Consider the following 55,988-nt stretch of genomic DNA (forward strand, 5'->3'; position numbering starts at 1 on the left):
GCAAGCCGCCCAACACAAACAGGCGTGCCATCAACCCGCCGGCGGCGCTGGCCGGTCTTTGATCAGTTGGCGGGGTCCGGGGCAGAGCCCCGCGCCCGAAACAGAAACCCGCAACGCAAAACGCAACCCACCCGCCAAGCCGCGGAATCAAAGCAACCCACCCAACCGGCGACCACTAAACCGGCGACACTAAACCCCACGCCGCCGAGAAGGAACAGCCGTCAACAACGTGAACAAAGCCGCCGCCCCCTGCCCCAACAACAAAAAATCCCTCAAGCTGGAAGACATCGAAACCCGAACCTCAGCCCGCTCAGAAGGCAACGGCACCCCCACCAAATGCCCCCAAGCCCGCACCACGGGCACCTGAACGGAGTCCACGAACACCTCCCACCCAGGCTCGTCCTCAGCGGCCAGCACGAGCACCCGCCCCTCCCCACCAGGCGAAACCCGAACAGCCACCTCGGGCAACGACACGTTGACCGGCGACACCCCGTCAGCCCCGACCACAGCAGCCGGCTCCCCACCCGTACGAGCCCGCCGAGCCAAATCAGGCGCCAGCAAAACCCCGGTGTCCGCAGCGAACCGCAACCGCAAAACCGGCCGCCCATCAGAAGCGACAGGCGCCAACGAAACCAATTCCCCGGCCGCAGAAACAACCCGAGAAGCCACATCAGCAGAAGGCAGGACGACAAACACAACCCCGGACGAAGCGGCTTGGGCCAATGCCGTCTTCACCACCTCGGGCGACCCCTCCAACACGGACGAGTTCCACCGCCGCAACCGAGCAGGCGACGACACGGTGGGCACCAGGTCGTCGTCCCCGAAGGCCGGCATCCGCCCGGCCACCTGCCGAACGGAAGGCCCCAGGATCAACACCGACCGCCCGGTCCGCTCCAGCTCCGCGATCAACGACGGCCCGAGACTCACCCCGCCATCGGCTTTCAACGGGCCGGTCCGCAGGTCCAAGAACCCGGCCACGGTCAAGCTGACCAGCGTGACCACACCCACCAAGTACACCGCACGCCGCACCGAAGCCTGCCCGGCGACCCCAGGAGCCACCCCGCGCTGACAAGCCGCGAGCACCACCCAGACGAGTCCCCAAGCCAGCACGACGAGAGGCGCCCCTGGCCACGCACCGACCGCCGCAACGGCCGCCAGCGCCCCGACGGCCAGGACGATCACCAGCACACCGGGGAGCATCGAGACGTTCGGACGCAGCACGGCAGCCGCGAACCCGGCCGCCGCGAACACCGAGCACACGATCAAGTTGGGCGGAGGAGACGAGAACGCCGCCCCCAGTCCGTTCAGGACCATCTCCGGGTGTTGCAACAACACGGCCGGCCAGGGCAGCAACAGAGCCATCGGCAGCAGCACGATCGCGAACAGACCGGCGATCCGACGGGCCCCGCCCGTCACCGCGACGAACCCGGCCAGCGAGCCGACGATCACCACGACGTGGGTCAGCGGCGAGAACGCCCCCAGCACGGCGACGCCAAGAGCCGTCCCGGAAGCCATCGGCAGCCAGGCGTTGGTGGACGACGCGCGCAAGACCGCGTAAACGCCGGCGAACACGAGGGGTGTCACGACGTGGACGACGACGACATCGAGGCGACCTTCGGCCACAGCCGTGGTGGCGACGGGCAGCAGTCCGTAGAAGGCCGCCACCACCGCGCGCACGGAACGGCGTACGCGCAAGCCGCGTGAAGCGATGTAGGCAGCCAACGCGGCGAGGGGGATATCGCCGAGCATGAGCATCGCCACGGCGAACGACGGGCCGCCCGGTACCAGGCCCAGCACGGCGAGTGCGGCGGGAGCCGGGGCCGCGGTGCCGCCGGACACCGGATGCCACGACGCGAGGTAGGTCGACCACACCTCGCCGAGCGAGCCGACCGGGAGCAGGCGGCCGCCGGCGAGGTCCAGGCCGAGGCGGGACCAGTTCAAGATCACCGCAACGAGTGACAAGGTCAACACCAACAGGACCGGTGGCGCCAGCAACAGCGACCGCAGCACGCGCGACTGGTCGACCTCGACGAAGATCCGGTCGGCACCGGCGCGCGGTCCCGGCGACGGACGCGGGCGTGGTGAGGGGCGGACGGCACCCGGCGTCTCGGCGTCCAGCGACACGACCACCGCGGGCCGGCGCAGACCGGCGACGCGCGGGCGGCCGCGGGACGCTCCCGCGGGCAGCGCGGACGGGCCGACGAGCGGCGAGTCCACTTCGGACGGATCGAGCCACGTCGAGCCGGAATCGGTTGCGGGCAAACGACCCAGCGCGGCGTCGGCCTGCACGCGGCGGCGGATCAGGAACGTCGCGCCGGCGCGCAGTGCGTTGCGGAACCTGGTGAGCCTGCTGGTGAAGAGGCCGGGCACGACCGCGGAGCCGCGCCGGGTGCGGCGGCCTTCGCGCAGCCGGCCTCGGGTCAGGAGGTAGCGGGCGGCACCGGCTTCGGCGTGTGCGTCGGCGAAACGCCGGAGGAACAGGAACCCCAGGGCGCGCAGCAGCGACAGCAGCACCAGCCGCGGAAGTCCGATGAGGAACGAGAAACCTGAACAATTGACCAAGAATGTGCGCATGCCGTGCGCGCGGTCGACGCCCCGAAATGACGGACCCGGCCGAGCCATGGCCGCGTCCAAACGGCGGGCGCCTTTAGTCGCGGCCCGCGCATGACGCATGCGTGCGACCGGTACGCACAGGACCAAATGACCCGAGCGATTAGCGCGCCAGCCGAAGTCGAGATCATCGCGGAGCAACGGCATCGCCTCGTCGTAACCGCCGAGGGAGTGCCACACCTCACGTTTGATCAACGAACCGGCCGACGAAACGGCAAGCACCTCAGTGCTTTGCTGGAACGACGCGGAGTGCTCCGCCGACGAAAGCCCCGTCTGTCGATGTCCTGAAGAATCCGTCGACAGTCCCGCTTCGACGACGAGCCGGGAATCCACCCAATCGAGGCACAGCGGGCCCAGCACGGCAGCCGACGGCGACACCTCGGCCGCGGTCAGCAGAGCGGCCAGGCAGTCGGGTTCGGGCGCGCTGTCGTCGTGCAGCAACCAGAGCCATCTGCCCGGGTCACCCCACCTGTCGACGGCGTGTTCGACGGCGACGCGCACGGCGGTGCCGAAACCCGTGCCACGTGGCAAGGTCAGCACGCCGTCCAGCAGGTCCCCGGCTTCCGCCAGCAGCGCCTTCTTCAGCACGGCCGGCGTGCGATCTGTCGATCCCGTGTCGACCGCGATCACGTGCCTGGGACGGATTCGCTGGCGCCGCAATGCAGACAGCGCCGTGCTGAGCCACTGGTCGCCGTCGTGGCAGACCAGGACGCACAGCACCGGCGCTGTCCGGAGCCTCGGGTGAGGACTTGTCACGTCCTCAAGTTAAGGCACGAAGATCACGCTTTAGACGGCTCGCTTCTTGAGTTTGCGACGCTCTCTCTCCGAGAGACCGCCCCAGATGCCGAAGCGTTCGTCGTGCTGGAGCGCGTACTCCAGGCACTCCGAACGAACCTCGCAGCCCAGGCAGATGCGCTTGGCCTCCCTGGTCGACCCTCCCTTTTCGGGGAAGAACGCCTCAGGATCGGTCTGCGCGCAAAGCGCACGCTCCTGCCAGTCCTGCTCGTCGGCAGGGTCGAACAGGTACGACAGCTCGCCCTGCACGACCGGCTGCGTGACGTGATCTTCTTCGAGCTCTTCGAATTCCTGCATTTCGTCCGCCTCCTCGCCTTCCGCTCTCCCCGGTTGGCGGACGCCAGACGCCGTTCCCACAACGACGAATGACACCGATGTGATTACACCTGCGTCACAGCGGGCGGTCAAGCGGAGTCCACACGTCGGGGGATATTCGCGCGGATGGCCGCAAAAACCTTGACTGACTGCACGGACGGTGATTCAGGTGTCGCAACCCGTCCCCGAACGGCCCACCACGCCAGCCGACACGCCACACTGGTGGGGTGAAGCGATCAGCGGTTCGCCCCAGCCCACTGTTCCTCGGCCTGCTCGCGGCCACCGTCGCCGGAGCGGCTCTCACCCTGCTCGAGGGTGACGTCGCCATCATCTCGGGCACCATCCTCTTCGTACTCGCCGGGTGGGCGGTGACGCTGTGCCTGCACGAGTTCGGGCACGCCGCCGTGGCGTACAAGGGCGGCGACTTTTCGGTACGCGACAAGGGTTATCTCACGCTCGACATCCGCCGTTACACCGACCCCGTGCTGAGCATCGTGCTGCCGCTGGTGCTGCTGGTCTTCGGCGGGATCCCCCTGCCGGGTGGCGCGGTGTGGATCAACCACCACGCCCTGCGGAACAAGAAGGTCGAGTCGCTGGTCTCCCTCGCGGGGCCGTTCGCGAACCTTCTCATCGGCGTCCTGCTGGCGCTGGTCGTGACCTTGTTCTCACCGCCGCTCGCGCTCGCCGCCGCGATTTCGTACCTGGCTTTGTTGCAGGTGATCGCGTTCGTCCTGAACATCCTGCCGATCCCCGGCCTCGACGGCTGGGGCGCCATCGAGCCGTTCCTGCCCTACGAGGCGCAGCGGTTCGGCGCGAAGGCCAGGCCGTGGGCGCCGCTGATCCTGTTCGCGGTGCTGATCGGCTTCACCGAGGTCAACCTGCTGTTCTTCCAGGCGGCCGGCGCGGTCTTCGAGGCGATCGGCGGCGACCTGAGCGACGCGGGTTCCGGTGCGGCCGCGTTCATGTTCTGGCGCTACCTGTAGGCGTTCCGAGGCCTGCTGAGACGCTGTGGAAGCATGGCACGGCGTGAAGGTCGTAGCACTGGTCGGCGGGGTCGGCGGAGCGCGGTTCCTGCAGGGACTCAAAGCTCTGGGAGCGGACGTCACCGCGGTGGTCAACACCGGCGATGACGTGTGGATGCACGGGCTGCGGATCACGCCCGACCTCGACACCTGCATGTACACGCTGGGCGGCGGGATCGACACCGAGCGCGGCTGGGGCCGCGAGGGCGAGTCGTGGACCGTCAAGGAGGAGCTGGCGGCGTACGGGGCCGAACCGACGTGGTTCGGTCTCGGTGACCGCGACATCGCCACGCACCTCGTCCGCACCCGGATGTTGAACGCGGGCTACCCGCTGTCGGCCGTCACCGAGGCGCTGTGCGACCGGTGGCAGCCGGGCGTGCGGCTGCTGCCGATGTCCGACGACCGGGTCGAGACGCACGTCGTCGTCGAGCTCGACGGTGAGACGAGGGCCATCCACTTCCAGGAGTGGTGGGTCAAGCACCGCGCCGCCCTGCCCGCGAAGTCGTTCGCGTTCGTCGGCGCCGAGAAGGCCGCGCCCGGCCCCGGCGTGCTGGACGCGATCGCCGAGGCCGACGCCGTCGTCCTGGCCCCGTCCAACCCCGTCGTGAGCATCGGCACGATCCTGAACGTGGCCGGCGTGCGCGACGCGCTGCGCAAGACCGAGGCCGGTGTCGTGGGCCTGTCGCCGATCATCGGCGGGAAACCGTTGCGGGGCATGGCCGACGCCTGCCTGGACGCGATCGGCGTGGAGACCTCCGCCGAGGCGGTCGGCCGGCACTACGGCTCCCGCAAGTGCTCGGAGGACGGCATCCTCGACGCGTGGCTGGTGCACACCGGCGACCGCGCCGACGTGCCCGGTGTCGCGGTGCGCGCCGTCCCGCTGCTGATGTCCGATGTGGACGCCACGGCGCAGATGGCCCGTGACGCGCTGGAGCTCGCCGGAGTCGACGTTGACTGACCACGCCGCGGCGGCGCTGGAGCTGCTGCCGGTTCCCGGACTGCCGGAGTTCCGGCCCGGTGACGACCTGGCCGGCGCGATCGCGGCGGCCGCGCCCTGGCTGCGCGACGGCGACGTGCTCGTCGTCACGTCCAAGGTCCTGTCCAAAGTAGAGGGACGACTGGTCCGCGTGCCCGCCGATCCCGAGGAGCGGGACCGGATCAGGCGCGAGCACGTCGCCGCGGAGTCGGTGCGGGTGCTCGCCCGCCGGATGCGCACGCTGATCACCGAGAACAAGCTCGGCATCGTGCAGGCGGCGTCCGGAGTGGACGCTTCGAACGTGGCGGGCGACGAGATCGCGCTGCTGCCCGTCGACCCGGACGGCTCGGCCGCGGCGTTGCGCGGCGCCCTGAAGGACCTGCTCGGCGTCGAGGTGGCCGTGGTCGTCACGGACACGATGGGCCGCGCGTGGCGGGTCGGGCAGACCGACGCGGCGATCGGCTCGGCCGGCATCCGCGTGCTGCACGACTACGCGGGCTCGGTGGACGGGCACGGCAACCAGCTGGCCGTGACGCTGGTCGCGATCGCCGACGAGATCGCGGCGGCGGCCGACCTGGTGAAGGGCAAGCTCGGCGCGGTGCCGGTGGCGGTGCTGCGCGGGTTCGACGTGGTCGACGACGGCTCCACGGCCCGCGACCTGGTCAGGGCGACCGGCGAGGACCTGTTCCGGCTCGGCACGGAGGAGGCGCTCGCCCAGGGCCGGGCCGAGGCCGTGCTGCTGCGCAAGTCCGTGCGGTTCTACCGCGACGAGCCCGTCGACCTCGGCGTGCTGAGGCGGGCCGTCGGTGCGGCACTGACCGCGCCCGCGCCGCACCACACGAAGCCGTTGCGGTTCGTCCTGGTGCGGGAGAAGCGCGCCGAGCTGCTGGCGGCCATGCGCGAGCAGTGGGTGAAGGACCTGCGTGGCGACGGGTTCACCGAGGAGCAGATCGCGCGCCGGGTGCGGCGTGGCGACCTGCTGGTGGAGGCTCCGGAGGTCGTGGTGCCGTTCCTGGTCCGCGACGGCGCGCACGCCTACCCCGACGTCACGCGCTCCGAGGCCGAGAAGACGATGTTCACGATCGCCGGTGGCGCCGCCGTGCAGGCCCTGCTGGTGGCGCTGGCCGCCGAGGGGCTCGGCTCGTGCTGGGTGTCGTCGACGATCTTCTGCGCAGACGTGGTGCGGTCCGTGCTGGGTGTTCCCGGCGACTGGGAACCGTTGGGCGCGGTAGCGGTCGGCCACCCGGTCGAGCCGCTCGTCCCGCGCGAGCCGTTGGAAGGGCTGATCGAGCTGTGACACTGCACGACGACGCGGTCTCCACCCTGAGCCGCTTCACCGGCCAGGACGCGTTGAAGGAGGCCTACCTTGGCTTCCTGGCCGCACGCGAGGACGCCTGCCGGCGTTCCTGCGAGCCCGGCCACCTCACGGCCTCCGCGCTCGTCCTGGACGCCACCGGGGAGCACGCGCTGCTGACGCTGCACCCGCGCGTGGGCCGGTGGCTGCAGCTCGGCGGCCACTGCGAGCCGGAGGACGAGACGCTGGTCGCGGCGGCGCTGCGCGAGGCGACCGAGGAGTCGGGCATGCGCGGGCTGCGCATCGAGCCGACGCCGATCCACCTCGACGTGCACCCGATCACGTGCTCGCTGGGCAAGCCGACGCGGCACTTCGACGTGCGGTTCCTGGTGCGCGCACCCGTTGGCGCGCAACCGGTCCGTTCGGCCGAGTCCGTCGACCTGCAGTGGTGGCCGCTGGACTCGCTGCCGGACAACGTGGACGACCTGCACCCGTTGATCGAGAGTGCTCTCGCGCGTCTGCGCTAGAACTTGCGGTAGTCGCGCGGCGAGAACCTCGGTGCTCGCCGCGGCCGCTGCAACCCCGCGGCCTGCAGGTACATGACGGCGCGGTGGCGTTGTGGCTGGTAGGGCGACAGCAGCTCCATCATCTGGTCGTCGTCGCCCGGTGTGCCGGTCAACGCCCAGGTGACGTTCTTGGCGACGTGGTAGTCGCCGACGCTCACGGCGTCCGGGTCGCCCCACGACCGTTGCGCGACCTCGGCCGACGTCCACACGCCGATGCCGGGCACCTTCTCCAGCAGCTCGCGGCTGCGCATCTCCGCGGCCTTCTCCAGCCGGTGCGCGACCTGCGCGACGTTGACCAGCGTCCGGCGGCGGGCGCCGTCGAGCCCGCACTGGTGCCACTCCCAGTCGTGCAGGCCCAGCAGCCGTTGCGGCGTCGGCGGGACCTTCAGCGGCTTCGGTCCCGGCGCCGGCTCACCGAACCGGCGGCCGAGCTCGCGCCACGTGCGGAACGCCTCGACGCCCGTGACCTTCTGCTCGAGGATCGAGGCGAACAGCAGGTCCCAGACCCGGTTGGTCGCCCCGAGCCGCAGTCCTGGCCGCCGTCTTCGCGACTCGGCGACGACCGGGTGGTGGGCGATGAACTCGTCCACCGTGTCGTCGGCGCCGAGCAGGGCGGGCAGGCCGTCCAGCAGCCACAGCCCGCCGTCGCCCCACGCCTCCGCCTCCACCACGTCCGTGCGCCGGATGTGGATCGTGCCGGGTCCGCACGGCGTGTTCGCCGCGAACCAGACGCCGCCCTCCGTGCTGAAGGACGGATCGCCCGGTCCGCGGCGCAACGGCAGGAGCACCGCTCCCAGATCGAGTGGGAACGGTGGTGTCCAGGTTCTGCTAGGCATCCGTCGAGAAGCGCACGCCGGCCTCGGGCAACACGACCCCCGGCCAGACCCGCGCTCCGCCGATCAGCTCACACCGAGCACCGATCACGGCGCTGTCACCCACGACGGCGTCCCGGAGGACGGCACCGGCCTGCACCAGCGCACCCGCCCCGACGATCGACCGTTCGACCACGGCGTTCTCCCCGACCACGGCCCCGTCGAACAGGATCGCGCCGTCGAGCACCGCGCCCTCCGCGACCGTGCAGTTCGACCCGACCGTGCTGCCGCCCCTGACCGTCGCGCCCTCGTGCACGTTGGACCCGTCGAGCACCAGGAAGTCACCGGCCTGCGCCACCGCCGCCGACGGCGCCACCCCGCGCACGAGGTCCGCCGACCCCTGCACGAACGCCTCGGGCTTGCCGAGGTCGAGCCAGTACGTGGCGTCCACGTGCCCCTGGAGCCGCTTGCCCGCTTCGAGCAGCCCGGGGAACGTCTCGCGCTCCACCGACACCGGCCGCCCAGCGGGAATCGCGTCGATCACCTCGCGCCGGAACACGTAGCACCCGGCGTTGATCTGGTCCGTCGGCGGGTTCTCGGTCTTCTCCAGGAACGCCTGGACGCGCCCCTCGTCGTCCGTCGGCACACACCCGAACGCCCGCGGGTCCGCGACCTTGACCAGGTGCAACGTCACGTCCGCCGCGTGCTCGCGGTGCGTGTCGACGATCCCCGTCAGGTCCACCCCCGACAGGATGTCGCCGTTGAACACCATCACGTCGGGCTCACGCAGCTTGTCCGCCACGTTGCGAATGGCGCCCGCCGTGTCCAGCGGCACCTCTTCGACCACGTACTCGAGCTCCAGCCCGAGCCGCGACCCGTCCCCGAAGTACTCCTCGAACACCTCGGCCTTGTAGCTCGTGCCCAGCACCACGTGGGTGATGCCGGCCTCCTTGATCCGAGACAGCAGGTGCGTCAGGAACGGCACCCCCGCGGTCGGCAACATGGGCTTGGGAGCGGACAGGGTCAGCGGGCGAAGACGAGTGCCCTTGCCCCCGACCAGCACCACAGCTTCGACGCCGTGCACCTTTTTCCTCCTCCGCGTTACAGCAAGCCGTTCGACGGAATACTCTGACACGAAGCAGATCGTCATACGGGATCTGGTCCCGGCAAGGAGCAAAATCCGACATGGACCCCCGCGACCGGGCCGACGCCATGCTCGCCCGCGCCCGCGCACGTGGGCGGAACATCGTGACGCCGGACAACATGACGTCCCCGATGGACGCGTCAGACACCCAGCAGATCCCGAGAACGCTGGTCAACGCCATGGACCCGCGCCGGGACCCGGACTCGACCATGATCCTGTCCGCAGCGCAGATGGGCCAGCAGAACACCGCCCGCCCACCCCAGCAGCGCCCCGGCCAGCCCACGCCGACCACCCCGATGCCCGCCCAGGCGCCCGCGGGAGATGACGCGGAGATCACTCAGGTCGTCCAGCCGGGCGTGATCCCGACCGTCTCGAACCACAAGCAGAACCGCAACACGCTCTCGCAGAGGCTCAGCGGCGACATGTGAGCCGCCCCGCGCTGGGCCGTACGGCGCAAGGGGTTGCCGGATCGCCGACCGGGCAGGGTGCGAAGCGAGCCGCCTCAGCCGCGAGGCCGAAGGCGAGCCGAAGCGAAGGCGAAGCCGAGCCGCTCTTGGCTTTTGCTCTTGGCTTTTCCCATGCGCTCGGGTGGGGTGGTCCCGTCACGAGCAGTGCTGACGCGTTTTGCCGCGCCCGAGGGGTGAGGTCAAGTCGCACGCTTTTCGCGACTTGACCTCACCCCTCGGGTGTGGCTGCATCCTGCACTGCTCGTGACGGGACCACCCCACGGAATCGCGCCCCACCTACGCAACAGCAAGCCGCCCAACACAAACAGGCGTGCCATCAACCCGCCGGCGGCGCTGGCCGGTCTTTGATCAGTTGGCGGGGTCCGGGGCAGAGCCCCGCGCACGAAACCGGCACCCGAAAGCAAAAACGCAACCACCAACGCAACCCGATCAGCCCCGGTTCAACAACCGAACCCGCAAAGCCAACCCAGCCCGAACAGCAACCCGAAGAGGAGCCCACAAAACCCCCCGATGCCGATCAGCCAGGTACCGATAAGCCGAAAGGTGATGCTCCCGAAGCATCCGAGCAGAAGCCCGAGCAGTCGAGTGCCCCCCGATGTGCACGACCTCCGCATCAGGCACGTACACGTTCAGATACCCCGCACGCCCGACCCGGTCCCCGAGATCGACGTCCTCGAAGTACATGAAGTACCGCTCGTCGAACCCGCCGACAGCGTCGAACACCTCACGCCGCATCAAGAAACAGGACCCCGACAACCACTCGGCAGCCCGCTCGACCGGAGCCTGTTCCTGCCGATAGGCACGGGTCCACGGATTCGACTTCCACACCACCGCGAACAACGCGTGCCCGAGCCCCCGCCCGAGCGAAGGCAGCAACCGGGCAGACGGATAAACCTCCCCGGAAGGCTCCCGGATCAACGGCCCGAACATCCCGCCGGAAGGCCACCGGGAAGCCGCGTCGATCAGAACGTCAACCGCCCCAGGCAGAAACTCGATGTCCGGGTTGGAGATCAGCACCCACCCGACGTCGGGCCCCAACGCCGCGACGCCGCGGTTCGCGCCACCGCCGTACCCGAGATTTCCCCCGGTGGGCACGAAGGACACCCCGTCACGGGATGCCGCCACGGCTTCGGGCACGCCGTCGGTCGAGCCGTTGTCGGCGAGGATCACCTGCACCGGGCGGGTGGTCGCCTTCGCGAGGGTGTCCACGAACGGTGCCAGCGTCTCGCCCGGCGAGTACGTGACCGTCACGACACCAAGTCCGTCGCCGTAGTTCACGGCCGACACACTAGTGGTGTCCGATTCACCGTCGGCGACGCACCAGAGACGCGCGCTCGTAGGCCACGCGGTGGCGTTCGGCGCTCACGGCCCAGGAGAAGTCCTTGGCCCGTTGCTGGCCCGACGCGGCGAGGGCCGCGCGGCGGGCCGGGTCGTCCAGCAGGTCGGCGATCGACGCGGCGATGTCGCCGGCTCCCACGCCGCAGTAGGCGACGGCTTCGCCGCCCACTTCCGGCAGCGACAGTCTTCGGGTCGTCAGGACGCACGCGCCGCACGCCATGGCCTCCAGCACGGGCAGGCCGAAGCCCTCGCCCAGCGACGGGTAGGCGACCAGGACCGAACCGCCGAGGAAGCCCGCCAGCTGTTCGAACGGCAGGTAGCCCGCCCGGATCACGCGGATGCGGTGCGGGACGGAGTCCAGGGCTCGTTCGACCTGGCTGTCCCAGCCCGGCTGGCCGGCCAGCACCAGGGCTGGCGGGTCGGCGCGGCCCACCATGGCCTGGGCGAAGCCGCGGATGAGCGCCGGCACGTTCTTGCGGGGTTCCAGCGCGCCGAGGAACGCCACGTACTGCGTGTCCCCCAACGACAACGTGCGCCGGACGGACATGATTTCGTCGGGCGACGGCGGGTGGAAGCGCTCGGTGTCGACGCCGTGCTGCGCGATGTGCAGGACGCGGCGGTCGGCTCCCGCCACGCGCACCAGCTCGTCGGCGGTCGCCTGGGACGGGACGACGCACAGCTCCGCCCGCTTCAGCGAGGCGCGGGTCCAGGCGCGGAAGAAGCGCGCCTTCACCGACGAGTGCAGGACGGCGTCGGTGAAGAACGTCGCGTCGTGCAGCGTCACGACCGAGGCGGCCTTGCCGGCCAGCGGCAGCGTGTAGTGCGGCGAGTGGACGACGTCCACGTTCAGCGACCGGATCAGCCTAGGCAGCGTGGTCTGCTCCCAGGCCAGCCGCGCTGTCCTGGTCGCCACGGCCTCGGCCGCCCGCACCACGCGGGCGTTCGGCGCGATCTTCGTGAACAGGTCCTCGTCGCGCGGCTGGCACACGACGGAGAGCTTCGCCCCGTCCGCGTCCAGCGCCGCGACGAGCGAATCCACGTAACGGCCGACGCCACCTCGGTCCGCGGGCACGGCGGTGGCGTCGATCAGCACGCTGGGTTCGTCGGTCGACACGATCAGCTAGCGTAATGTCATTTGCGAAAGCGTTAAGAGGGAATGCGCTAATCCGGCTGTACAGCGTGGGCGCTCCAGACACCCTGCGCGGTCTTTTCCCAGGTGAACTCACTCGCACGGGTGATCCCGGCCTCGACGGTGTGACGTGGATCGGCCAGAACGGCCCTCAGACCTTCCGTCAACGACGCCAGGTCGCCCCTCCGGACGACGGTCCCCGCGCCGCCCGCCACCTCCACCAGAGCGGGGTCGTCGGAGTGCACCACGGGCACCCCCGCGGCCATCGCCTCCAGCACCGGCAGCCCGAACCCCTCGGCGAGACTGGGCGCGGCCAGCAGCGACGCTCCTGCCAGCACGGATGCCAGCCGTTCGTCGGAAACGCGGCCGAGCAACGTCACGTGCGGAGCGCTCAACGACACCCCGCCCCACCCCTGCGGACCGACGACGACCAACGGCACCCGCAGCCGTTCGGTCGCCCGCACCAGGAGCTCGAACCCCTTGCGCGGCTCGATCGTCCCGATCGCGAGCACGTACTGAGACGGAAGATCCGCCGAGGGCGAACCGACGAGCCGGGTCACGCCGTTCGGCACCACGTGCACCGGGACCTCGACGCGGACGCACTCCTCCAACTGAGACGCAACGGCTTTCGTCGGCACCACCAACGCGCGGGCCTCGCGCGCCGCACGACCGATCACCTTGCGGTGCCACGCGACACCACGCGGCGTCAGCGTCTCCGGATGCGTCCACGGCACCACGTCGTGCACGGTCACGACGGCTCCCGGCAACGGCGCGAGCGGCGTCGGGGCGTGCACGTGCGATCCGAGCCTGGGCGGAAGACCGCGCTCCCACAACGCCACCAGCGCGCGCCGGGGCAGCCGGATCACGCGGTCGGCGTGGGCCGTGGCCGCGGAGACCACGGCCCAGCCGGCGGGCGCGGTCCGCGTCAACGCCTGGAACAGCTCCGCCGTGTAGCGGCCGGTACCACCGGGGACCGGCGCGCTGAGTTGCTCGGTCAGCACTACTAGCTCGGGCACGTCGCGTACCGTCTCACGCCGTGTCGGCACTCAGCACCGTGGTGGTCGTGACGTGGCGGGGCCGTGACCACATCACGGCGTGCCTGGACGCCCTCAAAGCCCAGAAGAGTCCACACAGGACGATCGTCGTGGACAACGCGTCCGACGACGGGACGGCCGCGCTGATCAGCGGCCACGAGGTCGTCAGGCTCCCGCGCAACCGCGGCTACGCCGGTGGGCTCGCCGCCGTGCTCGGAATGGTCGACACCCCGTACGTCGCGTGGCTCAACGACGACGCGGTGCCCGACCCGGCCTGGCTGGCCGAACTGGAGAGCGCTCTCGCGAAGGACCCCGGAGCGGCCGCCGCCACCTCGTCGATCCTGCTCACGGACGGCTCGACGCAGTCCGTCGGCGTGGCGCTGACGGCGGACGGCCACGGGAAGGACGTCGTGCTCGCCGGTCGCGAGGTGTTCGGGTTCTGCGGTGGTGCGGCGCTGCTCAGGACGGCCGAGCTCAAGGCCGTGGGCGGCGTTCCGGCGAGCTTCTTCTGCTACTACGAGGACACCGACACGGCCTGGCGGCTGCGGCTCGCCGGGCACCGGGTCATCTCCGTCGGACCGGCGCGCGTCCGGCACAGGCACGGCGCCAGCACCCGGCCAGGCTCGAAGCCCTTCCACCGCTGGAACGAGCGCAACCGGCTGCTCATGCTCCTGCGCTGCGCACCGGCGAAAGTCGCGGTCGCCGAACTCGCCCGGTTTCTGGCGATCACCGCATTGTTGCCATTCCGTAAAAACGTTCCGGACGCCGCGAACTTTCGCGTGAGTCTCCGCGCCCGGGTGCTCGCGGAGGTGTTCCTCCGGCTGCCCGCCACCCTCGTCCAACGGCTCGCCATCACGACCACGACGAAGCGCGGCGAGGTCTGGCAGGACTGGGCGGGCCGCTGACCACGCGATGGAACCTCCACGGGGTCACAGGCGTCCCCGCAGCGATGACTCTCCTCTTCCCGGTCGCCCGGCGGCAGCCGTGAGGCGCCCGGCACCGCTCATCGCCTTGGGACTCGTCGCGATCACCGCGGCGGTCGTGCTGGGCGCCGTCGTCCCGGAGCACCACCGGCTCGCGGTGATCGCGCCGTGCTGCCTGGGCTCGCTCGCGTTCGCGTGGGGCGTCGGCAAGCTCGGGCCGAACTGGCTCGTGCTCCCGGCCCTCATGGTCGTGGTCCCCGGCACCGCCGTGCTGGCGAGCGACGGTCACCGCGCGTTGATGGACCTGCTCGCCACGCGCGAGACCTGCGTGATCCGCGGCGTCGAGGACGTGCCCGGACCGGACAACCCCGCGTTCGCCCACGACATCACCTGCCAGGACGGCGCACAGCTGCGGATCGTGGTGCCCGGCGAGCAGGAGAAGAAGATGCTGCCTGGTCCGGCGACCGTGCTGCGCCACCCGGTGATGCGCCCGCTGCTCGCCGACCGCAACGACTGGTCGACGGAGTGGGTCTTCGGCGTGCCCCTCGCGGTCCTGTTGCTGATGATCTGCGCGACCGCGCTGCGGGCGCGCAGAGTGATGAGGCAGGCTTAGCACGTGGAACGAGCATCACTGCCCGCCGTCTCCGTCGTCGTCGTCAACTACCGCGGCGCCGAGGACACCATCACCTGCGTGCGCGGCCTGGCCGAGGTGGACTACCCGGCCGAGCTGCTCCAGGTGGTCGTCGTCGACAACGAGGCGCACGACACCGCACGGCTGAAGGCCGAGCTCGGGGGGCAGCCCGGCGTCAAGATCGTCACCGACGACCGGAACCTCGGCTTCGCCGGCGGGTGCAACCTCGGGGTCGAGCACGCCACGGGCGACGTGCTCGCGTTCCTCAACAACGACGCGCGGGCGGACCGGAACTGGATCAAGACCGCGATCAGGGTCTTCCACGCCGAACCGGCGGTCGGCGCGGTCGCGAGCAAGGTCCTCGACTGGGACGGCAAGAAGATCGACTTCGTCGACGGCGGCCTGACCTGGTTCGGCATGGGCTACAAGCGCCACGTCGGCACGGTCGACGACGGCAGCCACGACGCCCCGCGCGACGTGCTGTTCGGCACCGGCTCCGCGCTGTTCGTGCGCGCGGAGCTGTACCGCGAGCTCGGCGGGTTCGACGAGCGGTTCTTCATGTTCTACGAGGACGTCGACCTCGGCTGGCGGCTGAACCTGCGCGGCTGGCGGGTCCGCTACGAACCGGCGTCGCTCACGTTCCACCGCCACCACGCGTCGATGAGCTCGATCGACCACAGCCGCGAGCTCTACCTGCTGGAGCGCAACGCGCTCGCGACCCTGTACAAGAACTTCTCCGACGAGACCCTCGCCCGCGTCCTGCCCGCCGCGCTGGCCCTCGTGGTCCGCCGGGCGACCGCGCGCGGCGAGATCGACGCCAGGCAGCTGGAGATCACCCGCCGCCCGGCCGACCCCGCCGACGACCGCGGGCCCGCCGAGATCCCCCGCCAGTCGCTCGCCGGCTTCCTCGCGATCGACCAGTTCGTCGAGATGATGCCGAAGCTCGCCGAGTCGCGGCGGGTCGAGCAGGCGTCGCGGCGGATGTCGGACGTCGACCTGGTCCCGTTGATGCGCAAGGCGCTGGAGCCCGCGTACGACATCCCGCGCTACCTCGTCGCGCACGACATCCTGGTCGAGGCACTCGGGATCGACGAGGTGTTCGGCAAGCCGCGCAAGGTGCTCGTCATCACCGGCGACGCGATCTCCGAACGCATGGCGGGCCCTGCGATCCGCGCGTGGCACATGGCGGACGTGCTGTCCGGCGAGCACGAGGTCCGGCTGATCACGACGAACCCGTTGTGCGACCCGCCGGACGCGCCGTTCACCGTCGAGGGCGTCAAGCTCAAGCAGCTGCCCGAGAACGTCCGGTGGGCGGACGTGATCGTGTTGCAGGGTCATGCGCTGGAGATGGCTTCGGAGCTGAAGCAACCGGGTAGTACCAAGATCGTGGTCTGCGACATCTACGACCCGATGCACCTGGAGCTGCTGGAGCAGGGCAAGGACGACAGCGACGAGAAGCGCGCCGCCGACCTGAAGAGCGTCACGCGCGTGCTGACGAACCAGCTGGAGCGCGGTGACTTCTTCCTGTGCGCGTCGGAACGGCAGCGGCACTTCTGGCTCGGCCACCTGGCCGCGCTGGGCCGGTTGACGCCGACGTTGTACGACAACGACCCGACCACCCAGTCGCTGCTCGGGATCGTCCCCTTCGGACTGTCGGGCAAGCCGCCGCAGCGCACCGGTCCCGCGATCAAGGGCGTGGTGCCCGGTGTCGAGGACTCCGACAAGGTCGTGATCTGGGCGGGTGGCGTCTACTCGTGGTTCGACCCGCTGTCGCTGATCGAGGCGATGCACCACCTGCGGCAGCGGCAGCCGTCCGCGAAGCTGTACTTCCTCGGCATGAAGCACCCGAACCCCGAGGTCCCGGACATGGACATCGCCGGCCAGACGCGGGCGCTGTCCGCGTCGTTGGGGCTGACCGGCGAGAACGTGTTCTTCAACGACGGGTGGGTGCCCTACACCGAGCGGCAGAACTGGCTGCTCGACGCGAACTGCGGTGTCACCACGCACTACGAGCACGTGGAGACCACGTTCGCGTTCCGCACGCGGGTGCTCGACTACCTGTGGGCGGGGCTGCCGATCGTCACCACGTCCGGCGACTCGTTCGCGGACCTGGTGCAGCGGGAAGGACTGGGCGTCGTCGTGCCGCCGGAGGACCCGGAGGCACTGGCCGGCGCGCTGGAGAAGGTGCTCTACGACGAGGAGTTCGCGGCTTCGTGCCGTGAGCGCATCGCCGTCGTCCGCGAGCGGTTCACCTGGGAGACGGCGCTCGCGCCGCTGGCGGAGTTCTGCCGCAACCCCAGGCCCGCGGCGGACCGTCTGTCGGGCTCCGCGCCCATGGTGCGCACACCGGGGCTGAGCACGACGGACAAGGTGAAGCGGGACCTGCGGCTGGTGCGCGAGTACCTGGACGCGGGCGGCCCGACCGAGTTGGCCAAGCGGGCGTCGGGGCGTCTGCGCAAGATCGCGCGTGGTGGCAGGTAAATGGCGAGATCCCCGAAACCCCTCAAGGTGCTGCTCGACGGCACCCCCCTGCTCGGACATCGCACCGGAATCGGCCGCTACACGGCCGCACTGGCCGAAGAGCTGGCTTCCATGCCGGACGAGGTCGACGTACGGGCGGTCGCTTTCACGTTGCGCGGCTGGCGCGCGTTGCGGACGGTGCTGCCGCACGACGTCACGGCGCGAGGCCTGCCCGTCGCGGCACGGGCGCTGCGCCAGATGTGGCTGCGCGCCCCGTTCCCGCCCGTCGAGTTCCTGACGGGCTTCTCCAACGTCATGCACGCCACGAACTTCGTGCTGCCGCCGACGTTGCGGGCCGGCAAGGTCGTCACGATCCACGACCTGGCGTTCCTGGACGCGCCCGGTGACCTGCCGCCGTCCGACCGCAGGCTGCCGGAGCTCGTGAAGCTGTCGGCGCAGCGGGCCGACGTGATCTGCACGCCGACCGCGGCCGTGGCGAACGTCGTCGCCGACCGGTTCTCGGTGCCGCTGGAGAAGATCGTCGTGACGCCGCTCGGGGTCGACCCCGCGTGGTTCGCGTCCCGGCCGCCGTCGCCGACGTTGCGCGGCCGGCTGGGCCTGCCGTCGGAGTACCTGCTGTTCGTGGGTGCCGACGGGCCGCGCAAGGGCCTCGAGTACCTGGTCAAGGCGCACGCGTCCGACCCCTCGCTGCCGCCGCTGGTGCTCGTGGGACCAGGACGGTCCGGTGTGGACGGTCGGGTGCTGCGGACCGGCTACCTGTCGGACGTGCACCTGCGGTCGGTCGTCGCCGGTGCCACGGCACTGGTGCTGCCGTCGCGGGACGAGGGCTTCGGGCTGCCGGTGCTGGAGGCGTTGGCCTGCAACGTCCCCGTGGTGTGCTCCGACGTGCCCGCGCTGCGGGAGGTCGCCGGAGGCCACGCGCTGCACGTGCCGGTGGGCGACGTCGCCGCGCTGGCCGAGGGGCTCGCCCAGGCCGTCGCGGCGCCCGCCACGCCGGAGGCCCAGTCCGAACGACGAGCGCACGCCGCGGAGTTCACGTGGCGGCGGTGCGCCGAGAAGACGGTCGAGGCGTACCGGCGGAGCAGGGCCTGAGGGTGCGTTCGGAGCGGGGCGTCAGGAAAGCCTGACGCCCTCTCGTCGTCACCGAGTGCGTGGCCTCGGCGAGTGCTTGTCGAGCTGGCTCATCGACACCTGCCGCGAGCCCGTGACAACAGCAACGCACTTCAGGAAGCGCTGCCGATCGGAATCCGTTGTCGCGGGCCGCGCAGGATCGCGCCCGGAGTCGAACATGCCGAAAAGGTTCTCGTACTCGGCACGGCCGTGCCAGACCGGTCACTCCAATGGCGCAGCACCCGCACGCGGAGCGACCACTCCCGCCCGGAAAGCGTCCGTCAGGGCGCTTCGCCAGTGCGGCAACGGACGCAGTCCCGCTGCTGCCCAAGCTTCGCCGGACAGCACCGAGTAAGCGGGCCGCGGCGCCGGGCGCGGGAAGTCGGCCGTGGTGCAGGGCAGCACCCGGTCCGGATCGGCGCCCAGTTCTTCGAAGATCGCCCGCGCGAAGCCGAACCACGTCGTCTCGCCGGCTCCGGTCGCGTGCAGCAACCGCTGCGACGGCAGCACCGAGGTCAGTTCGAGCAGTCCCTCCGCGAGGTGGTGCGACCACGTCGGCGAGCCCACCTGGTCGTCCACAACGGACAACGAAGGCCGCGAGGACTCCAGTGCCGCCATGGTCTTCACGAAGTTGGAACCGTGCACGCCGTAGACCCACGCGGTGCGCACGACCCAGCCGCCCGCCTCCAGCACCCGGCGTTCGCCTTCGAGCTTCGTGCGCCCGTAGGCGGTCTTCGGGCCGACGGGGTCGGACGGCTCGTACGGCCGGGTCTCGTCACCGGAGAACACGTAGTCGGTCGAGACGTGGATCAACGGGATGCCCGCGGAAGCGCACGCCTCGGCCAGCAGACCGGGACCGACGGCGTTGACCGCGAACGCGCGATCCTCGTCGGTCTCGGCCGCGTCCACGGCGGTGTACGCGGCGCAGTTGATCACCGCGGAGGCGCCCGCGAGGTCGGCGGCCGTCACCGAGGTGACGTCGAGCTCCGCGGACGACACCGCGCGGACGTCGGAGGACAGGGCGGCGAGGTCGTGACCGAGCTGGCCGCGACCACCGGGAACGAGGATCAACGCTCAGCCCTTCGCCAACTGGGCGCGCTCCTTGAGCGGCTCCCACCAGGCGCGGTTCTCGCGGTACCACTCGACGGTGTCCGCGAGCCCGACGGCGAAGTCGACCTTCGGCGCGTAGCCCAGCTCGGAGGCGATCTTGGAGATGTCGACCGAGTAGCGGCGGTCGTGGCCCTTGCGGTCCTGCACCGGCTCGACGGCCGACCAGTCACGGCCCGTGGCGGCCAGCAGCCGCTCGGTCAGCTCGCGGTTGGTGAGCTCGGTGCCGCCGCCGATGTTGTAGATCTCGCCGGGCCGGCCGCCCTCGGCGACGAGCTGGATGCCGCGGCAGTGGTCGTCCACGTGCAGCCAGTCGCGCACGTTCAGGCCGTCGCCGTAGAGCGGCACCTTCCCGCCGTCGATCAAATTGGTGACGAAGAGCGGGATCACCTTTTCCGGGAACTGGTACGGGCCGTAATTGTTCGAACACCGGGTGATGCTCACGGGCAGTCCGTGAGTGCGGTGGAACGCCCGCGCCAGGAGGTCGGAAGAAGCCTTCGAAGCCGAGTACGGCGAGTTCGGCTCCAGGATGTGGTCCTCCGACCACGACCCGTCCTCGATCGAGCCGTAGACCTCGTCGGTCGAGACGTGGACGAACCGGCCCACGCCCGCGTTCAGAGCGCCCTGCAGGAGGGTCTGGGTGCCGAGGACGTTCGTGAGCACGAAGTCGGCGGACCCGGCGATGGAGCGGTCGACGTGCGACTCCGCGGCGAAGTGCACGACGACGTCGACGCCCTTCATCTGCTCCTCGACCACGGCCGGGTCGCAGATGTCACCGCGGACGAACTCGAACTTGCCAGCGACGGCCGCGAGGTTGGTCTCGCTACCCGCGTAGGTGAGCTTGTCGAGCACCACCACTTCGGCACCGGCGAACGCCGGGTAGGACCCGCTCACCAACTCCCGCACGTAGTGCGAGCCGATGAACCCGGCCCCACCTGTCACCAGTACTCGCATGCCGCTTCCTCCCGTGGTGGATTTTTTCGCAGGCAGTCTGTCACACGGCCGATCGCTGCAACCCACAGCAACGTCACGTCGTTTGTCTTATAAAAGACTAAACTCGGAGTGGTGGGGGAGGAAACGGCTGTGGAAGGCAGAAGCCTGCCGGTCAGGGTGGTGGTCGCCCGGCCGTCGGCGGCTTTCCGCGCCTTCCTGATGACGGGGAAGATCTTCGTCTCGCTCGTCTCGGTGGCTGTGCTCCTCGTCACGTCGTACGGCTGGGTCAAGCTGCGGTCGGCCAACGACGGCATCGTGAAGACCGAGGTCATCTCGGAGGAGCTCGCGAAGCAGGGCCCCAAGCCGCTCGACGGCGCCGTGGACATCCTCCTGGTCGGCATGGACAGCCGCACCGACGCGCAGGGCAACCCGCTGTCGGAGGAGGTGCTGGCCATGCTCAACGGCGGCGTCGCCGACGGCGAGCAGAACACCGACACCATGATCCTCGTGCACATCCCGGTGGACGGCACGCGCGCGGTCGCGATCTCGTTCCCCCGCGACTCCTACGTCGAGATCGCGGACGGGTTCGGCAAGCACAAGCTCAACTCGGCGTTCGCCCGCCAGCGCAACACCGTCGACCAGGAGCTGCGCTCACAGGGCGTGACGGACGAGCAGCGCATCCGCACCGAGTCGATGGCCGCCGGCCGCAAGACGTTGATCAAGACCATCGAGGGCCTGTCCGGCAACCAGGTCCGCATCGACCGCTACGCCGAGGTCAACCTGGCGAGCTTCTACGAGGTGACCAAGGCCATCGGCGGCGTCGAGGTGTGCGTGAAGGAGCCCACGCTCGACTGGGACTCGGGAGCGAACTTCCAGGCAGGCCCGCAGATCATCGAGGGCGCGCGGGCATTGTCGTTCGTGCGCCAGCGCAAGAACCTGCCCGGCGGCGACCTCGACCGCATCGTGCGGCAGCAGGTGTTCATCGGCGCGCTCGCGAAGAAGGTGCTGTCGAGCGGCACGCTGACCGACACGACCAAGCTCAACGGGCTCGTCGAGGCCGTGCAGAAGTCGGTGATCCTCAGCAGCGGCTGGGACATCACGACGTTCGCCGAGCAGATGCAGGGCCTGGTGGGCGGCAACTTCGAGTTCAAGACGATCCCCGTGGGTGAGCCCACGGACACCTACAGCGACGGCAACGTGCTGCCGGTGAACCCCGCCGAGGTGCGCAAGTTCCTCACGAGCCTCGCCGCGGAGAAGCCCTCGACGAGCGGCTCGGCGCCGGTGACGACGACCACGCTGCCCGCTCCGCCCGCCTCGTCGATCACGGTGAGCGTGTACAACGCGGCGAACGTGCAGGGCCTCGCGAGCCAGGTGATGAACGCCCTGTCCGCCAAGGGCTTCCAGCGCGGCCAGCTGAGCTCGGCGCCGCAGGTGAGCGACTCCACGGTCGTCCGGTACGCCGCCGGCGAGGAGGGCTCCGCGCGCAAGGTCGCGGCGGAGCTCGGGCCCGACGTGACCGTCGAGGAGAGCGCCTCCGTCCACAAGGGACAGGTGCAGGTCTTCGTCGGGACGGACTACCGGGCGCTCGACGACTCCGAGGACGTCGACCCGCAGAACGCACCCGGTACCCCGTCCGCTCCGGTCACGAGCAGCACTCCCCCGATCACTGCCGGTGGACTCGTCTGCGTGAACTGAAATCCCCGCGTAACGGCCCTCCGATAGTTACGCTGAGAGAGCAGAATCAGCACAGGAGGACCGACGTTGAGCGCCGCCGCACGCGCGAAGAAGACCGCACTGGTCGCCGGCCGGACGGTCGTCGCGCTCGTCGCCGTGACAACGCTGGCGTTCTCCGGCTACTTCTGGACGGCGCTGCGGCTGGTCAAGCAGAACACCAACACCACGCAGATCCTCGAGGTGCTGGAGGACATCCCGAACTCGCCGCCGGTCGAGGACGGCGCGACCGACATCCTGCTGGTGGGCAGCGACAGCCGGACCGACGCGCAGGGCAGGCCGCTTCCCGCGGACGTGCTGCGCAAGCTGCGCACCGAGGGCACCGACACGGTGAACACGGACACGATCATCGTGCTGCGCGTGCCCCGCAACGGGGGCAAGGCGAGCGCGATCTCGATTCCGCGCGACACGTACGTCCCGATCGCCGGCTACCGCGAGGACAAGATCAACTCGGCGTACGGCGCCGTGAAGTACCTCACGGCCGAACGACTGCAGGCCGAGGGCGTGAGCGACCAGGCCGAGCGCGAGCGCAAGTCCGACGAGGCGGGCCGCAAGGCGTTGGTGCAGGCGGTGCAGGACCTCACCGGCATGCGCGTCGACCACTACGCGGAGATCAACCTCTACGGCTTCTACCTGCTGACCGAGGTGATCGGCGGCGTGCAGGTGTGCCTCAGGGCCGGCACGTCGGACCCGAACTCCGGCGCGAACTTCCGCGCGGGACCGCAGACGATCTCGGGCGGTGACGCGCTGTCGTTCGTGCGGCAGCGGAACATGCCCGGCGGTGACCTCGGTCGCATCGCGCGGCAGCAGGTGTTCATGTCGCAGGCGATGAAGCAGCTCCTGTCCGCGGGCACGTTCACCGATCCCGGCAAGCTGAACGGCCTGCTGGACGCGGTGTCGAAGTCCGTGGTCGTGGACGAGAAGCTCGACCTCGCGACGCTCGCGGCGCAGGCCCAGGGCCTCGCGTCGGGCAACGTGGAGTTCGCCACGATCCCGGTGACCAGCATCGACGCCCGCAACGAGCGCGGCCAGAGCATCGTCACGGTCGACCGCGAGGCCGTGAAGGCGTGGGTGGCGCAGCTGATCGGCGAGACGCCGAACCCCGTCCCGTCCTCGACGACCCCCACGTCGCCCGCCCGGTTCGGTCCTGGGAAGCTGCTCTCGCTGGACGGCTTCCGCGCCGTCGAGGCGGCCCGCCAGGACGTCCCCTGCGTCGACTAGGAGTGAGCACGTGAGCGTGACCGAGATCCTCTTCACGCCTCTGCTGAAGGCCGACTCCGGCCGTCCGCTGATCACGCACTACGACGACGCTGCCGGCTCGCGGGTCGAGCTGTCCCGCGCGACGGTGAAGAACTGGGCGGCGAAGACGGCCAACTGGCTGCGCGACGAGCACGACGTCGAGCCGGGCGACACGGTGGCGGTCCTGCTGCCCGCGCACTGGCAGACCGTCGGAGTGCTGCTGGGTGCGTGGTGGTGCGGTGCCCGCGTGGTGGTCGGCCCTGGTGCGGAGGCCGCGAAGGTGGCCGTCGTGGCACCGGGTGGCACGGCGGACGCGGACGTCGTGGCCGTGGCGTCGTTGCACCCCCTGGGTCTCGGATCCGGCGCTCCTGTCGACTACTCCGACGACGTGCGCGTGCATGGCGACGACTTCCTGCCGTGGGAGCCGGTGCCCGGTTCGGCGCCGGCGCTGGTCGACTCCACTGTGGACGAAGTGGTCGCGGCGGCGCGGGAGCTCGGTGCGCAGCTCGGCGACGAGCCGCGCGTGTTGTCGACTCTGGAGTGGGACTCGCCTTCCGCTGTGCTGGAAGGGTTTCTCGCGGTGCTCGCGGCCGGCGGCTCGATCGTGCAGGTGAGCAGTCCCGACGCGGGCAAGCTCGCCGCGCGCCGGGACGCCGAGAAGGTCACCCGGGAGATCACGCCGCAGCTGGGTTGAGCACCTTGTTGTTCTTGAACAACAGGCGGTCCAGCGCGTAGGCACCACCGTTGAAGCCGAGGGCGAGCGAAGCCGCGCCGAGCACGATCACCTCCGCCGCACCGCCCTCTCCGATCAGGCCGTGCGGCAGGTGGACGATCATCCAGGCGCCCGCCATGTTGAAGGCGAGCAGCACACCGACGACCGGCAGCGCGACACCGGCGATCATCGCCATGCCGCCGGCGAGCTCGACGCACGCCGAGAACCACGCGGACAGCGACGGGAGCGGAACCCCCATGCTGTCGAACGTCGCTGTGGTGCCCGAGATGCCGAACTCGGTGAACTTCTGCCAGCCGTGCGCGACGAAGACGATGCCGACGGCGAGACGCCCGATGAGTGCGGTGATGTCCTTGACCATGTTCTTGCTCCCCGATCCTGTCGTTCCACTGTCGGTCGTTCAACTCCGAACCACAAGCTAGTGCAGGTTTGAACGACCTCATGGTTTCGACAGGAACCGCACAGCAACCCCTTAGGTTGCCAGGTCAGCGACCGCTACTTCGCCAGCCCGACACCGGAGCCGTCCGCGGTGGTGAGCGTCAGCTTCTTACCGTCCACTGTGTACTTCACGGTGCCCTGAAGTGTCTGCGTCACAGCTTTTTCGACCGCCATCTCCTCCGGTCCGCACGCCTTGTCCGTCAGCACGAGCTGCTCGAACGTGATCTCCTGACCTGCGGTCCGGTACCCGGCGGAACCGGAGTTGCACCCGGCCGCCACCTCGGCCCGCCCGTCCTGGAAGGCAAGCGTCGCAACGACTCCGCCCGGTACCGACGACGCGGCGTTCCCGGTGAGCAGCGTGTCGACCGTCCACTTGCCACCTTCGAGCGTCGCGGGAACCTCCTGCGCGAGCACGATCTCCGCGTCCGGGCCGGTGACGACGAGGTTCGCGCCGTCCATCCGCCACGACGGCGTGGCGGACAGGAACTTCGAAAGCCACTCGTCCTGCGTGTGCAGGGCCGGGTCGGGACAGCCCATCGCGGTCATGCCGAGCTCGGACACCGCGAGCTTGCCGTCGTCCAGCGAGACCGGGCCCTGCATCTGGTTGCAGCCGGCGTTGGCGAGCAGCCGCCCGTCGTCGGTGAACCTCAGCTGCACCCTCGTGCCCTCGACCAGGGCGCGCGGCTTGCCCTGCTCGGTGACGGACGTGGAGTGGAACACCTTGCCCACCACGTCACCCCCTCCTCCAGCGGACCTGCTCCCGCACGCGGCGGCCAGCAGGGCGACGGCGACGACGAGAACTACGCGGCTCATGTGACGAGGACGGAACCCGCGGCCTCCCTGGTTGCCCGAGAGGCCGCAGGTTCTCGACGTGGTCGGCATCACGGCGAGAGCGACTCCGCGAAGTCGTAGAGGCTCTTGATGTCGTTGTCGAAGTACGGCCCGTCCATCTGGCTCGCATCGGAGTGCCGGTGGCTGACGACGCTGTTGATGTAGCCCAGCCCGTTCTGGTCGTTGTACTCCTGCAGCCATGGACCGCCGCTCGAGCCGCCGGTCATGTCGCACCAGGCCCGCACCTGCTGGTTGTGGCCGTTCCACGTCGTGCCCTGGCAGAAGTACTGCAGCTCACCGGTGAACGGCGCGGCCGCGGGGTAGCCGAGGATGGTGACGTTCACCGAGTAGCCCCAGTTCCAGCGCAACCCGTTGCCGCCCACGACGCTGACGATCGGGCTGCCGCCGAGGGTCTGCATGATGACGATGCCCATGTCCTCGTCGCTGTTGCTGCTGTTGATCCACGCGGTGCGCGACGTGAGCTGGTAGGCGCTCCACGTGCCGAACGGCCGCGCGCCGTTGCGGTAGCGGGGGACGAACACCCAGTTGGTCATCCACTGGCCGCCCGACCCGCCGTGCACGCAGTGCCCGGCCGTCTGGACCAGCTTCTTCCTGCCACTGTTGAGGGTCGCGCCCGAGCACACGTAGTTCAGGCCGTTGACGGGGTTGGTGAAGAACACCTTCCCGACGGTCTGGGACTCGTTGAGCAGGATCCCGATGCCCTGGGCCTGCTCGGTCTCGACCTTCACCGACGGCGCGGCGCCGTCGATGCTGCCCGCACGCCCCGAGGGCTGGGGTGCGGACGTGGCCTTCACCGTGGCAGGAGCCTGTGCGGGGATGGCGTTCGCCATGCGTTCCGGCGTCCAGTACGCCTCGGCTGCGGCAGCCGTCTGGACCTTGTCGTCGGACGTCCTGGCCAGGCTCGCGCTGCTCCCGCTCGGCACCGCCTGCGCGGCCGGCACGAACACGGAAGCGGCCAGCACGAATCCCAAGGAAATGGAGATCGTTCTTTTCGGTCTCATTCGATACATCCCACCAAACCTGTTCGAATTGCGGCCCGACGACCGTAGCCAGGCCCCTGAACAGCGGTCCAGCCGAATTGTTGAAGTTGCTCTGTTCAGCAGAACGCCGATTCCATGCCCACCAGAAATGGGTTCCGGCGGACCAGTGGTTGTTTTTATGTGCAGAATTCGAGCTGGTCATCCAGTGATCTTGATCTTGATACCGGGGCTTGACAGCGGACCGGTCATCCGTCTTACTTAACCCAGAGGTTAGATAACCAAGTGGTTAGGTACACCCGATGGACGAGCTGAGCGCCACCTTCGCCGCACTGGCGGACCCGACCCGGCGGGCGATCCTCGCGCGGCTCACCGAGGGTCCCGCGACGGTGAAGGAGCTCTCCGAACCGTTCGACATCAGCGGCCCGGCGATCTCGAAGCACCTGCGCGTGCTGGAGAAGGCCGGCCTGATCACCCGCGGCAGGGAGGCCCAGTGGCGTCCCTGTCAGCTCGACGCGACGCCGTTGAAGGAGGTCGCCGTGTGGGCCGAGAACTACCGCCGCTTCTGGGACGCGAGCTACGCGCGCCTGGACGCGCTGTTGACCGAGATGAAGGAGACAGACCAATGACCACGGTGAAGTTCGGCACGACCGTCACCCTCCCCTCCGACACCGAGATCGCGATGACCCGCACGTTCGACGCCCCTGCGGCGTTGGTGTGGAAGGCCTTCACCGAGCCCGCGCTGCTGCGCCGGTGGCTGCTCGGCCCCGACGGCTGGGAGATGCCGATCTGCGAGGTCGACCTGCGCGTGGGCGGCAAGTGGCGCTACGGCTGGGCGCAGCCGGACGGGTCTTCGGCCTTCGAGATGCACGGCGAGTACACCGAGGTCACACCGTTCTCGCGGATCGTGAACACGGAACTGTTCGAGGACAACCCGCCCGGGGTCACGACCGTGACGTTCGAGGAGGTCGACGGCCGCACGACGATGACCTCGACGATGACGTTGCTGTCGCAGGAAGTCCGCGACGCCGTGCTGGCGACGGGCATGGCGGACGGCGCGGGCCGTTCGTACGAGCGCCTGGGCGAAGTTCTGGCCACGCTCTGACCACGGCGCCTGCCAGACTGCGCGGGTGAAGACGTCGGCCTGGGAAGCGGTGACACGGGCCATCACGGAGTCGCCGTACCGGATCACCGTGCTGGCACCGGCACAGGTGGCCGACGACGGCACAACCCCGGACTCGTGGCTCGGCGCGGTCATCACGCACACGGGCGGGCTGCTCGTGGACGGAGGCCGGCTGCGGGTGTTCGGCAGCGGCTCCGGGTCGGTGCCCGCCGTGCACCCCGCCGAGACCGGCGGCCTCGTCGTCGCCGACAGCGTGCGCGGAGACCGGTTCGCCTTGGTGGTGAACGAGAAGGGGCGCCAGGTGATCTGCCACCTGGCGCCCGGTCTCGTCGGGGAGAGCTTGGACCTCGGTTACACGAACTGGCTGGGCGCGATGCTCGCCGGTTCGCTCGACGAGATCTAGCCGTTCAGGACGGCGCGCGACATCACGACGCGCTGGATCTGGTTCGTGCCCTCGTAGATCTGCGTGATCTTCGCGTCCCGCATCATCCGCTCCACGGGGAAGTCCCGCGTGTACCCGGCCCCGCCGAACAGCTGCACGGCGTCGGTCGTGACCTCCATGGCCACGTCGGAGGCGAAGCACTTGGCGGCAGCGGTGATGAAGCCGATGTTCGGCTCGCCGCGCTCCGCCTTGGCGGCCGCGACGTACACCATGTGCCGGGCTGCCTCGATCTTCATGGCCATGTCGGCGAGCATGAACTGCACGCCCTGGAAGTCCGAAATGGACTTGCCGAACTGCTTGCGGTCCTTGACGTACGCGACCGCGGCCTCCAGGGCACCCTGTGCAATGCCGACGGCCTGGGCGCCGATCGTCGGACGCGTGTGGTCCAACGTCTTCAAAGCGGTCTTCAGACCGGTCCCGGGCTCCCCGATGATCCGCGAAGAAGGGATCGTGCAGTTCTCGAAGTAGATCTCGCGAGTCGGCGAGCCCTTGATGCCGAGCTTGCGCTCCTTGGGACCGACGGAGAAGCCGGGGTCGTCCTTGTGCACGACGAACGCCGAGATGCCGGCGGACTTCTTGGCGGCGTTGGGATCCGTCACCGCCATGACGGTGTACCAGGTCGACTCGCCGGCATTGGTGATCCAGCACTTGGTGCCGTTCAGCACCCAGTCGTCGCCGTCCAGGACGGCGCGCGTGCGCATCGACGCGGTGTCGGAACCGGCCTCGCGCTCGGACAGCGCGTAGGACGCCATGGCCTCGCCCGAGGCGATGGACGGCATGACGAGCTGCTTCAGCTCGTCGGAGGCCGAGAGCAGGATCGGCATGGTGCCGAGCTTGTTCACGGCGGGGATGAGCGAGGAGGAGGCGCAGACGCGGGCCACCTCCTCGATCACGATGCAGGTGGCCACCGAGTCGGCGCCCTGGCCGTCGTAGGACTCGGGGACGTGGACGGCCGCGAAGCCGGCCTTGACCAGGGCGTTGTGGGCTTCTACCGGGAAGCGCTCGTTCTCGTCGACCTCGGCCGCGAACGGCTTGATCTCCTTCTCGGCGAGCGAGCGGACGGCCTCTCGCAGCGCCTCGTGCTCCTCGGCGAGCTGGTAGGTGCCGAAGCTCGGGTTCACCTTGTTACCTCCCGGTAGCGAGTACTCGGCACGATGTTAGCGCCCGTTCACCACGGGCGCCGGTGTGCCGTTGAGCACTCAGAGGGACTTCTGCAGAGCCGCGTCCTTGTCTAGTACGAGCTGCTCGAGTTCTGCCTGGAAGCGGGCCATGCGCTCCTGCAGTGCGACGTCCGAGGAAGCCAGCATCCGGACCGCCAGGAGACCCGCGTTCCGGGCTCCGCCGACCGAGACCGTGGCCACTGGAACGCCCGCCGGCATCTGCACGATCGACAGCAGCGAGTCCATGCCGTCGAGGTACTTCAGCGGCACCGGGACGCCGATGACCGGGAGCACGGTGGCCGAGGCGACCATGCCGGGCAGGTGGGCGGCGCCGCCGGCACCCGCGATGATCACGCGCAGACCGCGGGACGCAGCCGAGTTCGCGTAGTCCAGCATGCGTTGCGGGGTGCGGTGGGCGGAGACGACGCTCACCTCGAACGGCACGTCGAACTCGGCGAGCGCCTCGGTGGCGGCCTTCATCACCGGCCAGTCCGAGTCGCTGCCCATGATCACGCCAACCTGAGTCACTCCGAGCTCCCGTGAATGTCGTATCCGTCCGACCAGACGCCGGTGGACAGCCAGTCCGCCGCCAGCCGCGCCCGTGCGCGGACCGACGCCATGTCGTTGCCGAGGAACGTCACGTGCCCGACCTTGCGGCCCGGCCGTTCCTCCTTGCCGTACAGGTGCACGTGCGCGTCCGGGAACCGGGCGAACAGGTGGTGCACGCGCTCGTCAGGGCCCATCGCCGGGGTGTCGGTGGCGCCCAGCACGTTCGCCATCACCACGGCCGGCGCCATCAGGTCGGTGCGGCCCAGCGGGTAGTCGAGCACGGCGCGCAGGTGCTGCTCGAACTGCGACGTGCGCGCGCCCTCGATCGACCAGTGGCCGGAGTTGTGGGGGCGCATGGCGAGCTCGTTGACGACCACGCCGTCCGCGGTCTCGAACAGCTCGACGGCCAGCACGCCGACCACGCCCAGCGCGTCGGCGACCTTCAGGGCCAGCTCCTGCGCGGCGTCACCGTCCAGTGCGGGAGCCGGGGCCAGGACCTCGACGCAGATGCCGTCGGACTGCACGGTCTCGACGACCGGCCACGCCGCGCCCTGCCCGAACGGCGAGCGCGCCACGACGGCGGCCAGCTCGCGGCGCATCGGCACGCACTGCTCGACCATCAACGGCGTGCCGGCCTCCAGCAGCTCGGGCACGACCCGCTCCGCGCTGGAAGGGGTGTTCAGCATCCACACGCCGCGGCCGTCGTAGCCGCCGCGGATCGACTTGAGCACGGTCGGCCAGCCGTTCGCGGCACCGAACTTGAGCACGTCGGCCACGGAGTGGACCTCGGCGAACGGCGGCACGGGCAGGCCGAGCTCGGCGAGCTTCACGCGCATCTTCAGCTTGTCCTGCGCGTACTGCAGCGCGTCCGGGCCGGGGTGCACCTTCACGCCCTCGGCGACGAGCGTGCGCAGGTGTTCCTGCGGCACCTGCTCGTGGTCGAACGTCACGACCTCGCAGCCCTTGGCGAACGAACGCAGGGCGTCGACGTCGGTGTGCGTGCCGAGCACCACGTCGCGGGCCACGAGGGCGGCGGGGTCGTTCTCGGAGACGGCGAGCACGCGCAGGGACTGGCCGAGCGGGATCGCGGCCTGGTGCGTCATGCGGGCGAGCTGCCCGCCGCCGATCATGCCGACGACGGGGAGACGGGTACGGGAGTCCACGGTTCAGGCATCCTACCTGCGGCTTCACCCGCGCTCATCAGCAGAGCCAGCCGCCGCTCGGTGACGCTGCCCGCGCGTGCGACGTGGATCACCAGGCGCTGGTCGTGCTCCGGCGCGCCGAGCACCTCGCAGTCGAACTCCAGCATCCCCACGACCGGGTGAAGCAACCGCTTGCTGGCCGTGCGGCGCACCGCCACCTCGTGCTCCGCCCACAGCCGGGCGAACAGCGGGGCCGCCATCAGCTCGTCGACGAGCGCCTGCGCGGCCGGGCGGCGGGCCAGCGTGATCCGCAGGTCGGCGACGTGCGCGCGGGCCGACGACTCGCGGTCCTCCTCGGGGATCCAGCTCGCGGGCCCGAGGAAGAACCGCCTGAGCAGGTTCTCGCCGACGACGTGCCCGAACACCAGCTCGGCGCGGGGGGTGGCGGCCAGCACGTCGCCCAGGTCGGAGATCACGACGGCGAGGTCGTCGCGCAACCGGTCGAGCAGCAGCCGCACCCCGGGACGGACCGAGGTCGTCGGGGGCTCCTCCGGCACGGCCTCGCCCGCCAGCCGGAACAGGTGTGCGTGCTCGTCCGCGTCGAGCTCCAGCGCCCGCGCGATCCCGTTCAGCACCGACACCGACGGGTGCGGTCCGCGTGCCTGTTCGAGACGTGCGTAGTAGTCGACCGACACGCCCGCGTCCGCCGCGACCTCGTCCCTGCGACGTCCCGGCGTGCGCCGCCGGCCACCGCGCACCGGGTCCAGCCGCTCGCGCCGGCTGCGCAGGAAGTCCGCCAGTTCACGCATTCCTCCACGGTAGCCGCGCACAAACAGTCCCTGGCTGCCCCGCAAGCGCCCGAACACGCTGGAGGACATGAAGATCGCGATCACGGGGACGACCGGACGGGTCGGCAGCAGGCTTCTCCCCCGCCTGCGCGAGCTGGACCACGACGTGCGGACGCTCAACGGCAGGCTCGAGGACACAAACGCGGTGCGGGAGTTCGTCGACGGCGTGGACGCGGTGGTGCACGTAGCCGCCGCTCTCCGCACGAGCACCGACTTCGAGGGCGTGAACGTCCACGCCACCAGGGCGTTGGCGGAGGCGAGCAAAGACGTGCCGCTGTTCGTCCACATCAGCACGAACCTCGTCTACCCCGGCGGACTCGGCCGCCCCGCCACCGAGGACGACCCCGCCGACCCCGACCAGGCGTTCGGCGACTACCCGCGCACCAAGGCCCTCGGCGAACGGGCCGTGCTCGACACCAGGGAGGCCGCGATCCTGCGGCTCGCCTTCGTCTACGGCGACCGGGACCCGCACCTCGAGGAGTCGCTGCGCTGGGCGTCGACCTGGCCCGGCCACCAACGGCTGCAGCTCGTGCACCACGTGGACGTGGCCCAGGCGGTCGCGAAGGTGCTGGAACGCAACGCGACCGGGATCTTCAACATCGCCGACGACAGCCCGCTCACGTCCGTCGAGCTGCACCAGCTGAACGGCCTCACCCCCAGCGAGGCCGTTCAGCAGGACTTCGACCCGTGGCAGGGGATCGTCAGCACGATCCGCGCGCAACGGGAGCTCGGGTTCCGGCCGCGCTACCCCTCTGCCTGGGCGGCGGCGGTGTCCGACGCGCTCTGATCAGCTTCCCCGTCCGGCTTGCTCTGAGCGTCCGGCTGCTCATCCGGCTCGTTCTGAGACTCCGGCCCGCTCTGAGCGGCGTCCGGCTCGATGCGGCGGTGGGAGCGCGTCGGCTTCCACCCGCCGCTCCGGCGCAGGATCCGGAACGTCACCACCAGCAGCACGGCGGTCAGCAGGACGAACAGGCCGGTCTCCATGAACTGGAAGAGCCCGATCCGGTCGAGCGGCTGGTAGTCGACGTACCTGCCGACCGCGGCGCCGGAGCTGCGCATGCAGGTGTTCACGTTCAGCGCCGCGCACCGATCCGTCACCGCGACCGGGTCCAGGTCGGAGTCGACGAAGCCCGTGCCCAGCGTCAGGGCCCCCTCCGGCACTCGCGGTGTGCTCTCCCAGCGGACGATCTCCCGTTCGACGGGCAGCAGGTGGACGCGGACCAGGGTGGACGTCAGCCCGCGCACGACCGTGTAGAACACCAGGGTCGCCGCCATCGCCGTGACCACGTGCCGCGTGAGCAGACCGACCAGCACGCCCAGGGCGAGGCCGAAGACCGCGTACCCGGCCTGCAGTGCGGGGTGGGCCTCGAACGAGTTCCACGTCCGCTCGGGATCACCGGTGAACCCGTCGCCGATCCCGATGACCGCGCCGAGCACCGCGGCCAGCAGGCCTAGCACGACCACCTTGCCGCGCAACCACTCCACGGCCGTGACGTCCTGGCCCCACGCGACGAAGTAGGTGCGGTCCTCGAGCTCGCGGGCGATCAGCGGAGCACCCCAGAACACGCCGATCACCCCACCGAACACGAGCTGCACGACGATCGCGTAGAAACCGGGCAACATCAACGCGCCCACGACCTGATGTTCGGCCCCGGTCGCCAGGAGGGCGTAGGCGGCACACAGGGCGAGCACGGTCACGCCGGTGACCGGCCACCGGTGCTGGCGCCAGGTCAGCCAGAGGATCGAAGAGACGTTCACGCCGCACGCTCCAGGTGTGCCACGACCAGTTCCTCCAGCGTCACGAACCGCGCTGTCCACGGCTCGTCGATCCGGGTGCCACCGGAGCGCACGAGGTACGAGGACTGCGAGACGCCGTGCTTCGCCAGCACGACACGTCCTTGCACCGGGGACTTGGACGCGTGCGGGCCCGTGTAGAGGACGTGCTGCTCCAACAGCTCGTCGGTGTCGCCGTCGATCAGCAACCGCCCGCCCGAGAGCAGCAGCAGGCGGTCCGCGACGCCACTGATCTCCGCGACGACGTGCGTGGAGAAGACCAGCGTCGTGCCGTTGTCGCTCACGTCGGTCAGCAGCGCCTTCATCACCCTGGTGCGCGCCAACGGGTCCAGCTCCGCCAGCGGTTCGTCGAGCAGCAGCACGTCCGGGCGCGCCCCCAGTGCCAGCGCCAGCGTCACGTGCGTGCGCTGGCCTCCTGACAGGTCGCCGAACTCCAGCCTGCGCGGCACCTTGAACCTGGTGAGCCACTCGTCGGCGCGCTCGTGGTCCCAGACCCTGTTCATGCGGCGGCCGAACGTCAGCACGTCGGCGACCTTGAAGCTCTTGTACATCGGCTTGTGCTGCGGGACGTAGGCGACGCGGCCCGCGACCGAGCAGTGCCCCGAGTACGGCGGCAGGTGCCCGGCCAGCACGTTCAGCAACGTCGACTTCCCGGAGCCGTTGGCCCCCACCAGCGCCGTGACACTTCCGGACGGCAGCTCGAAGGAGACGTTCCGCACCGCCCACTTCGACACATCGGCCGCAACAACGCTCATCGCGCTCCCCCGCTCAGCACCTCGCGCAGCAGCGCGTAGATGTCCTCGTCCTCCAACCCGGCGGAGCGTGCCTCCGCGACCCACGCGGCGAGCTTGTCGCGCAACGGGCCGAGGTCCTCGGGGGCGGCGGACCCCAGGGACGCCTTGACGAAGGTGCCGGAGCCCTGCCTGGCCTCGACGAGACCGGCGAGCTCCAGCTCGCGGTAGGCCTTGAGCACCGTGTTCGCGTTCACGCCGCTCGTGGCGACGACGTCGCGGACCGTCGGCAGCCGATCGCCCGGCTGCAGCCAGCCGAGCCTCATGGCCTCCCTGACCTGCTGACCCAGCTGCAGGTACGCGGGAAAGCCGCTGCCGCGGTCGACGTGGAACTCGACCACGCACACTCCCCAGATTGTTCTAGTGAACTAAGACAATAGAACACTTCTGGGGGCAGGCGGAAGTGACCCCGGTGGGGACGCGGGGAGACCCGCGGGCGCGGGACAGGGGTCGATCAGCGCCCGAGCGAGGTCAGCAGCGCACGAGCCTCGTCGTGCGTGTCCGGCAGTCCTTCGATCCAGACCTTCGCGGGCCCGGCCGGCCGGACGTTCGGGTCGTCGGCGAGCCGGTCGGCCGCCAGCACCCGCAGGTTCGAGACTCTTCGCGCGAGCGACTCGTCCCGTCTGACCAGCACCGCGGCCACGCACGGGCCGAGGGTCGCCAGCGTCTCGCCGCCGTCGAAGACGGTGCGCAACGCGTCCGACACGAGGGTCATGGCGACGACCCGCGACCACCCGGACGCGCGGTGCACGTCGAGCCGCAGCAGCACGAGCGCGTAGTCGAGCGACGCCACCGGCGTCTCCCGGTACACCTCGCCCAGCCGCGTCCGCAGGTAGGCGGCGGTCGCCAGCCCGGTCAGCGGGTTCTCGGCCGTGCAGTCGCCGGCCTGCTTCATCACCACGTCCGCCCAGCCCAGCGCCGTCGTGCGCAGCATCCGCGAGGGAAGCGCGTCGACGTCCGGCGACACCATCGGCGACGCGTCGGTCAGCACGGCGTGCAGCGCGGCGAGGTCCAGCAGCGTCTCACCGAGCCCGGCACCCGCCTCCGCCCTGGCGCGACCGAGCCGCACCAGCGCGTCGCCGGGGTCGGCCTCCTCGAGCATCGCCGCGCACACGTCGTCGACCTCGGCGAGCGGCCAGTCCGCGGGGAACGCCCAGCCGGCGGCCATGGAGGCGGTCCGCCACCTCGACTTCAGCAGGCGTTCCGCTTGTGCGACACCCACCCGGTCTCCCTTCGCTCTCCCGATTCCAGCTCCCGGTTCCAGGGGGAGACGCACCCGTCGCCTGATCGTGACGCAACCCGCGCGGGGGATTGAGATGACTGTCCTGGACGCCGTAAGTCAGACTGAGCGCCGCGAGGAGGGAAACGAAGACTGTGGCGACCGTTCCTGCAGATGTACAGGGGCCTAGCGACGCGGAACTGATCGAGTCCGTGCGCGAAGGGACCATCGACGCCTACGGCCAGCTGTACGAACGCCACGTCTCGGCGGCCTACAACCTCGCCCGCCAGTTGGCCCGCTCGCAGGCCGAGGCGGACGACCTCGTGTCCGAGGCGTTCGCGAAAGTCCTCGACACGCTGCGCGCCGGCCGCGGTCCCGACTCCGCCTTCCGCGCCTACCTCCTCACGGCGCTGCGCCACACCGCCTACGACAAGACGCGCCGCGACAAGAAGATCGACCTCACCGAGGACATGACCGAGGTCGCGCCGGCCGTGGCGTTCAGCGACACCGCCGTCGCCGGTCTCGAGCGGTCGCTGGCCGCCCGCGCGTACGCCGCGCTGCCGGAGCGCTGGCAGATGGTGCTCTGGCACACCGAGGTCGAGGGCCAGTCGCCCGCCGAGGTCGCCCCGCTGCTCGGGCTGACGGCCAACGGCGTGTCCGCGCTCGCCTACCGCGCCCGCGAGGGCCTCAAGCAGCAGTACCTGCAGATGCACCTGGCCGAGACGGCCGCGGAACGCTGCCGGGCCACCGTCGACCGGCTCGGCGCGTGGACCCGCGACGGCCTGTCCAAGCGCGAGGCGACGCAGGTCGAGACGCACCTCGACGAGTGTGGCCGGTGCCGCGCGCTCGCCGCCGAGCTCGCGGACGTCAACGGGTCGCTGCGGCTCTTCGTCGCCCCGCTGGTGCTGGGCGTCGGCGCCACCGCGTACCTGATGACCGCGGGCACGACCACGGCCGTCGTCGGCGCCGGAGCCGCCGCGGGTGGCGCGGGCGCGATCGGTGCCTCGATCCCCCGCCAGCTGGTCACGGTCGGCGGTTCCGCGGCCGCCGTCGCCGCCGCCGTGGTGATCGCCCTCGCCTCGGGCAGCAGCGAACAGCCACCGCCGCAGGTGCAGGCAGAGCCGCCGCCCACGACGCAGACCCAGGTCGTGCAGCCGCCGGCGCCCAAACCGGTGCCGCCCGCGCCCACCCCTCAACCGCCGGTCCAGACGCCGGAGCCGGAAACGCCTTCGCCCGCGCCGGAACCGCCGGTGCCCGCGCCTCCCGCTCCGTCCCCGGCTCCCGAACCCGCGCCGGAACCCCAGCCAGAGCCGCAGCCCCAGCCCGCGCCGCCGTCGCTCACGCCGACCACCCCGAGCGGGTACACGCTGACGCCCGGCGAGGAGGCGAAGGACTTCCCGATCACCGTCAGGAACACCGGCGGCACCGCCTCGCCGCCCGCGAGCATGCTGCTGACGCTGCCACCGGGCGTGCTGTCGACGGGCGGCCCGTCGTCGTTCGCCGCGCGGGCCCTGCAGCTCGACGGCGCGGCGGACCAGACCGTGAACTGCCCGGCCGGCAGCGGTGTGATCACGTGCGTCACGCCCCAGGGCATCGCGCCCGGCGGGCAGGCGACGTTCCTGTTCCGGCTGAAGGCGACGCACGAGGCGATGCCCGGCCGCATCACCGGCACGATCAGTGCCGGGTCGTCGATCTCGGTGAACGTCGACGTCGAGGTCAACGTGCCGCCGGTCAACGACGACTTCGAGCTCACCGTGTCGACCTGGCACCAGGTCTACTGGGACCCGCGGGTGGACGTGAAGGTCCGCAACACCGGCCCCCGCGCCGGCACGCTCAAGCTCGAGGTGTCGTCGTCGGAGCACATCGTGCTCTTCACGCCCTACCGGGAGTGCTCGCGCTCGGACAAGAACACGATCCGCTGCGTCGCCGACCTGGAGAAGGACGGCCGGTTCCGGATGTCGCTGTGGGCGTTCGGGCTGCCGCACCGCGGCGGGACGGTCACCGTGAAGGCGTCGCTGGGCAACGCGACGAAGTCCGTGACGGTGCCGGTGAAGGGCCACCCGGACCGCCCGCCGGTCGTCGAGGAGCCGCCGGCGACGTCCACGCCGACCGTGCCGCCGACGACGACCACGACCACGCCGCCGACGAAGCCGGCCGAGCCCACCAAGCCGGGCACCCCGACGGTGCCGACGGTTCCCACGCTGCCGACCGTGCCGGGACTGCCGCCGGTGCTGCCGCCGTCGACGACCGCGCCCTCCGAGCCGCCTTCGTCGTCGCCGCCTTCGTCGCCGGTGCCGACGGAGCCGCCTCAGACGGAGGAGCCGTGCGACCGGGGCGGCGTGCTGCCGCCGGTGGTCCAGGACCTGCTCGGACTGCCCTGCCCTCCGCAGCGGAGCTGAGTCGGCCGCGACCGGAGTTGATCAAAAGTTGATCTTTCTTCGTCACGGAACGTGCAGCTCATGATGCTCACGGTTGCTTTTGGTAACACCCGGAGGCTGCCACCGTCACCTTGATCCGTAAGCTGGCGCGGTGCTGCCAGTCGTCCGCCGGGCCATGAGCCGGTTGCCAGAACCACTCCAGTTCTTGCTGCACAAGCACCGCGAGATGATCCGGTTCGCCGTGGTCGGCGGTACGACGTTCCTCATCGACAACGGCGTCTGGTACGCGCTGAAGCTCACCGTGCTGACCGACAAGGTCGTCACGGCGAAGGTCATCGGCGTGCTGGTGGCGATCATCGCCTCGTACGTGCTGTCCCGCGAGTGGTCGTTCCACACCCGCGGCGGCCGTGAACGCCACCACGAGGCAGCCCTGTTCTTCCTGGTCAGCGGCCTCGGCGTGGCCATCAACATCCTGCCGCTGTGGCTGTCGCGGCACCTGTTCGGCCTGCAGGCGCCGTTCGTGTCCGCCCTGACCGAGGAGATCGCGGACTTCGCGTCCGGCTCGGTCATCGGCATGCTGCTCGCGACGGGCTTCAAGTTCTGGGCGATGCGGCGCTGGGTGTTCCCGGACGCCGGCGCGCGACCTGACCGGCACGTTCACTCGATCTCCGTAGACTCACCTCGTGTCCCTAGGCGAAACAGTGATCTCGCGGTTTCCGGAGCCGATCCGGTCGATCGCGCTGAAGCATCGTGAACTAGTCAAGTTCGCCCTGGTCGGGGGCACCTGCTTCATCATCGACACAGCCCTGTTCTTCGGGATCAAGACCGTCGTCCTGCCGAACAACCCCGTGACGGCGAAGATCATCGCGACCCTGGTCGCCACGATCGTGTCGTACATCCTCAACAGGGAGTGGTCGTTCCGCACCCGCGGTGGCCGCGAACGCCACCACGAGGCGCTGCTGTTCTTCTTGGTCAACGGCATCGGCATCGTGCTGAACTCGGCACCGCTGTACGTCGCCCGGTACCTGTTCCACCTGCAGGAACCGCACGTGTCGCGGCTGACCGAGGAGATCTCGGACTTCCTGAGCGCGCAGATCATCGGCACGCTCATCGCGATGGCGTTCCGGTGGTACGGGTACAAGAAGTGGGTGTTCCCGGAGCAGAACGCGCGGGTTCGGCGGCCGGTGGAGGACGACCGGTCGATCGAGGAGGAGAAGGAGCTCGGGCACTCCTGAGCGGGCCGGGCTGCTGGGTGGGGCCTGCCGAGTTGGGTCGCCGGGTTGGGTCGCCGGGTTGGGTCGCCGGGTTGGGTCGCCGGGTTGGGTCGCCGGGTTGGGTCGCCCGGCAGTCAGGCCGGGCCGCTGGGGTGGGCCGTCAGCCTGGGGCTTCGAGGGCTGAGGTCGCCGGGTAGGGCTGCCGCGTGCTGTGGCCGCCTGCCGGGTGAGTTCCACGCCGCCCTGACCCCTCACCGCGCCGCAACCCCCTCGCGCCGCAACCCCCTCGCGCCGCAACCCCCTCGCGCCGCAACCCCCTCGCGCCGCAACCCCCCTCGCGCCGCAACCCCCCTCGCGCCGCAACCCCCCTCGCGCTGTCAGCGCGGCGTGCTCGGCGCCTTCCACGGGATGCCGACCACGTCCTGTGCCTTGGGCACCGGCAGGAACACCGCGAACGTCGCCGGCCGCGCCGTCGACAGCTCCAGCCGCCCGCCGTCCGCGTCGACCAACGCGCGCGCCAGCGCCAGGCCCACGCCGGTCGAGCCGCCGCCGGACACGCCGCGCTCGAAGATGTGCGCCGCCAGCTCGTCCGGCACGCCCGCGCCGCCGTCGCTGACCTCCACCACGACCGTGCCGTCCTCGCCCCGTGCCGAGACGACGACCGAGCCCTCGCCGTGGCGCAAGGCGTTGTCCAGCAGCACACCGATGGCCTCGCGCAGGCGTGCGGGCGTGGCGCGGGCCAGCAGGCCGTCCGGCACTCGCACGCGGATCGCCCGTCCCTGCGACTTGACCTGCTCGCGCCACTCCTCGGCGATCGCGTTCAGAGCAGGCCGGAGCTCCAACGGCTCCGCGCCCACGGCACGGGCCGCGCGGGCGGCCGCGAGCAGTTCGTCCAGCACCGCGGCCAGGCGTTCGGCCTGTTCGAGGGCCGCACGGGCTTCGGCGGCGGTGTCGGGTTCGGGGTGTTCGGCGAGGGCTTCCAACCGCAGCTGCAACGCCGTGAGCCGGCTGCGGAGTTGATGCGACACGTCGCCGACGAGCTCGCGTTCGCGTTGGACGAGGCGGGCGAGGGCGGTGGCGGAGGTGTCCAAAGCCTCGGAGACGGCGTCCAGTTCCTCGATGTTGTAGCGCTGCTCGTCGGCGCGGAAGTCGCCGGCGCCCAGGCGGGACGCTCGGGCCGCCACGTGGCCGAGTGGGCGGGCAAGCGTTTGCGCCGTCACCAGGGCCACGACGGTGCCGGTGCCCACCGACAGGGCGAGCAGGAGCAGCACCAGGCCCGCCACCTGGGCCTGTGAGGTGTGCATCGGGCCCGACGGGATCTCCAGGCGGACGGTGCCCTGCTGCGCGATCGGCAGCTCGGCGGTCACCGGGTCCTCGCCCGGTGAGGGGCCGACGACCCTGGTGGCGCCGCCCGACACGACGGTGAGGCGGCCGTCGGTGGGGATGGCGATCCGGACGGCCTCGATGTCGATCTCGCGCCGGTTCGCCAGCTGGTCGTCGAGCGTCGTCGCGATCTGCTGGGCGCGTTCGGTGAGGGCGCCGCGGGCGGTGTCCTCCACCAGCTGCAGCGCCGTGTAGCCGAGCGGGATGCCGAGCACGAAGCCCGTCACCGCGACGGCGAGCAGGATGGCCCGCAGGATCCGGCGGCGCATCAGTCGGCGTTGAAGCGGAAACCGCGGCCGCGGACGGTCGCGATGCGGCGCTCGGCCGAGTTGGGGGTGCCGTCACCGAGCTTCCGGCGCAGCCACGACATGTGCATGTCGAGCGTCTTGCTGCCCTTGAGGTCCGGGTCGTTCCACACCTCGGAGAGGATCTCGTCGCGGCTCACGACCTGGCCCGCGCGCTGGATCAGCACCTTGAGGAGCTCGAACTCCTTGTTGGCGAGCTGGATCTCACCGCCGTCGACCGTGACGCGGCGGGCGGCCAGGTCGACGCGCACGCCGTTGACCTCCAGCGTGCCCGGTGCCCGGCGGCGCAGCAGGGCGCGGATGCGGGCCATCAGCTCGGCCAGGCGGAACGGCTTGGCGACGTAGTCGTCCGCGCCCGCGTCGAGACCGACCACGAAGTCGACCTCGTCGGCACGGGCCGTGAGCATCAGCACGGGAATGCTCCTGCCGCTCTGGCGGAGTCGGCGGCACACCTCCAGCCCGTCCATGCCCGGCAGGCCGAGGTCCAGCACCAGGAGGTCGATGCCCCCGGCGATGGCGGCTTCGAAGGCGCTCGGCCCGTCCCCGACGACCTGCACCGAATAGCCCTCCCGCGTCAGTGCGCGGGAGAGCGGTTCCGCGATGGCCGGGTCGTCCTCGGCCAGCAACACCACGCTCACGGCCCCAGCGTATTCGTGGAACGATCGCCGCGTGTCACGCCACGATGCTGATCTCGAACTCGCCCTCCGCCTCGCCGACGCCGCCGACGCGATCACCGCGACCCGCTTCCGCGCCCACGACCTCGCCGTCGAGCGCAAGCCGGACCGCACGCCCGTCACCGACGCCGACGTCGCCGTGGAGGACGCGATCCGGTCGGTGCTGTCCGCCGAACGCCCGGACGACGTCGTCATGGGCGAGGAACGCGGCGGCACCCTCGACGCGGCGCGCGTCTGGGTGCTCGACCCGATCGACGGCACGAAGAACTTCCTGCGCGGCGTGCCGATCTGGGCGACGCTGATCGCCCTGGTCGTCGACGGCGTGCCGGTCGTGGGGGTCGTGTCCGCGCCGGCGCTGGGCCGACGTTGGTGGGCTGCCGCAGGCGGTGGCGCCTACGCGTCCGATGCCGCCGGAGAACGCGCTATCTCCGTGTCCGGTGTGCGCTCTCTCGAAGACGCCTACGTGTCGACGACGGACATCAAGTCGTGGGTGAAGTACCACTCACGCGAGGCGTACCTGCGTCTGGTGGACGCGACCTGGGAGAGCCGCGCGTTCGGCGACTTCTACCAGCACTGCCTGGTCGCCGAGGGTGCCATCGACCTCGCACCGGAGTGCGTCGCGAACCCGTGGGACATCGCCCCGTTCCAGGTCCTGGTGACCGAGGCAGGTGGCCGTTTCACCTCGCTCGACGGCGAGGAGCGCTACGACGGCGGCAGTGTGCTGACGTCGAACGGCCACCTGCACGAGGCAGCTCTCAAGCTGTTGGCACGGTGAGGGTTCCGCGCGCGACCTGGGCCCAGGCGAGCCGGCCGAAGAGGTAGTGGCACGCCACGCCCTCGTCGTCGAACCGGGCCCAGTCGTAGCGGTTGCCCTGCTCCTGCCAGAACACCTCGTGACCCGTCTCGTCGGTGAGGAGACACCAGCGGCCGTCCGCCTCCTCACCGATGCTGACGACGTCGTCCGGCACGCCGATCCTGGTCAGCCACTCGGGCAGCGACTCGACGTTCATGCGGTGATCTCCGTGAGGTAGCCGAGCGCCACGAGGTCGGCGACCGGGTAGGTGGTGCGGTACCGGCTGCCGCCACCGGGCTGGCCGAACCAGGGCGCGCTGATCGTGCGGTGCACGGGCAGGTCCTTCTCGACCCGGTAGCGCCGGTAGCCCTCGTCGAGGACGTGCGGCGGCAGCGAGCGCTGGACGAACGGTGTGCCCGTCGTGCTCAGGACACGGCCCTCGGGCGTGCCGAACCGGTCGAGCTCGGCGCCGGCCGCGAGCACCTCGGGCTGCGGGTCCTCGTAGCCGCCCTCGCGTTCGACCGGCCAGCGCGGCGTGCCGTCCTCGTGCTGGAAGAGGCCCTCCCAGTCGCGTTCGTGCATGCCCGCGAGCGCGTCGTAGCCCTCCAGCAGCTCCTGGACGACCGGGTGATCCTTGCCGAGGCCATCGGACTGCTCCGATGGCTGCGGGTCCGCAAGCTCGACGAGGTCGGCCCGCGGGTGGTCGTTGGGGGCGAACCTCGGCGTGACCTGCTCCTCCTCCTGCACCGGCGGCGGGAGCTGCCGGGCGGGCTTCGGCGCGAGCCGCGGAGCCTGGCCACCGGACAGGAAGATCGCCATGAACCAGCTGCCCGCCGCCACCGCCGTGTAGGTGTGGCGGATGAGGTCCCCGGCGAGACCGGGGTCGACCAGCGCCAGGGTCTCGCGGTTCTCCAGCCGGTCGGTGAGCGAGCCCGACATCGCGTGCCCGCCGTGGTCGACGGTCGCGATCGGTCCGGAGGCGGCCACGTCGCCGACGGGCGCGCCGCCGGGGGACTGGGACGGTCCGTCACCGAGCTCGGCGTCGTCGAGCAGGGAGGGGTCCTTGGCCGGGTCCTTGAGGAGGGTGTCCTTGCCGACCGACGTCTGGGCCGCCGCCTGCGTGCTCCCCGACTGACCGGGGGCCTGGGTGCCGGTCTGGTTCTGGACGGTGGTCTGGCCACCGGACTGACCCGCCTGCACACCGGGTGCCTGACCGGTGCCGGACACCGCACCGGGCGCACCGGACTTGCCCGCGACGGCCGGCGCACCGGACTTGGCGTCGCCCGTCTTGGCCTCACCGGACTTCACGTCAGTGGCCTTGGCATCGGCGGCCTTCGCGTCCGCGGCCTTCGCGTCCGCGGCCTTGGCGTCGGCAGCCTTCGCCGCGGCCTGCTGCTGCGCGGCCTGACCCTGCTGCGCGGCGGCCTGACCGGGCGCCTGGGCGGCGGTCTGCTGCCCCACGACCGCACCGGTCTGCGAGGCAACGGCGGCCGGAGCACCAACGGCACCGCTCACGGCGCCACCGACCGGTCCGCTGACGGACGGGCCGCTCATCGCCGGCCCGGCAGGAGCGGCGGACGCGGCAGGCGCGGCCTGGGCAGCAGCGGCCTGAGCAGCGGCAGCGGGTGCGCCGTGCACGTCACCACCGCGCACGAGCGGCTGGTCGAGCACAGCGGCGGCCGAGGCCTGGGTCGTGCCCTCGGCGATCGGCCCGAGGTGCCCGTGCACGCCGGGGATGGCGTCCGCCACCGGCGCCGCGACGGGCGCGACGACCTGGTTGACCACGCCGGGCAGCACCTGCGGCCCGCCCTGGCCGGGACCTTGACCGGGTCCCTGGCCGGGCCCCTGCCCGTGACCGGGCCCGTCCCCACGACCATGTCCGTTGCCGGGGCCATCTCCAGGACCGTCGAAGACGGGTCCCGCGACATCCCGGCCACCGGGCACCGCGTCGACCACCGGCTGCACGACAGCGGCAGCGGGCGCCGTGACGGGCGCGGCGGCGTCCAGGACAGGAGCGGCGACATCGGTCACCGCACCGACAACAGGCGCGACGGGAGCCGTCACGGCCCCGAGAACAGGAGCCACCGGAGCGGTGGCCGCCCCGACGACCGGCGCGACCGCCTCGGTCACCGGCGCGACCACGCCGGCGACGGGCTCGACGACCGGCGCCACGACCTGGGCCACCGGAGCCACCACACCCGCGGCGACGTCCGTGACCGGCGACAGCAACCCGCCCAGGCTCGGACCGCCGCCGCCGGGCCCGTGGGCACCGGGCGCGGTGTTGACGGGCTGCGAGCCGTGCGTCATGTCCACACCGCTGTCGAGGCGGATCGCCGACGACAGCGTGTTCTGGAGGTTCGCGACGTTGGCCGCGGCCCCCTTGGTCAGCGTGTCGAGGCCGAGCAGCGCGTTCGGGTTGCCGGCCTTCGCGGACGTGTTCGCCGCGTCGGTGTTCTTGGCCAGCGTCACCAGCTCGCGCACGATCTCGACCTTCGCGGCCCCGACCTGCTTGGCGGCGTGGTCGAGCCGGTCGGCGGCGGCATGACACCCGCGAGCAGCGCGCTGCAGCTCCCCGTCCGGCGCCACGACCTTCGCCCACCGTCCGCGAGCCGCGTCACCGGTGGCGCCCTTGACCCCGTCGAGCGCACGACCGGCGGCACCGTCGGACGACGTGCCCAGTCCCTTGATCTTGTCGCCGGCCTCGCGCCACGCGGCGGCGCTGGACCTCATGGCGTCCTCGTCGGCCTTGGGCCACGTGACACCGGCCTTGGCCGCGACGGCCGCGAGTTCGGCGGGGAGCTCGATGCCCATGTCAGCCTTCCAGCCTCTTCATCGCCGAAGCGTTGCTCTGCTCCACGTGCCGGTACGTCTCCGCGGTGGCGGCGAGCTTGTCGCCGACGTCACCCAACGTCGTGGCCAACGCGCCCACCGCAGCGGCAGCGTCCCCGGACGGCTTCTCGTGCGAGGCGGCAAAACTCTGCCCGACGGCGTCGTCACCCCAGCAGGCCCCGAACCCGGCCAACGCCCGCTCGAGCGTCCCCTTGATCTCGGTGGCCTGCCCGGCGAAGCCCTTCAGGTCCCGCGCCCCGGCGTCCAACCGCTCGAGGTCGGCCTCATACCCGGTCATCGCACCCTCCTGTCGATGAGCTCGGAGTCGAGCCAGCTCTCCCGCTGCTCGTTGTCCTCGTCGTCGTCCACCCGGCGACGAGCAGGCTGCTGCACCAGCTCGGCCTCGTACTCATCGGGCTTCAGGTCAGCGGTCCCGGCCACCAGGGCAGCGGGATCGGTAGAACTGGGCAACACGGCACCAAGCGCCTGATAGGTGTCCTCGGCAGCAGAAGCAGCCGCGGCCCCGACCGTCCGCACGATCAACTCGGCCAGCTGCTCGGGCCGATGCCGCCGATAGGCGAGCTCGGACAGCTCCAGCTCGACGAGCTTCCCGCCCGTCCCCACGGTCGCGCTGACCGTCCCGTCGGGACTGGTGGCCCGCCCGGCCACGGCAGAGAGCTCCCGCTGGACGGAAACCAGCTGCTCACGGCTGCGCCGGTAGTCGGCAAGCAGCTCCTCGACCTGCGCACGGTGGTCGTCCACCGAGTCCCCCTCACACGCATAGCCCGGGCCTCGGGCTCTAGGACGCCGTTGCCCTTAGATCGGTTCCCGGCGGATTCAGTTACTACGATCAACGCATGATCGCCTTCGAGGATCTGCCGGCAGGCAGAATCATCCCGCTCGGCGAGGTAATCGTCGACCGGGACGACATGCTGGACTTCGCGAGGAAGTTCGACCCCCAGCCCTTCCACCTGGACGAGGAGGCGGGCAAGAACTCCATCTTCGGCGACCTGGCCGCCTCCGGCTGGTACACGGCCTCGCTCTGGATGCGCCGCTGGGTGGACGAGGTCCTGGCCGACTCCACCTCCCAAGGATCCCCGGGAGGCCGCGAGCTCTCCTGGCTGGCCCCGGTCTACGCGGGCGACGAGCTGACGTTCGAGGCAGAGGTCCTGTCCGCACGCCGGTCGAAGAAGCGCCCGGAACTGGGCCTGGTGGAGTTCGAGGGCAGAGCGAGGAAGGGCGACCAGCTGGTCTACCGCTTCATAGCGACGGGCCTGTTCACGGCAAGAGGCTGACAGCGAAGCCGAAGGCGAGCAAGGCGACGGCGAAGCCGAGCTGCTTTGGCTTTGGTTTTGGCTTGAACAGAAGGTTCCGGTGGGGTGGTCCCGTCACGAGCCGTGCCCAGCACTCGCTGCACGTGAGGAGGGGTGTCAACCCGGCACGCTTTTCGCCGGGTTGACACCCCTCCTCACGTGTGGCTCGCTCGGACTCGGTTCGTGACGGGACCACCCCACCCGAACCGCACCACGCACGCAGCAGCAAGCCGCCAAAAGCAACAGGCGTGCCATCAACCCGCTAACGGCGCTGGGGGTCTTTGATCAGTTGGCGGGGTCCGGGGCAGAGCCCCGCGCCCGAAACAGGCACCCGAACGCAAAACGCAACCAACTCACTTGGAAAGCGCCCGAACAACCCGAGAAGGACTGGGCCGCCCCAACTGCTCAGCCATCCACACGGAAGTCTCCACCAGCTTGTCCAAGTCGACCCCGGTGGAAACCCCCAACCCCTCCAACATCCACACAAGATCCTCAGTGGCCAGGTTCCCGGTGGCCGACTCCGCGTAGGGACACCCCCCAAGCCCACCAGCGGAAGAGTCCACAGTGGTCACCCCACACCGCAAAGCCGCCAAGGTGTTGGACAACGCCTGCCCGTACGTGTCATGAAAATGCACGGCAAGCGAAGAAACGTCCCGGAACCCTTCCAACAAAGACTCGACCTGCCCAGGAGTGGCAACCCCGATGGTGTCCCCCAACGACAACTGAGAACACCCCATCTCCAACAACCGCTCCCCCACAGCCACAACCTGAGACCGAGCAACAGGGCCCTCCCAGGGGTCCCCGAAACACATCGACACGTACCCGCGAACATCAAGCCCAGCCTCAAGAGCCCGCGACACCACCGGCGCGAACATCTCGAACTGCGATTCCAACGTCCGGTTCAGGTTCCGAGAAGCAAAAGTCTCCGTGGCGGAAGCGAAGATCGCGATGTGCGAGACCCCGGCCTCCAACGCCCGGTCCAGCCCACGCTCATTCGGCACCAGAACGGGATAAACCACCCCAGGACGACGCTCAAGCCCGTCCAGCAGCTCAGCGGCATCAGCCAACTGCGGCACCCAAGAGGGATGCACGAACGAGGTGGCTTCCAGAACCGACAGGCCGGCGTCCGCCAGCCGGGAGAGGAACTCGAGCTTCACCGACACCGGCACCACGACGGACTCGTTCTGCAGCCCGTCCCGGGCCCCGACCTCCCAGATCGTCACCGAGGACGGCAGCGACCCGGAACGAACGACGTCGGGCAGCCCGACCGAACGCGCCGACATCAGACGTCCAACGGGCGGTAGTCGTCAGAAGGGTTGTCGTTGACCTCTCGGTACAACATCGTGTGCACCTTCTCCACGGACGGGATGTCGTCGAACTCGAGCGGCTCGTCCGACGCCGACTCGATGATCAGGGTGCCGCAGCCCAGCACCCTGTCCATCAGAGAGTGCTCGAAGCGGACGCTGTTGACACGGGCCAAAGGGATGTCGAGCCCTGTGCGCTTGAACACGCCCTCGCGGTACATCACGCGGTCCGACGTGATGATGAAGTGCGTGGTGCGCCACCGCAGCACGGGCGCGACCGTCAGCCACACGACCAGCACCAGGCCGACCACGGCCAAGGCGATCAGGGCGATGAAGGCCCACGACTGGTCCGCGACGAGCCCCGCCAGGTAGGTGCCGAGCGCGACCACCACCAGCAGCCAGAACACCGGGAAGATCAGCATCTTCCAGTGGGGGTGCTTGTGGATCACGACGTGCTCGCCTGAGCTCAGCAGGTCGTCCGGGTAGGCCATGAGCCCAACCCTAACTACGCCGAGCGCAAATGCACCACGTCACCAGCGGACACGCCGTGCTCCACGCCGTCGTCGCCGCGCACGGTCAGCGTGCCGTCGGCCTCGACGCGCTGCGCCACGCCTTCGAGGGCCGCGCCGCCGGAGAGCTCGACCCGCACGCGCGAGCCGACGGTCGCCGAGTGCTCCAGGTACTCCTCCAGCAGGCCCGACTCGACGGCGTCCCCGTCGTTCTTGCGCCACACGCCTTCCAGCCCGGCGAGCTCGACCAGCAGCCGGAACGCGAGCTCCTCGTGGTCCAGTTCGGCGGCACCCGCGTCCTCCAGCGACGTCGGCGCGAGACCACCCGGTGCCGGCTGCACGTCGGACGGCAGCTTCGCCACGTTCAGGCCCATGCCCACCACGACCGCGCCGTCGGCGGTGATCTCCGACAGGATCCCCGCGCCCTTGCCACCGCCGAGCAGCAGGTCGTTCGGCCACTTCAACGACGCGTCGACGCCGACGGAGGCGGCCACGCGCACCAGGGCCAGGCCGGCGATGAGGTTGAGCCACGGCAACCGGGCGGGCGACACCCCGGCGGGGCGGAACAGCACGCTCACGTAGAGGCCGCCGACCGGCGACGACCAGCCGCGGCCGCGCCTGCCCTGTCCCGCGGTCTGCTCCAGCGCGATCAGCACGGTGCGGTCGGCGGCACCGGTGGCGGCGGAGAGGTCGGCGTTGGTGGACGGCGTGGACTCCACGACGTCGAGAGCGGCGTACGGGCCGTTGGGGGCGACGAGCCGCGAGCGCAGCGCATCGGCGTCGAGTGCGGTGGTCATCGCGCCAGGCTAGGGGAACGGAAGAGGGTACGTGCGATCAAAGGCGACCAACAGGTTGCCGTGACCTGGACAACTGCACGGAGCGGTTCAGCAATGGCGTCGTTAGGCTGCGGCCTCATGAGCAGTGCGACCGAGCCGATCGGGACCGTTCCCGCAGACGCCTCCTCAGGCGCCCCGGACGTCCACACCACCGCGGGCAAGCTCGTTGACCTCTACCGGCGCAACGACGAAGCGGTGCACGCCGGTTCGGAACGCGCCGTCGAGAAGCAGCACGCGAAGGGCAAGAAGACCGCCCGCGAGCGCATCGACCTGCTGCTCGACCCCGGTTCGTTCGTCGAGCTCGACGAGCTGTCCCGGCACCGCTCGACGAACTTCGGGCAGGAGCGCAACCGCCCCTACGGCGACGGCGTGGTGACCGGGTACGGCACCGTCGACGGCCGTCCGGTGTGCGTGTTCTCCCAGGACGTCACCATCTTCGGCGGCTCGCTCGGCGAGGTCTACGGCGAGAAGATCGTCAAGGTCATGGACATGGCCATCAAGACCGGCCGCCCGATCGTCGGCATCAACGAGGGCGGCGGCGCGCGCATCCAGGAGGGCGTCGTCTCGCTCGGCCTGTACGGCGAGATCTTCTCCCGCAACGTGAAGGCCTCCGGCGTGATCCCGCAGATCTCGCTGATCATGGGCTCGAACGCGGGCGGGCACGTCTACTCCCCCGCGCTGACCGACTTCGTGGTGATGGTCGACCAGACCTCGCACATGTTCATCACCGGCCCGGACGTCATCAAGACCGTCACCGGCGAGGACGTCACGTTCGAGGAGCTCGGCGGCGGGCGCACGCACAACACCAAGTCCGGTGTCGCGCACTACCTCGGCAGCGACGAGGAGGACGCGATCGCCTACGTCAAGGAGCTGCTGAGCTACCTGCCGTCGAACAACCTCTCCGACGCGCCCGCGTTCGAGGGCACCCTCGCGGCCGGTTCGATCTCCGACTCCATCACCGACGAGGACCGCGAGCTCGACACGCTCATCCCGGACTCCGCGAACCAGCCGTACGACATGCACGAGGTCATCAACCGCGTGCTCGACGACGGCGACTTCCTGGAGGTCCAGCCGCTGTTCGCGCCGAACATCCTGGTCGGCTTCGGCCGCGTGGACGGCCACAGCGTCGGCGTCGTCGCGAACCAGCCCACCCAGTTCGCCGGCTGCCTCGACATCGACGCCTCGGAGAAGGCCGCGCGGTTCGTGCGGACCTGCGACGCGTTCAACATCCCGGTGCTGACCTTCGTGGACGTGCCCGGCTTCCTGCCCGGCACCGACCAGGAGTGGAACGGCATCATCCGCCGCGGCGCCAAGCTGATCTACGCCTACGCCGAGGCCACGGTCCCCCTCGTCACCGTCATCACGCGCAAGGCCTACGGCGGCGCGTACGACGTCATGGGCTCCAAGCACCTCGGCGCGGACATCAACCTCGCGTGGCCCACGGCGCAGATCGCCGTCATGGGCGCGTCGGGTGCCGCGAACATCGTGCACCGCAAGACGCTCGCGGCCGCGGCGCAGAACGGCGAGGACGTCGACGCCCTGCGCGCGAAGCTGCAGCAGGAGTACGAGGACACCCTCTGCAACCCGTACGTGGCCGCCGAGCGCGGGTACGTCGACTCGGTGATCCCGCCGTCCTACACCCGCGGGTACGTGGCGCGGGCGCTGTCGATGCTGCGGGACAAGCGCGAGACGCTGCCGCCCAAGAAGCACGGGAACATCCCGCTGTGACCGCGCCCGAGGAATCCCAGGACAGGCCCCTGCTCAGGGTCGTCAAGGGCACGCCGGACGACTACGAGCTGGCGGCGCTGACCGCCGTCGTCGCGGGCCTGGCCTCGGCAGCGCCCGTCGAGGACGCGCCGGAGCGGCGGTCGGAATGGGCGAACCCGGCACGACGGGTGCGCAGGCCGGTGCAGCACGGACCGGGCGCCTGGCGCGCGTCCGGGTTCCCCGGCTAGCAGTCCACCCGACGACTCGTCACGGTCAGGCCGACGGCGACCTCCCGGCACCGGGTCTCGCCGTCGACCTGCAGCTTCAGCGTCCAGAACGCGCTGCCGTACGCGGTCGTCCGCCGCAGCACCTCGACGCCGGCCTGCTCGAACGGCACCCCGGAGCGCACCGCGGGCACGACCTCGGCGAGCAACGCGTTCTCCGCGCGGTCGGCGGTGTCGGCGAACGGCCAGACGGGCACCCCGTAGCCGATCGGGTCACTCGCGAGCACGCTTCCAACTCCGAATGATCCAATGAGCCCGCCGAGCACGACGAGCAACGCCGCGATCCGTCTGCGCTTGCCTTCGCGATCGGAGCCGCGTTCGGTGAGGACAAGCACCCAGCGCTTCACTCTGCCGAGAGTGCCGACCGAAGAGGTGATCGCGCATCAGCAGTACTACTCAAACGGACCGGGCTGCTCGAACGGACCGGGCGAACTGGCGGACCGTGTACGCGTTGTGCATCGGCTTCTTCATGACGCTGCTGGACACGACCATCGTCAACGTCGCGCTGCCGTCGATGATCACCGACCTGGGCGCGTCGCTGAACGACGTGATCTGGGTGGTCAGCGCCTACCTGCTCGCGTTCGCGGTGCCGTTGCTGCTGACCGGGCGGCTCGGTGACCGGTTCGGGCCGAAGCGCCTCTACGGCATCGGGCTCGTGCTGTTCCTGGCCGCGTCGCTGGCCTGCGGTCTCTCGACCAGCGCGGAGGCGTTGATCGCCGCCCGCGTCTTCCAGGGCCTGGGCGCCGCGGCCATGACTCCGCAGACGATGGCGTTCATCACGCACCTGTTCCCGCCGGCCAAGCGAGGCGCGGCCCTGGGCATGTGGGGGTCGGTGGCCGGGCTGGCGACGGTCTCCGGGCCGCTGCTCGGCGGGGTGCTGGTCACGCACCTGGGCTGGGAGTGGATCTTCTTCGTGAACCTCCCGATCGGCGTGCTCGCGGTGGCGCTGCTGGTCGTGTGGGTGCCTGACCTGCGGCCGAACCGCGCGCCGAGGTTCGACGTGCTGGGCGTGGTGCTGTGCTGCCTCGGGCTCGGGCTGCTGGTGTTCGGCATCCAGAACGGCGAGCACTACCAGTGGGGCAGGGTGGCCGGTCCCATCACGGTCGCCGAGATCATCGCGGCCGGGGTGCTGTTCCTCGCGCTGTTCGTGCTCTGGCAGGCGTCCGCGCGCAACCCCGAGCCGCTGATGCCGCTGCGGATCTTCCGCAACCGCAACTTCTCGCTCGGCAACGTCGCGAACATCGCGATCGGCATCACGGTGACCGGTGTGTTCGTGCCGCTGACGCTGTTCCTGCAGACCGTGCCGAAGCTGTCGCCGCTGATGGCGGGCCTGGTCACGGCACCGGCGTCGCTGATGTCCGGGGTCGTGGCGATCTTCGCGGGACGGCTGTCGAACCGGGCGGACGCCAAGTTCCTGCCGATCGTCGGGTTCGTACTGATGGGCGCGGGCATCGTCGCGATGACGTTCCTGCTGAGCGACGGGTCGCAGTGGGTGCTGCTGCCGTCGATGGTCGCGCTCGGCATCGGCATGGGGCTGGTGTTCTCGCCGCTGACGAACATCTCCACGCGGACGCTCGACCGGTCGCTGCTGGGCGCGGGCTCCGGCATCTACAACACGTCGCGGCAGTTCGGGAACGTGCTGGGCAGCGCGGCGACCGGTGCGGTGCTGCAGATCGTGCTGGCGTCGACCGGTGACTTCACCTCGGCCGTGCGGGCGGCGTTCTACCTGCTGCTCGCGGTGCTGGCGGTGGGGATCGCGGCCGCGTTCGCCTTCCGCCGGGTCGCCGCGCCGAGCGTGACAGACTCGCCGCGTGCGTCTGATCCTGGCCTCCCAGTCTCCCGCCCGTCTTAGCGTCCTGCGGTCCGCGGGCGTCGAGCCCGTCGTCCGCGTGTCCGGGGTGGACGAGGACGCGCTGGTCGCGTCGCTCGACAACCCCACGCCCGAGGAGACGGTCGTCGCGCTGTCGGCGGCGAAGGCAGAGGCCATCGAGCACGACGACGAGTGCGTGGTCATCGGCTGCGACTCGATGCTGTTGTTCGAGGGTGAGCTCGTCGGCAAGCCCGGCACGGCCGAGGTCGCGCGCGAGCGGTGGCGCCGGGTCGCGGGCAAGAGCGGCGTGCTGATCACCGGCCACACCGTGCTGAAGGTGTCCGGGGGCGTGGTCGTGGACCGCGCCTCGGCCGCCGAGTCGACGACCGTGCGGTTCGGCACGCCGTCGGACGAGGAGCTGGAGGCGTACATCGCGACCGGTGAGCCGTTGCACGTCGCCGGAGGCTTCACGATCGACGGGCTCGGCGGCTGGTTCATCGACGGCATCGAGGGCGACCACACGTCCGTGATCGGCATCAGCCTGCCCCTCACCCGCCGGCTGCTCGGCCGGCTGGGTGTTCCTGTGTCCACACTCTGGTAGACCCTGGTCACAGTTCACCTGATCAGGGAAGACTGCCCTCACCGCGAGCGTTGGGGGCAAGTGGTGAACGAGTACTTGACGCGGCGCAGGCACATCGACCTCGCACGCAGGACGAGCGCGGGCTGTCGGAGCTAAGAGCTCCCCTCAGCCCCTTTTCCGCCACCCCTGTGCAGGAGATCCCTGTGTCGTTCGTCCAGACATACCGCAAGCCGAAGGTCTTCGGCTTCACCGTCCTCGGCGCCCTCGTGCTCGGCGCGCTCGCCGGCTGGCTCGGCAAGGGCACGTGGCTCGCGCCCGTGCTCGCCAAGATCGGCTCCACCTTCACGGCGTTGCTGCAGCTCACCGTCATCCCGCTGGTGTTCACGGCGATCGTCGTCGGCATCGCGTCGCTGCGGAACCTCGGCGGCGGCCGCACCGCCGCCCGGCTCGGCGGCAAGACGTTCCTGTGGTTCGCCATCACGTCGTTCATCGCGGTGCTGATCGGCATCGCGGTCGCGTCGGTCTTCCGGCTCGGCCAGGGCGTCCAGATCGAGCCCGCCGCCGGTGCCGTCGACAAGCTCGCCAAGCGGGCGTCCGGCTCGTGGCAGGCGCTGCTCGACAACCTCGTGCCGACCAACATCTTCAGCGCCTTCACCGAGGGCGAGGTGCTGCAGGTCGTGTTCATCGCCGTGCTGGTCGGCTTCGCCGCCTACGCGCTGGGTGACAAGGCCGCGCCGTTCACGAACCTCGTGCGCTCGTTCTTCGACATCATCCAGAAGGTCGTCGGCTGGATCATCCTGCTGGCGCCGATCGGCATCTTCGGCCTCATCGGCAACGCGGTGGCGTCCTACGGCAACTCGTTCGTGAAGCCGCTGTTCTCGCTGATCCTGGCCGTGTACCTGGGTTCGGCGCTGGTGCTGTTCGTGGTCTACCCGATCCTGCTGAAGTTCGTCGGCAAGACCTCGCCGGTCGAGTTCTTCCGCAAGGCCGGCACCGCGCTGCAGTTCGCGTTCGTGTCCCGCTCGTCGGGCGCCACGCTGCCGCTGTCCCGCAAGGCCGCCACCGACCTCGGCGTGCCGCAGGAGTACGCGAACTTCGCCGTGCCGCTGGCCACCACGACCAAGATGGACGGCTGCGCCGCGGTCTACCCGGCCGTCGCGACGATCTTCATCGCGAACCTGTTCGGCATCCAGCTCTCGGTGTGGCAGTACGTCGCCATCGTGCTCGTCGCGGTCTTCGGCGCTCTCGCGACCGCCGGCACGACCGGCTGGTACACGATGCTCACGCTGACCCTGAGCGTCGTCGGGCTGCCGCCGGCCGTGATCGCGACCGGTGTGGCCGTGGTCTACGCGATCGACCCGATCCTGGACATGATGAGGACCGCGACCAACGTGGCCGGTCAGATCACCGTCCCGGTGGTCGTGGCGCGCAGCGAGAACCTGATCGAGGAGCCCGCCGCTCCGGCCGAGAAGGACCTCGTCAACGCCTGATGGTCCAGGGGGCGAAGAGCGGTCTTCGCCCCCTCAGTCCACCGGTGGCCAGGGCTCCGGATAGCGCGCGTCGAAGCCGAACCCGGAGAGCTCGGCCTCGGTGGACCAGAGGACGCCCTGCTTGTGCAGCGCCTCCAGGTAGGTCGCGTCCCCGACGAGCTTGCGCTTCGGCGCGTTCCAGCACGCCAGCTCGGGGTCGTCGAAGGGACCTTTCCGGCTCATCTTCGCGATCATGACGCTGGGCGGCTCGGTGCCCGCGATCCGCGACCTGAGCGCCTCGACGTCGAGCGGGCCGACGTCGTCGACCTCGCCGATGAAGCTCTCGAACGTCGCGAGCACGACGCACAGGCTGCGGAACGCCTCGGGATACCCCTCGGCGACCCAGCGACCGTGCCGGGGTGGCGGCAGCAGCACCGTCGTCCTCGTCTGGAACCCCCGCCGGGTGATCTGCCCGACCTCCCACTTCAGCCCGTCCCGCACCTCCTGGCCCGGCGGCAGGACCAGGACGATCGAGTGGGCACGGGCGATGAGCGCCGCCACGGGCGTCTTCCACTCGGCTCCCGCCCGCAGCCAGACCGGTCCCGGCGGGGCCTTGCGCAGGTCCTGGTCGACGATGGCGTAGGTCGTGAAGCCGAGGCTGCGCCGCACGGCCTTGGCGACCACCTGCTCCAGGGTGGTGTTGGGCACGAACCAGCTGGAGTGCGGTGCCTTCATGCCGGCGCCGTCGGGGAGGGTGATCCGCCCGTCCTCGCCGAAGGCCCGCAGGACCAGGCAGTACTCCTCGCGCGACCGCACCAGTGCCGGGACCACGTCCTGCCACCGCTCGACCTTCGCCGGCCTGCGGTAGCGGCCCCAGC

Annotated in this window: 57 protein-coding genes (1 of these 57 running past the window's edge); 26 read left to right on the forward strand and 31 right to left on the reverse strand. The window is 70.3% G+C overall.

The window, feature by feature from the left end:
- Positions 1-189 precede the first annotated feature (189 nt).
- A complete protein-coding gene (locus ACFWV3_RS07465) occupies positions 190-3,366 on the reverse strand; it encodes a glycosyltransferase (protein WP_382409389.1) in 3,177 nt (1,058 codons plus the stop codon).
- A 30-nt stretch (positions 3,367-3,396) separates the two neighbouring features.
- The gene (locus ACFWV3_RS07470) at positions 3,397-3,702 is read right to left on the reverse strand and encodes a WhiB family transcriptional regulator (RefSeq protein WP_051784712.1); all 306 of its coding nucleotides are present in this window, start codon (positions 3,700-3,702) and stop codon (positions 3,397-3,399) included.
- A gap of 245 nt (positions 3,703-3,947) precedes the next feature.
- Here ACFWV3_RS07470 and ACFWV3_RS07475 point away from each other — a divergent pair, with 245 nt between their 5' ends.
- The 4 genes from ACFWV3_RS07475 to ACFWV3_RS07490 are packed head-to-tail and all read left to right on the forward strand — an operon-like array spanning position 3,948 to position 7,539.
- Complete coding sequence (locus ACFWV3_RS07475) at positions 3,948-4,703, forward strand: site-2 protease family protein (protein ID WP_382409391.1); 756 nt, start codon at positions 3,948-3,950, stop codon at positions 4,701-4,703.
- 43 nt (positions 4,704-4,746) lie between these two features.
- The gene (cofD, locus tag ACFWV3_RS07480; protein ID WP_382409393.1) at positions 4,747-5,700 is read left to right on the forward strand and encodes a 2-phospho-L-lactate transferase; all 954 of its coding nucleotides are present in this window, start codon (positions 4,747-4,749) and stop codon (positions 5,698-5,700) included.
- Positions 5,636-7,015 carry a coenzyme F420-0:L-glutamate ligase gene (locus ACFWV3_RS07485; RefSeq protein ID WP_382409395.1) on the forward strand — a complete coding sequence of 460 codons (1,380 nt, stop codon included), beginning with the start codon at positions 5,636-5,638 and terminating at the stop codon, positions 7,013-7,015. The genes cofD and ACFWV3_RS07485 overlap by 65 nt, the downstream gene beginning before the upstream one ends.
- A complete protein-coding gene (locus tag ACFWV3_RS07490) occupies positions 7,012-7,539 on the forward strand; it encodes an NUDIX hydrolase (protein ID WP_382409397.1) in 528 nt (175 codons plus the stop codon). Before ACFWV3_RS07485 ends, ACFWV3_RS07490 begins: the two co-directional genes overlap by 4 nt.
- Here the strand turns inward: ACFWV3_RS07490 and ACFWV3_RS07495 are convergent.
- On the reverse strand, positions 7,536-8,414 hold the full coding sequence (locus ACFWV3_RS07495; RefSeq protein ID WP_382409399.1) for a DNA-3-methyladenine glycosylase family protein: 879 nt from the start codon (positions 8,412-8,414) through the stop codon (positions 7,536-7,538). The genes ACFWV3_RS07490 and ACFWV3_RS07495 overlap by 4 nt on opposite strands.
- Positions 8,407-9,456: a sugar phosphate nucleotidyltransferase gene (locus tag ACFWV3_RS07500; RefSeq protein WP_382410455.1), complete on the reverse strand. Its 1,050-nt coding sequence runs from the start codon at positions 9,454-9,456 to the stop codon at positions 8,407-8,409. Before ACFWV3_RS07500 ends, ACFWV3_RS07495 begins: the two co-directional genes overlap by 8 nt.
- Before the next feature lie 119 nt (positions 9,457-9,575).
- Here ACFWV3_RS07500 and ACFWV3_RS07505 point away from each other — a divergent pair, with 119 nt between their 5' ends.
- Positions 9,576-9,962, forward strand: coding sequence for a hypothetical protein (locus ACFWV3_RS07505; RefSeq protein ID WP_382409401.1), 387 nt, complete (start codon positions 9,576-9,578; stop codon positions 9,960-9,962).
- Between the two features lie 468 nt (positions 9,963-10,430).
- Here the strand turns inward: ACFWV3_RS07505 and ACFWV3_RS07510 are convergent, their stop codons facing one another.
- From ACFWV3_RS07510 to ACFWV3_RS07520, 3 genes are all read right to left on the reverse strand, one after another.
- Entirely contained in the window at positions 10,431-11,288 is an 858-nt protein-coding gene (locus ACFWV3_RS07510; protein ID WP_382409403.1) for a glycosyltransferase family 2 protein, read from the reverse strand.
- Between the two features lie 16 nt (positions 11,289-11,304).
- Entirely contained in the window at positions 11,305-12,432 is a 1,128-nt protein-coding gene (locus ACFWV3_RS07515) for a glycosyltransferase family 4 protein (protein ID WP_382410457.1), read from the reverse strand.
- 68 nt (positions 12,433-12,500) lie between these two features.
- The gene (locus ACFWV3_RS07520; RefSeq protein ID WP_382409405.1) at positions 12,501-13,484 is read right to left on the reverse strand and encodes a glycosyltransferase family 4 protein; all 984 of its coding nucleotides are present in this window, start codon (positions 13,482-13,484) and stop codon (positions 12,501-12,503) included.
- A gap of 20 nt (positions 13,485-13,504) precedes the next feature.
- Here ACFWV3_RS07520 and ACFWV3_RS07525 point away from each other — a divergent pair, with 20 nt between their 5' ends.
- The 4 genes from ACFWV3_RS07525 to ACFWV3_RS07540 all read left to right on the forward strand — a co-directional run bounded on the left by ACFWV3_RS07525 (position 13,505) and on the right by ACFWV3_RS07540 (position 18,629).
- Positions 13,505-14,407: a glycosyltransferase family 2 protein gene (locus ACFWV3_RS07525; RefSeq protein WP_382409407.1), complete on the forward strand. Its 903-nt coding sequence runs from the start codon at positions 13,505-13,507 to the stop codon at positions 14,405-14,407.
- A 79-nt stretch (positions 14,408-14,486) separates the two neighbouring features.
- Complete coding sequence (locus tag ACFWV3_RS07530) at positions 14,487-15,038, forward strand: hypothetical protein (RefSeq protein ID WP_382409409.1); 552 nt, start codon at positions 14,487-14,489, stop codon at positions 15,036-15,038.
- A 3-nt stretch (positions 15,039-15,041) separates the two neighbouring features.
- Positions 15,042-17,537, forward strand: a complete 2,496-nt coding sequence (locus ACFWV3_RS07535) for a glycosyltransferase (protein ID WP_382409411.1) — start codon at positions 15,042-15,044, stop codon at positions 17,535-17,537.
- The gene (locus tag ACFWV3_RS07540) at positions 17,538-18,629 is read left to right on the forward strand and encodes a glycosyltransferase family 4 protein (protein WP_382409413.1); all 1,092 of its coding nucleotides are present in this window, start codon (positions 17,538-17,540) and stop codon (positions 18,627-18,629) included. It begins immediately after the preceding gene.
- Between the two features lie 240 nt (positions 18,630-18,869).
- Here the strand turns inward: ACFWV3_RS07540 and rfbD are convergent, their stop codons facing one another.
- Positions 18,870-19,718 (reverse strand): dTDP-4-dehydrorhamnose reductase, encoded by an 849-nt coding sequence (gene rfbD / locus ACFWV3_RS07545; protein ID WP_382409415.1) that lies wholly within the window; start codon positions 19,716-19,718, stop codon positions 18,870-18,872.
- A 3-nt stretch (positions 19,719-19,721) separates the two neighbouring features.
- Entirely contained in the window at positions 19,722-20,708 is a 987-nt protein-coding gene (gene rfbB / locus ACFWV3_RS07550) for a dTDP-glucose 4,6-dehydratase (protein ID WP_382409417.1), read from the reverse strand.
- A gap of 129 nt (positions 20,709-20,837) precedes the next feature.
- Here rfbB and ACFWV3_RS07555 point away from each other — a divergent pair, with 129 nt between their 5' ends.
- The 3 genes from ACFWV3_RS07555 to ACFWV3_RS07565 all read left to right on the forward strand — a co-directional run bounded on the left by ACFWV3_RS07555 (position 20,838) and on the right by ACFWV3_RS07565 (position 24,351).
- Positions 20,838-22,382, forward strand: a complete 1,545-nt coding sequence (locus ACFWV3_RS07555; RefSeq protein WP_382409419.1) for an LCP family protein — start codon at positions 20,838-20,840, stop codon at positions 22,380-22,382.
- Between the two features lie 66 nt (positions 22,383-22,448).
- Complete coding sequence (locus tag ACFWV3_RS07560; RefSeq protein WP_382409421.1) at positions 22,449-23,639, forward strand: LCP family protein; 1,191 nt, start codon at positions 22,449-22,451, stop codon at positions 23,637-23,639.
- A 10-nt stretch (positions 23,640-23,649) separates the two neighbouring features.
- Positions 23,650-24,351, forward strand: a complete 702-nt coding sequence (locus ACFWV3_RS07565; protein WP_382409423.1) for a TIGR03089 family protein — start codon at positions 23,650-23,652, stop codon at positions 24,349-24,351.
- On the opposite strand, the gene ACFWV3_RS07570 is transcribed toward ACFWV3_RS07565, so the two are convergent.
- From ACFWV3_RS07570 to ACFWV3_RS07580, 3 genes are all read right to left on the reverse strand, one after another.
- The gene (locus tag ACFWV3_RS07570) at positions 24,332-24,748 is read right to left on the reverse strand and encodes a DoxX family protein (protein ID WP_382409425.1); all 417 of its coding nucleotides are present in this window, start codon (positions 24,746-24,748) and stop codon (positions 24,332-24,334) included. The genes ACFWV3_RS07565 and ACFWV3_RS07570 overlap by 20 nt on opposite strands.
- A 134-nt stretch (positions 24,749-24,882) precedes the next feature.
- Entirely contained in the window at positions 24,883-25,638 is a 756-nt protein-coding gene (locus ACFWV3_RS07575; protein ID WP_382409427.1) for an META domain-containing protein, read from the reverse strand.
- A 68-nt stretch (positions 25,639-25,706) separates the two neighbouring features.
- On the reverse strand, positions 25,707-26,678 hold the full coding sequence (locus ACFWV3_RS07580; RefSeq protein WP_382409429.1) for a hypothetical protein: 972 nt from the start codon (positions 26,676-26,678) through the stop codon (positions 25,707-25,709).
- A 278-nt stretch (positions 26,679-26,956) separates the two neighbouring features.
- Between ACFWV3_RS07580 and ACFWV3_RS07585 the strand changes: the two genes are divergently transcribed.
- From ACFWV3_RS07585 to ACFWV3_RS07595, 3 genes are read left to right on the forward strand one after another with little or no spacing between them, the layout of a single operon-like run.
- Positions 26,957-27,283, forward strand: a complete 327-nt coding sequence (locus ACFWV3_RS07585) for an ArsR/SmtB family transcription factor (RefSeq protein WP_382409431.1) — start codon at positions 26,957-26,959, stop codon at positions 27,281-27,283.
- The gene (locus ACFWV3_RS07590; RefSeq protein WP_382409433.1) at positions 27,280-27,759 is read left to right on the forward strand and encodes an SRPBCC family protein; all 480 of its coding nucleotides are present in this window, start codon (positions 27,280-27,282) and stop codon (positions 27,757-27,759) included. Before ACFWV3_RS07585 ends, ACFWV3_RS07590 begins: the two co-directional genes overlap by 4 nt.
- A gap of 25 nt (positions 27,760-27,784) precedes the next feature.
- The gene (locus tag ACFWV3_RS07595) at positions 27,785-28,180 is read left to right on the forward strand and encodes a DUF2625 family protein (RefSeq protein ID WP_382409435.1); all 396 of its coding nucleotides are present in this window, start codon (positions 27,785-27,787) and stop codon (positions 28,178-28,180) included.
- Here the strand turns inward: ACFWV3_RS07595 and ACFWV3_RS07600 are convergent.
- From ACFWV3_RS07600 to ACFWV3_RS07615, 4 genes are all read right to left on the reverse strand, one after another.
- Positions 28,177-29,340: an acyl-CoA dehydrogenase gene (locus ACFWV3_RS07600; protein ID WP_382409437.1), complete on the reverse strand. Its 1,164-nt coding sequence runs from the start codon at positions 29,338-29,340 to the stop codon at positions 28,177-28,179. The two genes, ACFWV3_RS07595 and ACFWV3_RS07600, sit on opposite strands and share 4 nt — an antisense overlap.
- A gap of 78 nt (positions 29,341-29,418) precedes the next feature.
- Positions 29,419-29,907 (reverse strand): 5-(carboxyamino)imidazole ribonucleotide mutase, encoded by a 489-nt coding sequence (purE, locus tag ACFWV3_RS07605; protein ID WP_382409439.1) that lies wholly within the window; start codon positions 29,905-29,907, stop codon positions 29,419-29,421.
- Entirely contained in the window at positions 29,904-31,091 is a 1,188-nt protein-coding gene (locus ACFWV3_RS07610; RefSeq protein ID WP_382409441.1) for a 5-(carboxyamino)imidazole ribonucleotide synthase, read from the reverse strand. The genes purE and ACFWV3_RS07610 overlap by 4 nt, the downstream gene beginning before the upstream one ends.
- The gene (locus tag ACFWV3_RS07615) at positions 31,055-31,879 is read right to left on the reverse strand and encodes a helix-turn-helix transcriptional regulator (RefSeq protein WP_382409443.1); all 825 of its coding nucleotides are present in this window, start codon (positions 31,877-31,879) and stop codon (positions 31,055-31,057) included. The genes ACFWV3_RS07610 and ACFWV3_RS07615 overlap by 37 nt, the downstream gene beginning before the upstream one ends.
- A gap of 67 nt (positions 31,880-31,946) precedes the next feature.
- Here ACFWV3_RS07615 and ACFWV3_RS07620 point away from each other — a divergent pair, with 67 nt between their 5' ends.
- Positions 31,947-32,705: an NAD-dependent epimerase/dehydratase family protein gene (locus tag ACFWV3_RS07620; RefSeq protein WP_382409445.1), complete on the forward strand. Its 759-nt coding sequence runs from the start codon at positions 31,947-31,949 to the stop codon at positions 32,703-32,705.
- Here ACFWV3_RS07620 and ACFWV3_RS07625 read toward each other — a convergent pair.
- The 4 genes from ACFWV3_RS07625 to ACFWV3_RS07640 form a co-directional block, all read right to left on the reverse strand.
- Entirely contained in the window at positions 32,663-33,676 is a 1,014-nt protein-coding gene (locus tag ACFWV3_RS07625; RefSeq protein ID WP_382409447.1) for a hypothetical protein, read from the reverse strand. The two genes, ACFWV3_RS07620 and ACFWV3_RS07625, sit on opposite strands and share 43 nt — an antisense overlap.
- The gene (locus ACFWV3_RS07630) at positions 33,673-34,467 is read right to left on the reverse strand and encodes an ATP-binding cassette domain-containing protein (RefSeq protein WP_382409449.1); all 795 of its coding nucleotides are present in this window, start codon (positions 34,465-34,467) and stop codon (positions 33,673-33,675) included. Before ACFWV3_RS07630 ends, ACFWV3_RS07625 begins: the two co-directional genes overlap by 4 nt.
- Positions 34,464-34,844, reverse strand: coding sequence for a GntR family transcriptional regulator (locus ACFWV3_RS07635; protein ID WP_382409451.1), 381 nt, complete (start codon positions 34,842-34,844; stop codon positions 34,464-34,466). The genes ACFWV3_RS07630 and ACFWV3_RS07635 overlap by 4 nt, the downstream gene beginning before the upstream one ends.
- Positions 34,845-34,957: 113 nt before the next feature.
- Positions 34,958-35,725 (reverse strand): GGDEF domain-containing protein, encoded by a 768-nt coding sequence (locus tag ACFWV3_RS07640; RefSeq protein WP_382409453.1) that lies wholly within the window; start codon positions 35,723-35,725, stop codon positions 34,958-34,960.
- A gap of 209 nt (positions 35,726-35,934) precedes the next feature.
- Here ACFWV3_RS07640 and ACFWV3_RS07645 point away from each other — a divergent pair, with 209 nt between their 5' ends.
- The 3 genes from ACFWV3_RS07645 to ACFWV3_RS07655 all read left to right on the forward strand — a co-directional run bounded on the left by ACFWV3_RS07645 (position 35,935) and on the right by ACFWV3_RS07655 (position 39,335).
- Positions 35,935-38,121: a sigma-70 family RNA polymerase sigma factor gene (locus tag ACFWV3_RS07645; RefSeq protein ID WP_382409455.1), complete on the forward strand. Its 2,187-nt coding sequence runs from the start codon at positions 35,935-35,937 to the stop codon at positions 38,119-38,121.
- Between the two features lie 133 nt (positions 38,122-38,254).
- Entirely contained in the window at positions 38,255-38,854 is a 600-nt protein-coding gene (locus ACFWV3_RS07650) for a GtrA family protein (RefSeq protein ID WP_382410459.1), read from the forward strand.
- Entirely contained in the window at positions 38,784-39,335 is a 552-nt protein-coding gene (locus ACFWV3_RS07655; protein ID WP_382409457.1) for a GtrA family protein, read from the forward strand. The genes ACFWV3_RS07650 and ACFWV3_RS07655 overlap by 71 nt, the downstream gene beginning before the upstream one ends.
- Before the next feature lie 356 nt (positions 39,336-39,691).
- Here ACFWV3_RS07655 and ACFWV3_RS07660 read toward each other — a convergent pair whose 3' ends face one another.
- A complete protein-coding gene (locus ACFWV3_RS07660) occupies positions 39,692-40,966 on the reverse strand; it encodes an ATP-binding protein (protein ID WP_382409459.1) in 1,275 nt (424 codons plus the stop codon).
- Entirely contained in the window at positions 40,966-41,640 is a 675-nt protein-coding gene (locus ACFWV3_RS07665) for a response regulator transcription factor (protein WP_382409461.1), read from the reverse strand. Before ACFWV3_RS07665 ends, ACFWV3_RS07660 begins: the two co-directional genes overlap by 1 nt.
- 31 nt (positions 41,641-41,671) lie before the next feature.
- On the opposite strand from ACFWV3_RS07665, the gene hisN reads away from it, so the two are divergent.
- Entirely contained in the window at positions 41,672-42,451 is a 780-nt protein-coding gene (gene hisN / locus ACFWV3_RS07670; RefSeq protein ID WP_382409463.1) for a histidinol-phosphatase, read from the forward strand.
- Here the strand turns inward: hisN and ACFWV3_RS07675 are convergent.
- Genes ACFWV3_RS07675 through ACFWV3_RS07690 form a run of 4 tightly spaced genes read right to left on the reverse strand, consistent with a single transcriptional unit; the run spans position 42,432 to position 46,060 of the window.
- Positions 42,432-42,686: a hypothetical protein gene (locus ACFWV3_RS07675; RefSeq protein WP_382409465.1), complete on the reverse strand. Its 255-nt coding sequence runs from the start codon at positions 42,684-42,686 to the stop codon at positions 42,432-42,434. The two genes, hisN and ACFWV3_RS07675, sit on opposite strands and share 20 nt — an antisense overlap.
- Positions 42,683-45,280 carry a TNT domain-containing protein gene (locus ACFWV3_RS07680; protein ID WP_382409467.1) on the reverse strand — a complete coding sequence of 866 codons (2,598 nt, stop codon included), beginning with the start codon at positions 45,278-45,280 and terminating at the stop codon, positions 42,683-42,685. The genes ACFWV3_RS07675 and ACFWV3_RS07680 overlap by 4 nt, the downstream gene beginning before the upstream one ends.
- A 1-nt stretch (position 45,281) precedes the next feature.
- A complete protein-coding gene (locus tag ACFWV3_RS07685; RefSeq protein ID WP_382409469.1) occupies positions 45,282-45,596 on the reverse strand; it encodes a WXG100 family type VII secretion target in 315 nt (104 codons plus the stop codon).
- Positions 45,593-46,060 carry a YbaB/EbfC family nucleoid-associated protein gene (locus ACFWV3_RS07690; RefSeq protein ID WP_382409471.1) on the reverse strand — a complete coding sequence of 156 codons (468 nt, stop codon included), beginning with the start codon at positions 46,058-46,060 and terminating at the stop codon, positions 45,593-45,595. The genes ACFWV3_RS07685 and ACFWV3_RS07690 overlap by 4 nt, the downstream gene beginning before the upstream one ends.
- A gap of 95 nt (positions 46,061-46,155) precedes the next feature.
- On the opposite strand from ACFWV3_RS07690, the gene ACFWV3_RS07695 reads away from it, so the two are divergent.
- Complete coding sequence (locus ACFWV3_RS07695; protein ID WP_382409473.1) at positions 46,156-46,593, forward strand: MaoC family dehydratase; 438 nt, start codon at positions 46,156-46,158, stop codon at positions 46,591-46,593.
- A 371-nt stretch (positions 46,594-46,964) separates the two neighbouring features.
- On the opposite strand, the gene ACFWV3_RS07700 is transcribed toward ACFWV3_RS07695, so the two are convergent.
- From ACFWV3_RS07700 to ACFWV3_RS07710, 3 genes are read right to left on the reverse strand one after another with little or no spacing between them, the layout of a single operon-like run.
- Complete coding sequence (locus ACFWV3_RS07700; RefSeq protein ID WP_382409475.1) at positions 46,965-47,894, reverse strand: hydroxymethylglutaryl-CoA lyase; 930 nt, start codon at positions 47,892-47,894, stop codon at positions 46,965-46,967.
- Positions 47,894-48,406, reverse strand: a complete 513-nt coding sequence (locus ACFWV3_RS07705; protein WP_382409477.1) for a PH domain-containing protein — start codon at positions 48,404-48,406, stop codon at positions 47,894-47,896. The genes ACFWV3_RS07700 and ACFWV3_RS07705 overlap by 1 nt, the downstream gene beginning before the upstream one ends.
- 14 nt (positions 48,407-48,420) lie before the next feature.
- Positions 48,421-49,221, reverse strand: a complete 801-nt coding sequence (locus ACFWV3_RS07710) for a biotin--[acetyl-CoA-carboxylase] ligase (RefSeq protein ID WP_382409479.1) — start codon at positions 49,219-49,221, stop codon at positions 48,421-48,423.
- A gap of 117 nt (positions 49,222-49,338) precedes the next feature.
- On the opposite strand from ACFWV3_RS07710, the gene ACFWV3_RS07715 reads away from it, so the two are divergent.
- A complete protein-coding gene (locus ACFWV3_RS07715) occupies positions 49,339-50,988 on the forward strand; it encodes an acyl-CoA carboxylase subunit beta (protein ID WP_382409481.1) in 1,650 nt (549 codons plus the stop codon).
- Positions 50,985-51,215 carry an acyl-CoA carboxylase subunit epsilon gene (locus ACFWV3_RS07720; protein WP_382409483.1) on the forward strand — a complete coding sequence of 77 codons (231 nt, stop codon included), beginning with the start codon at positions 50,985-50,987 and terminating at the stop codon, positions 51,213-51,215. Before ACFWV3_RS07715 ends, ACFWV3_RS07720 begins: the two co-directional genes overlap by 4 nt.
- Here ACFWV3_RS07720 and ACFWV3_RS07725 read toward each other — a convergent pair.
- Positions 51,212-51,598 carry a hypothetical protein gene (locus ACFWV3_RS07725; RefSeq protein WP_382409485.1) on the reverse strand — a complete coding sequence of 129 codons (387 nt, stop codon included), beginning with the start codon at positions 51,596-51,598 and terminating at the stop codon, positions 51,212-51,214. The two genes, ACFWV3_RS07720 and ACFWV3_RS07725, sit on opposite strands and share 4 nt — an antisense overlap.
- A gap of 95 nt (positions 51,599-51,693) precedes the next feature.
- On the opposite strand from ACFWV3_RS07725, the gene ACFWV3_RS07730 reads away from it, so the two are divergent.
- From ACFWV3_RS07730 to ACFWV3_RS07740, 3 genes are all read left to right on the forward strand, one after another.
- Positions 51,694-53,103: an MFS transporter gene (locus ACFWV3_RS07730; protein ID WP_382409487.1), complete on the forward strand. Its 1,410-nt coding sequence runs from the start codon at positions 51,694-51,696 to the stop codon at positions 53,101-53,103.
- Complete coding sequence (locus ACFWV3_RS07735; protein ID WP_382409489.1) at positions 53,063-53,662, forward strand: Maf family protein; 600 nt, start codon at positions 53,063-53,065, stop codon at positions 53,660-53,662. Before ACFWV3_RS07730 ends, ACFWV3_RS07735 begins: the two co-directional genes overlap by 41 nt.
- A 182-nt stretch (positions 53,663-53,844) precedes the next feature.
- A complete protein-coding gene (locus ACFWV3_RS07740) occupies positions 53,845-55,131 on the forward strand; it encodes a dicarboxylate/amino acid:cation symporter (protein WP_382409491.1) in 1,287 nt (428 codons plus the stop codon).
- Positions 55,132-55,164: 33 nt separating this feature from the next.
- Here ACFWV3_RS07740 and ACFWV3_RS07745 read toward each other — a convergent pair whose 3' ends face one another.
- Positions 55,165-55,988: the 3' portion of a hypothetical protein gene (locus ACFWV3_RS07745; RefSeq protein WP_382409493.1), read on the reverse strand. It continues 184 nt past the right edge of the window; 824 of the gene's 1,008 nt are visible here — the last part of the coding sequence; its start codon lies beyond the right edge, outside the window — the gene reads right to left on this strand; the stop codon is at positions 55,165-55,167.

The organism is Lentzea sp. NPDC059081 (genome assembly GCF_042738015.1).
Taxonomy (GTDB): domain Bacteria; phylum Actinomycetota; class Actinomycetes; order Mycobacteriales; family Pseudonocardiaceae; genus Lentzea.

Excerpts from the sequence above, each read along its gene's own strand:
- ACFWV3_RS07470 (WP_051784712.1), bottom strand. The coding sequence starts at position 3,702 with ATGCAGGAATTCGAAGAGCTCGAAGAAGATCACGTCACGCAGCCGGTC.
- ACFWV3_RS07485 (WP_382409395.1), top strand. The coding sequence starts at position 5,636 with ATGTGGACGCCACGGCGCAGATGGCCCGTGACGCGCTGGAGCTCGCCG.
- ACFWV3_RS07495 (WP_382409399.1), bottom strand. The coding sequence starts at position 8,414 with ATGCCTAGCAGAACCTGGACACCACCGTTCCCACTCGATCTGGGAGCG.
- ACFWV3_RS07505 (WP_382409401.1), top strand. The coding sequence starts at position 9,576 with ATGGACCCCCGCGACCGGGCCGACGCCATGCTCGCCCGCGCCCGCGCA.
- ACFWV3_RS07540 (WP_382409413.1), top strand. The coding sequence starts at position 17,538 with ATGGCGAGATCCCCGAAACCCCTCAAGGTGCTGCTCGACGGCACCCCC.
- rfbB (WP_382409417.1), bottom strand. The coding sequence starts at position 20,708 with ATGCGAGTACTGGTGACAGGTGGGGCCGGGTTCATCGGCTCGCACTAC.
- ACFWV3_RS07570 (WP_382409425.1), bottom strand. The coding sequence starts at position 24,748 with ATGGTCAAGGACATCACCGCACTCATCGGGCGTCTCGCCGTCGGCATC.
- ACFWV3_RS07575 (WP_382409427.1), bottom strand. The coding sequence starts at position 25,638 with ATGAGCCGCGTAGTTCTCGTCGTCGCCGTCGCCCTGCTGGCCGCCGCG.
- ACFWV3_RS07580 (WP_382409429.1), bottom strand. The coding sequence starts at position 26,678 with ATGAGACCGAAAAGAACGATCTCCATTTCCTTGGGATTCGTGCTGGCC.
- ACFWV3_RS07585 (WP_382409431.1), top strand. The coding sequence starts at position 26,957 with ATGGACGAGCTGAGCGCCACCTTCGCCGCACTGGCGGACCCGACCCGG.
- ACFWV3_RS07590 (WP_382409433.1), top strand. The coding sequence starts at position 27,280 with ATGACCACGGTGAAGTTCGGCACGACCGTCACCCTCCCCTCCGACACC.
- ACFWV3_RS07615 (WP_382409443.1), bottom strand. The coding sequence starts at position 31,879 with ATGCGTGAACTGGCGGACTTCCTGCGCAGCCGGCGCGAGCGGCTGGAC.
- ACFWV3_RS07620 (WP_382409445.1), top strand. The coding sequence starts at position 31,947 with ATGAAGATCGCGATCACGGGGACGACCGGACGGGTCGGCAGCAGGCTT.
- ACFWV3_RS07630 (WP_382409449.1), bottom strand. The coding sequence starts at position 34,467 with ATGAGCGTTGTTGCGGCCGATGTGTCGAAGTGGGCGGTGCGGAACGTC.
- ACFWV3_RS07660 (WP_382409459.1), bottom strand. The coding sequence starts at position 40,966 with ATGCGCCGCCGGATCCTGCGGGCCATCCTGCTCGCCGTCGCGGTGACG.
- ACFWV3_RS07675 (WP_382409465.1), bottom strand. The coding sequence starts at position 42,686 with ATGAACGTCGAGTCGCTGCCCGAGTGGCTGACCAGGATCGGCGTGCCG.
- ACFWV3_RS07680 (WP_382409467.1), bottom strand. The coding sequence starts at position 45,280 with ATGGGCATCGAGCTCCCCGCCGAACTCGCGGCCGTCGCGGCCAAGGCC.
- ACFWV3_RS07685 (WP_382409469.1), bottom strand. The coding sequence starts at position 45,596 with ATGACCGGGTATGAGGCCGACCTCGAGCGGTTGGACGCCGGGGCGCGG.
- ACFWV3_RS07695 (WP_382409473.1), top strand. The coding sequence starts at position 46,156 with ATGATCGCCTTCGAGGATCTGCCGGCAGGCAGAATCATCCCGCTCGGC.
- ACFWV3_RS07700 (WP_382409475.1), bottom strand. The coding sequence starts at position 47,894 with ATGTCGGCGCGTTCGGTCGGGCTGCCCGACGTCGTTCGTTCCGGGTCG.
- ACFWV3_RS07705 (WP_382409477.1), bottom strand. The coding sequence starts at position 48,406 with ATGGCCTACCCGGACGACCTGCTGAGCTCAGGCGAGCACGTCGTGATC.
- ACFWV3_RS07710 (WP_382409479.1), bottom strand. The coding sequence starts at position 49,221 with ATGACCACCGCACTCGACGCCGATGCGCTGCGCTCGCGGCTCGTCGCC.
- ACFWV3_RS07715 (WP_382409481.1), top strand. The coding sequence starts at position 49,339 with ATGAGCAGTGCGACCGAGCCGATCGGGACCGTTCCCGCAGACGCCTCC.